This is a genomic window from Escherichia sp. MOD1-EC6162 (genome assembly GCF_002965125.1).
Lineage (GTDB): Bacteria > Pseudomonadota > Gammaproteobacteria > Enterobacterales > Enterobacteriaceae > Escherichia > Escherichia marmotae.
Window position 1 is genome coordinate 1 of record NZ_PTSB01000032.1, and the last position, 49,597, is coordinate 49,597.

General features: G+C 48.6%; 45 protein-coding genes and 4 pseudogenes. 26 read left to right on the forward strand and 23 right to left on the reverse strand.

The genetic code is table 11. The features are described 5' to 3' along the window. From A9587_RS20155 to tssB (A9587_RS20200), 10 genes are all read right to left on the reverse strand, one after another. The coding region (locus A9587_RS20155) for a hypothetical protein (RefSeq protein ID WP_157943636.1) at positions 1–700 on the reverse strand (700 nt) is incomplete at its 3' end. Next, on the reverse strand, positions 687–3,383 hold the full coding sequence (locus A9587_RS20160; protein ID WP_236942007.1) for a glycoside hydrolase family 19 protein: 2,697 nt from the start codon (positions 3,381–3,383) through the stop codon (positions 687–689). The genes A9587_RS20155 and A9587_RS20160, both read right to left, overlap by 14 nt. A gap of 15 nt (positions 3,384–3,398) precedes the next feature. Beyond that, on the reverse strand, positions 3,399–5,756 hold the full coding sequence (locus tag A9587_RS20165) for a type VI secretion system Vgr family protein (RefSeq protein ID WP_105263788.1): 2,358 nt from the start codon (positions 5,754–5,756) through the stop codon (positions 3,399–3,401). Next, a complete protein-coding gene (tssH, locus tag A9587_RS20170) occupies positions 5,741–8,419 on the reverse strand; it encodes a type VI secretion system ATPase TssH (RefSeq protein WP_105263789.1) in 2,679 nt (892 codons plus the stop codon). The genes A9587_RS20165 and tssH overlap by 16 nt, the downstream gene beginning before the upstream one ends. Before the next feature lie 168 nt (positions 8,420–8,587). Next, positions 8,588–9,079: a type VI secretion system effector Hcp gene (hcp, locus tag A9587_RS20175; protein ID WP_001007315.1), complete on the reverse strand. Its 492-nt coding sequence runs from the start codon at positions 9,077–9,079 to the stop codon at positions 8,588–8,590. Positions 9,080–9,084: 5 nt separating this feature from the next. Beyond that, positions 9,085–10,764 carry an OmpA family protein gene (locus A9587_RS20180; protein ID WP_105263790.1) on the reverse strand — a complete coding sequence of 560 codons (1,680 nt, stop codon included), beginning with the start codon at positions 10,762–10,764 and terminating at the stop codon, positions 9,085–9,087. Then, positions 10,764–11,453, reverse strand: a complete 690-nt coding sequence (gene tssL, locus A9587_RS20185; RefSeq protein WP_001536469.1) for a type VI secretion system protein TssL, short form — start codon at positions 11,451–11,453, stop codon at positions 10,764–10,766. Before tssL ends, A9587_RS20180 begins: the two co-directional genes overlap by 1 nt. Further along, entirely contained in the window at positions 11,450–12,799 is a 1,350-nt protein-coding gene (gene tssK / locus A9587_RS20190) for a type VI secretion system baseplate subunit TssK (RefSeq protein ID WP_105263791.1), read from the reverse strand. The genes tssL and tssK overlap by 4 nt, the downstream gene beginning before the upstream one ends. 15 nt (positions 12,800–12,814) lie before the next feature. Further along, positions 12,815–14,359, reverse strand: a complete 1,545-nt coding sequence (tssC, locus tag A9587_RS20195; protein WP_000930190.1) for a type VI secretion system contractile sheath large subunit — start codon at positions 14,357–14,359, stop codon at positions 12,815–12,817. A 21-nt stretch (positions 14,360–14,380) separates the two neighbouring features. Further along, on the reverse strand, positions 14,381–14,878 hold the full coding sequence (tssB, locus tag A9587_RS20200) for a type VI secretion system contractile sheath small subunit (RefSeq protein ID WP_105263792.1): 498 nt from the start codon (positions 14,876–14,878) through the stop codon (positions 14,381–14,383). Positions 14,879–15,384: 506 nt separating this feature from the next. Between tssB (A9587_RS20200) and A9587_RS20210 the strand changes: the two genes are divergently transcribed. Then, positions 15,385–15,597, forward strand: a complete 213-nt coding sequence (locus A9587_RS20210; protein ID WP_024191634.1) for a DUF4222 domain-containing protein — start codon at positions 15,385–15,387, stop codon at positions 15,595–15,597. A 19-nt stretch (positions 15,598–15,616) separates the two neighbouring features. On the opposite strand, the gene A9587_RS20215 is transcribed toward A9587_RS20210, so the two are convergent. The 3 genes from A9587_RS20215 to A9587_RS24775 all read right to left on the reverse strand — a co-directional run bounded on the left by A9587_RS20215 (position 15,617) and on the right by A9587_RS24775 (position 17,303). Next, on the reverse strand, positions 15,617–15,850 hold the full coding sequence (locus A9587_RS20215) for a hypothetical protein (RefSeq protein ID WP_000124181.1): 234 nt from the start codon (positions 15,848–15,850) through the stop codon (positions 15,617–15,619). Between the two features lie 95 nt (positions 15,851–15,945). Then, positions 15,946–16,569, reverse strand: coding sequence for a DNA-binding protein (locus A9587_RS20220; RefSeq protein ID WP_089552125.1), 624 nt, complete (start codon positions 16,567–16,569; stop codon positions 15,946–15,948). 506 nt (positions 16,570–17,075) lie between these two features. Beyond that, positions 17,076–17,303, reverse strand: a complete 228-nt coding sequence (locus A9587_RS24775; RefSeq protein WP_172953846.1) for a hypothetical protein — start codon at positions 17,301–17,303, stop codon at positions 17,076–17,078. A 324-nt stretch (positions 17,304–17,627) separates the two neighbouring features. Here A9587_RS24775 and A9587_RS20225 point away from each other — a divergent pair, with 324 nt between their 5' ends. Beyond that, on the forward strand, positions 17,628–18,104 hold the full coding sequence (locus A9587_RS20225) for a ProQ/FINO family protein (protein WP_105263794.1): 477 nt from the start codon (positions 17,628–17,630) through the stop codon (positions 18,102–18,104). A gap of 1 nt (position 18,105) precedes the next feature. Here A9587_RS20225 and A9587_RS25560 read toward each other — a convergent pair whose 3' ends face one another. From A9587_RS25560 to A9587_RS20260, 6 genes are all read right to left on the reverse strand, one after another. Continuing rightward, positions 18,106–18,654, reverse strand: a complete 549-nt coding sequence (locus A9587_RS25560) for a YagK/YfjJ domain-containing protein (RefSeq protein WP_105263795.1) — start codon at positions 18,652–18,654, stop codon at positions 18,106–18,108. A gap of 278 nt (positions 18,655–18,932) precedes the next feature. After that, positions 18,933–19,166, reverse strand: coding sequence for a helix-turn-helix transcriptional regulator (locus A9587_RS20240; RefSeq protein ID WP_000958492.1), 234 nt, complete (start codon positions 19,164–19,166; stop codon positions 18,933–18,935). 68 nt (positions 19,167–19,234) lie between these two features. Continuing rightward, complete coding sequence (locus A9587_RS24515) at positions 19,235–19,807, reverse strand: hypothetical protein (protein WP_123057489.1); 573 nt, start codon at positions 19,805–19,807, stop codon at positions 19,235–19,237. A 246-nt stretch (positions 19,808–20,053) separates the two neighbouring features. Beyond that, positions 20,054–20,620, reverse strand: a complete 567-nt coding sequence (locus A9587_RS20250) for a YagK/YfjJ domain-containing protein (protein ID WP_001126819.1) — start codon at positions 20,618–20,620, stop codon at positions 20,054–20,056. A gap of 1,530 nt (positions 20,621–22,150) precedes the next feature. After that, positions 22,151–23,755, reverse strand: a complete 1,605-nt coding sequence (locus A9587_RS20255; protein ID WP_105263796.1) for a YfjI family protein — start codon at positions 23,753–23,755, stop codon at positions 22,151–22,153. Positions 23,756–24,081: 326 nt separating this feature from the next. Beyond that, entirely contained in the window at positions 24,082–24,813 is a 732-nt protein-coding gene (locus A9587_RS20260; RefSeq protein WP_105263797.1) for an inovirus Gp2 family protein, read from the reverse strand. 1,647 nt (positions 24,814–26,460) lie between these two features. Here A9587_RS20260 and A9587_RS20265 point away from each other — a divergent pair. The 3 genes and pseudogenes from A9587_RS20265 to A9587_RS25565 form a co-directional block, all read left to right on the forward strand. Then, complete coding sequence (locus tag A9587_RS20265; protein WP_236942009.1) at positions 26,461–26,859, forward strand: hypothetical protein; 399 nt, start codon at positions 26,461–26,463, stop codon at positions 26,857–26,859. A gap of 44 nt (positions 26,860–26,903) precedes the next feature. Then, positions 26,904–28,048, forward strand: a protein-coding gene (locus A9587_RS20270; RefSeq protein ID WP_105263798.1) for an IS3 family transposase whose coding sequence is annotated in 2 segments (ribosomal slippage) — positions 26,904–27,138 and positions 27,138–28,048 — 1,146 coding nt in all. Because the reading frame shifts where the segments join, the coding sequence is not laid out codon by codon here. Positions 28,049–28,064: 16 nt separating this feature from the next. Continuing rightward, positions 28,065–28,484: pseudogene (locus A9587_RS25565) on the forward strand (hypothetical protein); the annotation flags it as partial. Here the strand turns inward: A9587_RS25565 and A9587_RS20280 are convergent. Next, a pseudogene (locus A9587_RS20280) lies at positions 28,481–29,414 on the reverse strand (hypothetical protein). The pseudogenes A9587_RS25565 and A9587_RS20280 overlap by 4 nt on opposite strands. A gap of 106 nt (positions 29,415–29,520) precedes the next feature. On the opposite strand from A9587_RS20280, the gene A9587_RS20285 reads away from it, so the two are divergent. The 13 genes and pseudogenes from A9587_RS20285 to A9587_RS20345 all read left to right on the forward strand — a co-directional run bounded on the left by A9587_RS20285 (position 29,521) and on the right by A9587_RS20345 (position 37,328). Next, a complete protein-coding gene (locus tag A9587_RS20285; protein ID WP_105263799.1) occupies positions 29,521–30,405 on the forward strand; it encodes a GTPase family protein in 885 nt (294 codons plus the stop codon). A gap of 119 nt (positions 30,406–30,524) precedes the next feature. Beyond that, on the forward strand, positions 30,525–30,968 hold the full coding sequence (locus tag A9587_RS20290) for a hypothetical protein (RefSeq protein ID WP_105263800.1): 444 nt from the start codon (positions 30,525–30,527) through the stop codon (positions 30,966–30,968). 5 nt (positions 30,969–30,973) lie between these two features. Beyond that, a complete protein-coding gene (locus A9587_RS20295; RefSeq protein WP_001278282.1) occupies positions 30,974–31,207 on the forward strand; it encodes a DUF905 family protein in 234 nt (77 codons plus the stop codon). An 89-nt stretch (positions 31,208–31,296) separates the two neighbouring features. After that, positions 31,297–32,115 (forward strand): DUF932 domain-containing protein, encoded by an 819-nt coding sequence (locus A9587_RS20300; protein WP_105263801.1) that lies wholly within the window; start codon positions 31,297–31,299, stop codon positions 32,113–32,115. Positions 32,116–32,191: 76 nt separating this feature from the next. Beyond that, entirely contained in the window at positions 32,192–32,677 is a 486-nt protein-coding gene (locus tag A9587_RS20305) for an antirestriction protein (protein ID WP_053272402.1), read from the forward strand. Positions 32,678–32,691: 14 nt separating this feature from the next. Continuing rightward, positions 32,692–33,168, forward strand: a complete 477-nt coding sequence (locus A9587_RS20310; protein WP_053272401.1) for a JAB domain-containing protein — start codon at positions 32,692–32,694, stop codon at positions 33,166–33,168. A 68-nt stretch (positions 33,169–33,236) separates the two neighbouring features. After that, positions 33,237–33,458 (forward strand): DUF987 domain-containing protein, encoded by a 222-nt coding sequence (locus tag A9587_RS20315; protein WP_000692345.1) that lies wholly within the window; start codon positions 33,237–33,239, stop codon positions 33,456–33,458. Positions 33,459–33,537: 79 nt separating this feature from the next. Beyond that, complete coding sequence (locus A9587_RS20320; protein ID WP_105263802.1) at positions 33,538–33,906, forward strand: type IV toxin-antitoxin system YeeU family antitoxin; 369 nt, start codon at positions 33,538–33,540, stop codon at positions 33,904–33,906. Between the two features lie 89 nt (positions 33,907–33,995). Continuing rightward, a complete protein-coding gene (locus A9587_RS20325; protein WP_105263803.1) occupies positions 33,996–34,373 on the forward strand; it encodes a TA system toxin CbtA family protein in 378 nt (125 codons plus the stop codon). Then, positions 34,370–34,546 (forward strand): annotated as a pseudogene (locus tag A9587_RS20330) (DUF5983 family protein); the annotation flags it as partial. The gene A9587_RS20325 and the pseudogene A9587_RS20330, both read left to right, overlap by 4 nt. Positions 34,547–34,594: 48 nt before the next feature. Then, positions 34,595–34,792: a DUF957 domain-containing protein gene (locus A9587_RS20335; protein ID WP_089675113.1), complete on the forward strand. Its 198-nt coding sequence runs from the start codon at positions 34,595–34,597 to the stop codon at positions 34,790–34,792. Positions 34,793–34,876: 84 nt separating this feature from the next. Then, on the forward strand, positions 34,877–35,722 hold the full coding sequence (locus tag A9587_RS20340; protein WP_097291265.1) for a DUF4942 domain-containing protein: 846 nt from the start codon (positions 34,877–34,879) through the stop codon (positions 35,720–35,722). Between the two features lie 70 nt (positions 35,723–35,792). After that, entirely contained in the window at positions 35,793–37,328 is a 1,536-nt protein-coding gene (locus A9587_RS20345) for an EAL domain-containing protein (protein ID WP_061362221.1), read from the forward strand. Between the two features lie 471 nt (positions 37,329–37,799). On the opposite strand, the gene tssB (A9587_RS20355) is transcribed toward A9587_RS20345, so the two are convergent. Continuing rightward, entirely contained in the window at positions 37,800–38,297 is a 498-nt protein-coding gene (gene tssB, locus A9587_RS20355; protein WP_016249187.1) for a type VI secretion system contractile sheath small subunit, read from the reverse strand. A gap of 591 nt (positions 38,298–38,888) precedes the next feature. Here tssB (A9587_RS20355) and A9587_RS20360 point away from each other — a divergent pair. From A9587_RS20360 to A9587_RS20395, 8 genes are all read left to right on the forward strand, one after another. Further along, a complete protein-coding gene (locus A9587_RS20360; protein ID WP_000143249.1) occupies positions 38,889–39,362 on the forward strand; it encodes a hypothetical protein in 474 nt (157 codons plus the stop codon). Continuing rightward, positions 39,359–39,694, forward strand: coding sequence for a lysozyme inhibitor LprI family protein (locus A9587_RS20365; protein WP_000789899.1), 336 nt, complete (start codon positions 39,359–39,361; stop codon positions 39,692–39,694). Before A9587_RS20360 ends, A9587_RS20365 begins: the two co-directional genes overlap by 4 nt. A gap of 826 nt (positions 39,695–40,520) precedes the next feature. Beyond that, positions 40,521–41,504 (forward strand): KpsF/GutQ family sugar-phosphate isomerase, encoded by a 984-nt coding sequence (locus tag A9587_RS20370; RefSeq protein ID WP_001325875.1) that lies wholly within the window; start codon positions 40,521–40,523, stop codon positions 41,502–41,504. A gap of 62 nt (positions 41,505–41,566) precedes the next feature. Then, the gene (locus A9587_RS20375; protein WP_000905744.1) at positions 41,567–42,715 is read left to right on the forward strand and encodes a capsule polysaccharide transporter; all 1,149 of its coding nucleotides are present in this window, start codon (positions 41,567–41,569) and stop codon (positions 42,713–42,715) included. Between the two features lie 23 nt (positions 42,716–42,738). Continuing rightward, positions 42,739–44,415 carry a polysaccharide biosynthesis/export family protein gene (locus A9587_RS20380; protein WP_001325876.1) on the forward strand — a complete coding sequence of 559 codons (1,677 nt, stop codon included), beginning with the start codon at positions 42,739–42,741 and terminating at the stop codon, positions 44,413–44,415. A gap of 9 nt (positions 44,416–44,424) precedes the next feature. Beyond that, on the forward strand, positions 44,425–45,165 hold the full coding sequence (gene kdsB / locus A9587_RS20385; protein WP_105224370.1) for a 3-deoxy-manno-octulosonate cytidylyltransferase: 741 nt from the start codon (positions 44,425–44,427) through the stop codon (positions 45,163–45,165). After that, the gene (locus tag A9587_RS20390) at positions 45,162–47,189 is read left to right on the forward strand and encodes a capsular polysaccharide biosynthesis protein (protein ID WP_105263805.1); all 2,028 of its coding nucleotides are present in this window, start codon (positions 45,162–45,164) and stop codon (positions 47,187–47,189) included. Before kdsB ends, A9587_RS20390 begins: the two co-directional genes overlap by 4 nt. A gap of 34 nt (positions 47,190–47,223) precedes the next feature. Beyond that, entirely contained in the window at positions 47,224–48,456 is a 1,233-nt protein-coding gene (locus A9587_RS20395; protein ID WP_105263806.1) for a capsule biosynthesis protein, read from the forward strand. Between the two features lie 206 nt (positions 48,457–48,662). Here A9587_RS20395 and A9587_RS25220 read toward each other — a convergent pair whose 3' ends face one another. Further along, on the reverse strand, positions 48,663–49,379 hold the full coding sequence (locus A9587_RS25220; protein WP_336595937.1) for a phage baseplate protein: 717 nt from the start codon (positions 49,377–49,379) through the stop codon (positions 48,663–48,665). Then, positions 49,346–49,597: pseudogene (locus A9587_RS25225) on the reverse strand (hypothetical protein); the annotation flags it as partial. The gene A9587_RS25220 and the pseudogene A9587_RS25225, both read right to left, overlap by 34 nt.

A 49,597-nucleotide genomic window follows, 5' to 3' on the forward strand; every position in this document is an offset into this window, starting at 1 on the left:
ATATTTTATAATAATTACCCTCGTCTGCACTATTTCCCCACGTTATCAGGCTAATGATGTTCATTTTTGAATTAAGCTTTATAAAAAAAACAGTACGAACAGAAGGGGCCATATTATCATAATTCTTTACCCTATCAACAATGACTTCACCACTCGTATCCTCACGAACAAGATTTAAAGAGTTATCTCTAACATATTTAATAGCTACATCGCTAATTCCTTTTAAGATAAAAGGACCCTGTTGTATGGACTCAAAATCTACAATATAGTCTTTTTTAGTTATCGGATCACTTTTTAAACCACCACCTGAACGATCACAGATAGCACGATTTAAGTTAATAGGGTCAACCCATTCTTGACTCATGCGACTATAGGATTTTGCGAAAATTATATCTAGTTTGCTATCTAGAGCATATATATTATCAAATAACAATGGTCCATCAATAGATGATGAATCCATGCTTAATCTAACTCCAGAAACATCTCCCCATTGACAAGAAAAAGTATAGTACTGTTTTATCGTAACATTATTGGAGTTGCCTTCGAGTCCAACATCAATATTTTTAACTATATTACCGTTTTTTACTTGCAATAAAAAATATTTAACATCTTCAACTTGGTCAGAGGGTAACAATTTGAAATCTGTTGCAAATGATAGCTTTGTAAAAAATAATAATACCAACATATTAGAATATTTCATCAAAAATCCCCTCTTGAAAAAATCTTATTAAATTATTATATCTATCTTCATAGTGATTATCATAACGATTGACTATTCGCGTTATTGAATCTGATACCTCTCGACTAATCCCTTTATCAGCCCTATCAAATAAATTATTCTGATCCCAAAAGTACAAAGCAGATCTTGCCGCATAAACTGTTTCAACTAAAAGATCCGGCTTGGATTCAAAATCAACACGTTCTCCCCAAACTCTTTCATGATAATTTGTAAAAGACCTATAGTTATTCTTAAATGTTAACTGTTTCATTCCTCTTCCACGATATCGCCATCCATCTCCACTTGCAATATCATCGTTCCCTTCTCGACCACCATATACTCTGTTCGCAATACTTTGTTTATTTGCTGCTTGTTTTCCCGGGATATATCCATCCGTTTGAGCATCTTGAGGATGATTACGATAATATGCGAACTTATCTATAAGTACTTGTGGCCTGTAGTTAAAACCTTCATTCAAATTGAAGGTGGGTCCTACTTCTTGATATATTTGAGCAAAAAAATGATACAATCTATTTTTAGTATTAATGTTACAAAGTTCAAATTTATTCGAAAATTCTTCAGCAACAACATCAAGAACAGAGTCAGAAACATTTCTTGAATCGGGCCAAATTTTTCTGAGCATCTCTCGTGTAATTTTAGATTTCCTTTTCTTTATAGAATTCAAAAACGCAATCGGATGCATATGCCACGGCTCCGGTCCCAGCGCCACTCCTTTTTCGGATACTGCTTTCATCCACGTCATCTTATCCAGAAACGCTTCCAGATACGTTTTCCATAACGGCGCCTCCCTGGTTAATGGATCCAGATAGTTTTTCCACAGCGGATCATCCTTACCGTAGTACCATTCACTGGCGTGTTTCGCAATAATACGGTACAGGCAGTCACGGTACGACACATTATGAATTGCCTGAAGATATTCCTGCTCTGAGTAATGTCCGTCCTCGTTACTGTCAGTCATCTCCAGCAGCCGCTGGTAGTTATATTTGTTCAGCGCGTGAGTGATGCGTTTTTCCTCCTTCGCTGCTTTATATAACTGCGCCAGAATCCCCTTCACCACGTTATCCGGTCGCTTTACCCCATCAATCAGGTCAAAGCTCGCTGGTGCTTTATTCAACGTCACAAACCCCAGCTCGTCTAACGCGTACTGCGATACCTTTTTTACACTGGCTGCGGGTAACCAGCCACCTTCCGGGCGTATCTGATAATACACCGCATCCTGATTACTGGTCAGCGTATTCCCCCCGGCATCAACGCCAGGGACTTTTGCCAGCGTCAGAATTCCTGAGGCTCTTGTTTTCCGATTTCCCGCAACCATACCCTGTTCCCCCTTATCAAATAACGGTGCATCGGTTTGCCAGGTCAGATAAACCGGTGCATCTTCTCCTGCTTTTCCGGGGTTGGTGATGAACTTTTCCATATCATCCATACTCAGGCACTCTATATGTACCTGGTAGCGCGAGCGTTTACCGTTTTCTTCCGGTAGCTGATAAAAGCCCATATGGCCGAGATTATCTCCAGCACTGACAGTTACAGGGACTGGTGGGACATACACATCATTAAAAACGGGTTCACTGCCGGACGCTGCCGGTGCAACCGGCGTCAGGCTGTCACCATCTGACACCACCCATACCCGGTCACCTTTTTTCAACGTATCCTTATCACGCCCCAGCGTGACCAGACTGAACGTTCTTGCGGCATCGCCAGGGCTCCTGCCCGGGCGGATAACCTGCTGCGCCGTATTACCCGGTTCGTAAGAGAGCGGAAAACCTGCTGTCAGCCTGCCCGCCTTTTTATTGTGCAACACATCTTCCCGGCTCAGATAGTAACCCCAGTCTGTACGCGAGGTACACACCACACCTTCCGGCTGAGTGGTGTAAGCAGGAGTACATTTTGCCCACCAGGACGGAACCGGCGCTGATTTAATCGCTCTCAGAGAGCCCCTGTCTGATACCGTCCAGACTTTCGTTCCCGCTGCAAGCGTCTCTCCCGCTGCATTTTTCGTCCCTCTGGTAATGGTCACTTCGGTAAACTGACGCCTGTCTCTGCTGCGAGTGACAATAGCGTCACTCAGTGTGACAAGCGTGTCTTTATTCAGTTTTCCGGCTTCACGGCCTGCCTGCATATCTTCCGCACTGGTGTAATAGCGCTGGATCCCTGCCACTTTTCTGTCCGCCTGGCGCCCCTGTTGTCCATAAGCAGCCCAGGGGGCCAGATTCATGTACAGCGTAAAAAACGTCAGTCCACTTTCTGCGTTATCAGCCGGCTGAATATAATGTTTCACCAGCACAAAGGATGTCGAAGCGAACAATTTTTCACCGCGCCATTCAATCGCGGCACTCTCGTAATCCCTGCATACCCGCCAGGCAACGATTTCACCATCGGCCATACAACGAATAAATTGCTCCCCTTTATAAAGTTCGCGGCAGTACTCTTTTTCGGGCTCACTGTCTGTACTGAGAGCACACCAGGGGATCGTTGCATCAGTAATATGAATACCGCCATGCCACATTCCCTGGCTTCCCACCAGATACAGCCCTGAGCTTTCCCCTCCGAGCATCGATAACAACGCTTCCGCGGAGGAAAAGGCATGGCCATTTTTGTTTGACGGTACGGGGTAACTGATTTTCGGTAACTTTGCTGTCATAAATCCCCTTTCATGCTATTCACTGGTCCATTTGGCGGAATTTTGGGTCGTGACCGTAACGTCTGTCCTTTTAAAGTCCGGTGTCTCCTGCGGCAGTGTGCTCCCATTTCCGGGCACCAGATAGCTCGCGACCTTCATCACCATCATCCCTTCTGAACCGTGCTCTATCCCGTTCTTACTCAGTCTCAGGTAAGACCCGCCACCGTTCAGCGTCAGGGTTTCCGGCGTGCTGATAATAATTTCATCTTCACTACTGGTCACCGTCAGCTGTTTTTCCGAAAACAACGCCATCGTGTTGTGCTGAGCCTGAATCTCAATATCGCCCTGGTTGGCTACCAGTTTCGCCCCGTCTTTATGCACAAACAGACCAAGGGCTTTTTCCACCGTTACCGACAGATTTTTCATCGCACCGATATCAAGATGCTGACCTGCATTGATCATGGTGTTACGGGTACTGCAGAGCTGAAGGTGTTCACCTGAGGTCAGGGCCACCCCCTGCGGCGCGCTACCCAGCAGGACCGCAGACTGGAGCTCCCTGATTTTGTCAGTCACAAAACTAATCTGGGCATTGATATCACAGAGCAGGGCGCCGGCGGCTTCGGCAGCGCTGTTCAGGGCCTGCATCTGGCTGTTAGCCTGGTTAATCTGACTTATCGCTGCCGCCATTTCCAGCACCGGCCCCTGGGCTCTGGCCTGGGCATCTGCCGTCAGGAACAGCCCTTTTGCGGCACGTACAGCACCATGCTCATCCGTTCGCAGTTCAAAACCAGCACCTCGCTTTTCACGCCGGCTGTTGACCAGGTGTCCCATGTTCAGCTGCGTTTTGCCATATTCCGTTGCGAGCTTGATATGCTCTTCCTGGCGTTTATCCTCCATCCGCAGCTTATTGTTTGCCGGCGTGCGCCACACGTTCCGCGTATGATTGTCACTGGTGACAAGGTCCGGATGCTCTGAATCATGCAGGGCATAAGCGATGTAGGGACGATCCGGATCTCCGCCGTCAAATACAATGGCCACTTCAGTTCCGTCGATAAGCGGTGAATGGAAACCGTACGTATCACCGGCATAAGGTTTAGCCAGCCGCAGCCACAGATAAGCGTAACCCCGTTCTGTACTGTTGCGGTCGAAGTCCAGCTTCACCCGGTAACGCCCCTGATCGTCCAGATGGGCGTAGATATCGTTCTTCTCGTGACTCTCAATCCGCGCCGGAAGCGAACCGGATATCACCGGGCGACTGAGCAGTGCCGGACGCCAGCAGACGGTTTCGCTGTAGGGGAGCCCCTCAAACGTCAGCGTAAAGCAACTTTTGCGTGAACCACGGGAACGCACCGTGGTGATAACGATGCCTTCCCTGACGACATCGGGTAACGTGCCGTCCGTTTCAAGTACCTGACCCGGCGTCAGATAAGGGCTGGAGGAATGCCCGCTGACACAATACTGCGCGTTCAGAATGCGTTCGTGACGCAGACGGGCAAAGTATGCCCCGGTCTCCGGGCTTTCAGCGTCACCTGCCGTCAGGAAGGGTTCAGCATAATGGTACGTTTCTCCGGTGGTGATCCCTTCCTTACTGAAAATACTTTCGGCACTGTCCTGAGGTTTCAGCGCTTCACGGTAGTTGTAGTCCCGGGTGACCACACTTCCGCTCACCACGTTACAGGTGGTCTGAATATCCCAGATGCTCTCCTGTCCGCTGTCACTCATCCCGGCCTGATTGCGCAATGGCAGCGTGATGCCAAATTCATACTGCTGCTGGCTGTCCTGGAAAATCACTATGTCCTGCTCAAGACGGCTGTCCATTTCATAACGCCAGTAAATCCCCACCTCCGCCAGCAGGCGCCGGATAAACTCAAGGTCAGTCTCCCGCCACTGGGTGATGAGCTCCCGGGGTGGATACTCCCGGGAGAGCCGGAATTCAAAATCCTGCCCTTCCAGACCATGTTTACGCAATACCTGTTCAACCACTTCAGTGACTGACTGATTGAGGTAGATTTCGCTCCCTTTCGTATAGTTCAGAAGGGCGATACGGGGAACAATCGTCAGTGCGTAACGGGTCTCATCATTCGAGGCAGAGACGCGGCGAAACGACTCAACCACGCCGAATACCGTCCTGAGCGGCAGGGCCGGTGTTCCGTCAGACTCCGGGGTCTGGAAAGTAAATGACGCCGGCTTCAGCAGTAACGCGTCACAGGCAATATCCGCAGAGGAGCAGGTGACAACCACGTCATAGCGCCAGGGCTGGCTGAGGGACTCAACCGCGCTGTAACGCAACACATCCAGAAAATGACTGCATTCATGCACATGAACCCGGTACCGTGATTGCCCTGAAAGCTGCTGTACAACGCTGTCAGCCTTGCTGGTCAGGAAACTGCACATGACGCCTCTCCCTCTGCCTGTGCATCAAATACCATCACAATACCGTCCTCGTCACTCCATGCCAGAGTCAGCGCCTGTGGTTTCTGCTTCGCGGCCATATGGCTCAGCAACTGCCGGCTCAGTACCGGCAGCAGTTGCTGGTTCAGCAGACTCTCCACATTCCGGGCACCCGTATCCGGCAGCAGGCAGGCGGATGTCAGGGCATCGTACACACGTTCATCAACCGATGTGCTCAGTCCATAATGGCAGTGCAGGCGTTCACAGACCTGTGCAAGCTTCATCTGCACAATGGTGCGCATGGCAGACTGTGTCAGCGGACGGTAAATCACGGTCTGGAAACGAGCGAGCAGTGCAGGCTGGAAGTGGTCGCGCAGTATCGGGCGCAGCAGTTCGTGCAGGCTGGCCTCAGTGGCTTCCGGTTGTTCGTCCAGCAACTGCATCAGGTGGTCACTACCGAGATTGGAGGTCATCAGAATGACCGTATTACGGAAGTCAATTTCACGCCCCTCGCCGTCGCGCATAATGCCCCGGTCAAATACCTGATAAAACAGATTCAGCACATCCCGGTGGGCCTTTTCCACTTCATCCAGCAGCACCACGCTGTAAGGGCGTTTGCGTACAGCTTCCGTCAGAATACCGCCCTGACCGTATCCCACGTACCCGGGCGGTGAACCCTTAAGCTGGGAAACCGTATGGGGCTCCTGATATTCCGACAGATTGATGGTAATCAGTGATTTTTCGCCGCCGTACATCACGTCTGCCAGCGCCAGTGCCGTTTCGGTTTTTCCCACACCACTGGGACCAACCAGCAGGAACACCCCCTGGGGACCGTTACCGGATGTCAGACCCGTTTTCGCCGCACGCAGACGCTGCGCAATGGATTCCAGTGCCACGTCCTGTCCGACCACCCGTCTGCCGATATCCTTTTCCAGATGCAGCAGTTCCGTCTGTTCGTCCTTCATCAGGGAAGATAACGGCACCCCGGTCCAGTCCGCGACCACACCGGCAACAGTACGTACGTCAACATCCACACTGAGCAGGGGCTGATTCTGCTGAATGTCGTGCAGTGCCTGCTGCAGGTGATGTGTCTCACTCTGACGGGAAATATCGCTGCGGCTTTCAAGTAACTCACCGGTGAGTTCGCGCTCCCTGGCGTACTGCTGCTCCAGGTCATCTCGTGCGGTCATCAGCTCGTTCTCTTCCTGCTCAATGGCAGACAGACGTTCGCCGTGATTCTGATGACCAACCGCAATATCTTCCAGCAGTGCCTGTTTTTCCATACCGAGGGAAGCGAGCTGTGAACGGATACGGGTCAGCTGTTCCGGCACCGTGTCGAGGCTCATACGCACACGGGCGGCAGCAGTATCGAGCAGGTCAACGGCCTTGTCCGGTAACTGACGTTCTGTCAGATAACGGCGCGACAGCGTGACGGCAGCGCGAACTGCCTCATCGGTGATATGCACGTTATGATGTTCCGCATAACGGGATTTCAGGGAACGCAGCATCAGACAGGCCGTCTCATCATCCGGCTCGTCCACTCTGACCATCTGAAAACGCCGCTCCAGGGCCGCGTCACGTTCAAAGTATTGTTTGTACTCAGACCAGGTGGTGGCGGCAATGGTGCGCAGTTCACCCCGCGCCAGCGCAGGCTTCAGCAGGTTGGCCGCATCCGCGCCACCGGCCTGATTACCGGCCCCGATAAGGGTATGGGCTTCATCAATAAACAGCAGTACAGGAGCCGGTGACTGCTGCACGGCATCAATCACGTTTTTCAGGCGCTGTTCAAATTCACCTTTCACGCCGGCACCGGCCTGCAGCAGGCCGAGGTCAAGGGTGCGCAGGGTGACGGGTCTGAGAGATTCCGGTACGTTACCTTCCGCAATACGCAGGGCGAGCCCTTCCACCAGAGCCGTTTTCCCCACACCGGGGTCCCCCACCAGAATCGGGTTATTCTTGCGGCGGCGGGAGAGAATATCCACCATCTGACGGATTTCCGTATCGCGTCCCGATACCGGGTCAATTTTCCCCTCTCTCGCGCTGGCCGTGATGTCCCGGGTGAATTTATCCAGCGCACTCTGTAACACAGGCGGCAGGTCACCTGACGGTATACCCGCCGTATCCGCACCGACGGGACGCCCGATAAAGGTCACATTGTCTCCCTGAGGCAGCACAGGCTCTGCATCCTGTAATCTCTCCGGACACTCATCAGACTGCGCATCCAGCAGCGGGGACAGACGCTGCAACCGGCTCTGACTCAGTGTCAGCAGGGGCCACAGCCCGTCACAGCGAACCAGGTGCGGATTTTCCGTCAGGGCACCCAGCAGATGCACGCTGCGGATATGTTCTTCCCCCTGTAATGAGGCCACCATCCAGGCCTGTTTCAGCAGGGCATTCAGAGACTGCGCAAGCTGCGGGCGGCTGCGTACGCTACGGGGCTGGTTATCCAGCCAGCCGAGCAGCGACTGCCATATCGCGTCCATATCCCAGTCATAACGCCGGCCCAGCACGGTAAGGTCTCCTTCCCCCTGCTCCAGCAGTTTCAGTAACCAGTGCTCCGGGGTGATTTCTGCATGGGCCCGGGTCTGGCAAAGGGAGGCTGCGCCTTCCAGTGCACGGGCACAGTAATGATTAAGACGACGTAACAGGGCTGCCGAATTTTCCATGTTATTCACTCACTGTCAGGAGACCGTCAGGCACGCTACCGCCCTTCGCCGTAACCCAGGCGCATCAGGTCTGTGTTCAGGATTGAGAATTCTTTCTTCAGCACCCGCCAACAGATGCTGAAGAAAAAATAAAAATGACGGACAGGATACCCTGTCCGTCCGGCAGAATTACGCGGTGGTACGCTCACTCCATGCGTCGGAATGAATGATGTTGCCGTCCTTGTAAGTCCAGGTGATTTTCTCGTAGCGCAGTTCCACCTGTTCAAGGTGGTTATGCTTCTCATAAACGGGATTCTTGATGTCGTGCATGACCGGGTTAACCTTCACCACCTTCACGTTCTCAAGCTTCGTATTGAAATACTCCACTTCCTGACCGGCATCATTGATTTTGTACCACTTAAACTCAGCAGACTTCAGGGTCTGCCCGGTGGTCACGGCCTTGTAAAGGTACGGGCTGGAAGAATCAATTTCCTTGGTAAACAGGAACGGCGTGTGAATACGGGTACCGGTCAGCTTACCGGTATTGTTATCCGTCGGGATGTAGAGGCAGTGCTCCTGAGCTACCACCTCAATGCTGCCCTCACGGTCCTGAACATCCACGGACCCTTTGATATCTGCACCGCCATCATCTTTTAGCCACAGATAAACTGGAATTGCCATAAAAATTACTCCGTTATGTTTTCTGATGCGCCCTCTTCCGGCGCAGGGGAAGCGTCCGGCAGACGACAGGCATCGGCCTGCGGTACCAGACTGATTTCAACACGGCGGTTACGCGCACGGCCTTCCGCCGTGTCATTCGGGGCCACAGGGCGGCTTTCACCGTATCCCTGCACGGCAAAACAGCTTTGAGGGATATCGCCGGTATCCCGCATCCAGTCGCGAACCGCCTCTGCACGCTTCAGGGACAGGACCTGGTTGCGCTGCGGGTCACCGGTATTGTCCGTGTGGCCACTGACCACAATCAGCCAGCCTGCTTTTGCCTTAATATCCACCAGGGCATTCACCAGCCATTTTGTGGCGCCCGGCTTCAGCGTCCATTTACCGGCATCAAACAGCGCCAGACTGTCGAGACGGATGATTTGCGGAGGTGCTTCCGGCTCCGGCGCTGGTAAAGGCGGAACCCAGGTATCGATAGCCTGCTGCAGGGCCAGCCACAGGCGTTGCCCCGGGTAATAACCCAGGCTGTAACGTAAAGGCACTCCCTGACGCTGCCACTGCTCAAGCAGAAGCGCGTCCTGTTTCAGTGCAGCCAGCGATTCCGCCTTAGGACGGTAGTGATCCATCGGGACAGCATTCCAGCGCTGTAAATCGGTGCTTACCTGACGGATCAGATCACGATTGTTAAGCGCAGAAATCCCCAGCGCGGTCAGAACACACAGCCATATCAGCAAAATCAGACGACGGGTACGCTGGCCTCCCTGTACCGTCGACGCAAAAGGTGCCAGCAGCGACAGAACCGCATCCGGGAACATCCCTGCCGGCACTGTCTGCCCCGGTTTTCGGGAAAACTGCAAACAGGTACGGGAACAGAGCCAGTCTGACCAGACTGACGGTGTCCCCGGAAGGGCGGCACCAAGGCGCATTGCAACGGAAAATGTTCGTACAGGTGGTGTCAGCCGGTCAGCTTTTTCCAGCTCATCAGCCAGCGTATTACGGATAAAGGAAAATGCCTCGCTGACGGCCGGCAGCGCCAGAATATTGGCTTCCACCTGCAGCCAGTCAGTGAACGCCTGAGGTGCATGATAAACCGGGCATACAACCGGTTTATCACCCCGGACGATTATCCACGGTGTTTCAGGCCCGGAAAATTCGGCACTCAACACCACCGGCAGTGCGAACCCCGTCAGGGATTTAATCTGATTACACTGCTGGCGGAGAGTTTTCAGTGTGAAACGAAGAACCGCTTCATCATGATGCCAGTCTGGCAGGCAGCGGTACATCACAGAGAGCTGACCGACCTGGCGCGGGAACTGCGTCTGTATGCTGCGGACAACGTCAGTTAAGCGGCTGACATCACCGACCCGCAGCCAGCATCCCCGGGCTGTTTTACGCAGAGGACCGTCCTGAAACAACGCTTCCGGCATGTCACCACACACCAGTACAACAGGGGCCCGGGTGTCGGATAATGCCGGTTCAGCATCTGTCAGGGTAACGTCAGATGTGAGCTTTTGCTTTTCACTCCGGCAGTTTTTAAAAACAGTCCAGCCTGCCAGAAGAAGGATCAGCAGAGTAGTCAGGCCGTTAAAAACATTGCCTGCCGGAATGAAATACCACAACAACCACAGCAATGTGGCAACAGCCACCAGGACGTGCAGGGCTACCGGAATGATGACAGAGCCACGCATCAGCCATGCAACTCCGGTATTTGTGATGACAAAAGAGACTGGAGCCAGAGGTGCCCCCCCCACCAGATAACGCCGGTAAGAATGACGGCGAGCACTATCCAGAACCAGACTGAGCGCATCAGACGCCAGCGATGTTTCTCCATCCGGTGAACAACCAGGGACAGACCGGCATCAGGCGGTGAAACGCGTTCAGAAAGGGCTTTTATGACCTCATCACGCTGCGACTGGCTGACTGCTTTCAGGCAGTACACCCCCTGAAAACCCAGCGCTGTCACCCGGTGATAGCAGGTTAAAACGGCCGGGTCCGGTGAAGGCTGACGCAGAACCTCTGCAATGCGATCCCACAGAGCCTCACCAGCCCGAAGTGAGCCAAAAAAGCGTGCCTGAAGCGGCACTTTACGCCAGGCCACCTGGCCTTCATCAACGTCCGGCTCCTCTCCTTCCTTGCTCTTTTCAGGCTTACGGCTCATCACCGTTTCGTCCAGAAGGGCACATTGTGCATAGGTAATATGCTCCACACTGGCATCGTCATAACCGGCACGCTCCAGTGCTTCCCGCACACTTTCGACCTGTTTAACGCATTTGTTGTAAAGCGCAGTGCCATCGGGCGTGAGTGCACCTTTTTTCAGCATGGTGACGGTAAGCCATGTCTCCATCATCAGCTGGTCGATATCAATATCCTGTCTCATGAGCGCAATACCGCAAACAGTTCAAGTTCCAGGGCACCAAGTAACTCAGGCACATAGAACATACACACTCCCTGCTCCAGCATTTCATGTGCAGCGGGACTTTCCATATCAAGTGCAAAGTACTGGTTTTCCATGCGTACAGGCAACGCAGCCGGAACCCTGCTCACCGGGATCAAAGGGATCCCCCGGAGTGCCGCACCATAGATCTCACTGACATTATCTGGTGACCCCGCCAGACAGAGTGCCGGAAATTTCTCAGCAACCTGCCAGGCCGGGATATCCGAGCGCACCGACAGCCAGAGGTCAGCCTCTTCGCGCAGGCGGATATCGTGAAGGCTGGCCTTCCAGGTCTGTCCATCCGGCCGGGACATTTCCAGAGCAATGACCCGGGATGGCAGACTGGCCTCCAGCAGACCCGTTATCAGGTCGAACAATGGAAAAAACGCACTGGCAGGATCCTTGTGGTCATAACCCGGTATGGCGTCAGGATCATGCTCCAGGGAAAAAGTCAGCATACTGCCTGCCAGACGAGCGAGCTCCGCCCACACCTGTTCAGGTGGGCGGGAAGGAAAACGTTCGTATTCCGTCAGTACACTGGCGTGGGAATTCAGCGCATTCAGCAACCAGAAAAGGGAAACATCAGCAACAGCAAAATCGGCGAGTCTTTCGTTACTTTCACGACGCATCGCCATCAGACGCTGGCGTCGGGAGCGTAACTGACGATTGAGCAACACCAGACGTTCACACAGGACCGTGCTTGCCCCAAATGACGCCAGCGGAGGAATAAAAGAAGGATCCTGTCGCCACGCATTCTGACCATCTCTGATCAATCTTGCTACCGGGCAGACTTTCCATGAATCATTGTTTTCATGGGCAAACCGGATGGTAAAATTAAACCGGGCAACGGCCATAGACTCTTCTTCAGAGCCAAAAGCATCCTGCAACGTTACCCACTCTTCCCGATAGCGAACGGGTCTGTCTGCACTGACACCTTCCTGCTCAACGTTAATCACGCCGGGCTGCATGTGGGGAAGTGCAATAACGACAGTTACCGCATCGCGGTCAGCCAGCTGGCCGGCATCTAACTCTCGCGGCGCCGGGGGCAGATCGCTCCTTTGAGCATCAATAAGTGTTCCGTCTTCCAGCCAGAGGCGTAACTGCGTAATCTGGATCAGCCCGGACGACAGAAGACCATCATTAAACTCAACCTTTTCCACTCCCCAGGGAAACGGGGATGCCAGCGCAGAGATACCGGCACTGCGAAAAGACTCCCATTCAGCCTGCTGCTGAAACTGCTGAGGGGAGAGCAAAACACCTTCACTCCACAGCGGACGGTAAATCTTCATTTCCCGACGCCTGCCTTACGCTTTTGCCTTCGGCATCTGCGAAACCAGTGACAGACTGACGTCCATACCTTCCACCTGGAAATGTGGTACAGCGTAGAGTTTCACGCGGAAGAACCCCGGGTTGTCTTCGATGTCTTCCACCACCACTTTTCCGTCACGCAGCGGATGTGAGGCCTGCAGTTCATCACCCGGATCGGTCATCTCCGTCACCAGTCCCCGGATCCAGTTATTCAGCTCCAGTTCAAGCAGACGGCGATCTTTGGTAGTACCGATATTTTCCCGCTGAATGATCTTCAGGTAATGCGCAATTCGGGACAGCAGGAAGATATAGGGAAGACGGGCATTAATACGGCTGTTCGCCGTTGCATCCGGCGTATCGTACAGTGCCGGTTTCTGGGTAGAGTTAGCGGAGAAGAAGCAGGCATAATCCCGGTTCTTGTAGTAAGAGAGCGGAATAAAGCCCAGATTGGCGAATTCAAACTCCCGCGTTTCCGGGATCATCACCTCTGACGGAATTTTAACCTGATTACCGGTTCCCAGATCATACAGATGGATCGGCAAATCCTGCACCGCCCCACCAGCCTGAGGCCCGCGGATCTGAACACACCAGCCGTTGGTGACAAAACTGCGCACCATGTTGGCTGCAAAGGCAAAAGACGCGTTCGTCCAGAGATATTTATGGTGGTCCGGTCCTTTCACCTCTTCAACATAGTTAAAACTGCGGACAGGTACGGTATCCGGGCCATACGGCAGGCGTCCCAGTACGCGGGGCATCACCAGGCCAATATAACGGGCATCGTCCGTCTCACGGAAAGCATTCCACTTGATGTACTCGGCACGCTCAAAGTGGTTGCCAATATCCTTGATGGCAGCAACTTCTTCCATGGTTTCTTTCTGGAAGAATGCCGGGCCAACTGAACCAATAAACGGCATATGCGCAGATGCCGCCACCCGGGAAATATTTTTCAGCAGTGCCACGTCCTGTGCAGATGCATCAAACTCCCAGGCTGAAACCAGGGCAGCAATGGGCTCACCACCCGGCGTGTCATACTCAGCCACATAGGTCTGCAGATAAAGGCCGCTCTGAATAATTTCCGGTGCATCCTCAAAATCCTGACGCAGATCGTCTTTGGACAGATCCAGCAGCTCAATTTTCACATTACGGCGGAAGTCCGTTTTATCCACCAGGGACTTCACGCCCCGCCACAGCGACTCCACTTTCTGAAATTCCGGATGATGAAGCACAGCATCCAGTTGACGGCTGATCTGATAATCAAGCTCTGCAATATGATGGTCAATCAGCGCTTTATCGAGTTTTTCCACCTGCGTGCCGGCTTTTGCCAGACACTCCATAAACACCTGCATCCCTGCCGTCAGGCGTTCATCTGCAGACGCTTCTGACATGGCCTGTGGATCCTGCCAGATATCCAGTGCACTCAGAGCAGATACCGGGTTCAGGTTAATTTTTTCAAACAGGGAAGCATATACGCTGTCACCGGCATGCGCTTCAGATACCACACTCTCTGCAACGTTCTTTTCTTTCTGTACAGACATCAGCATTTTCTCTCGTAATCCGTTAAATCACGCCTTTTCCGGCACCAGTGCACACAGTTCATCACGCAGCGTCTGGCTCAGTGCCGGGTCACGCAGAATTTTTTCCAGCTCTTTACGGAAAGTCACGTTATCCAGCAGATTGGCTTTCAGGTCACGCAGAAGGCTGCGCATGGCCAGCATGGCTTTAAGACGGGGAATCTGTCGGGCGACCTGCTCTGGCGTGAAATCGTTCATATTGCGGAAAGTCAGGCTGATGCTCTCTTCAGAGCCATCACCGGCAAGCGTGTTCTCCACATTCAGATGTACAGACGGGGAGATATCTGCCAGAACATCATTAAAATTGTTTTTATTAATATCCGTTTTTACACGCTCTGACAGTGGACGCTCTTCCTGTCCGTTACTGAAATCACCGGCAACCAGCAGTTTGAGCGGAAGCTCCACTTTCTTCTGCCCACCACCTGTATGTAGGTCTAATTTCAGATTTACCCTTGCTTTCGGGATTTCATTCTGAAACGAACGGCTCATGACTCTCTCCTGTGAAACCTGCATCTCAGGGGTTCCATCACCGCAGATGCCTCCCCTTGTGCACTGATTTAATTTTGATCATTATAGGACGAAGATCTGCAAAATCTCAATATGACAGATACATCGATCGATATAACGCAAATATGCAGATCTTTATTCTGTTTAATATCGCAAAACCAGCACATTGCAAAACTTATAACCATGATTAATGAAAAACCGCAGGAAATTATTCCGATGAATGCTTTTAATACAGCCAGTTATGCCGGAAAAGTTCAGTTTTTGATTCCGGTCATGGAAAATCACGATGAGTAACGATTCAGCATCATTGAAGTGATTTCTGGAAAACGAGAAGGATATGAAGGAAGAGCACAACAAAATGCAATGAAAGAAGGAGTGAGGGAATTTTTAGTAAAAACAGAAGATTAACAAAACACATCAGGAGGCAGAGACTCCTGATTCAGCAATATCACATGAAATTTTAGTTAACTGTTACCGTTCTGAAATCTATGTCAGAAGATATTCCATTACCGAAAATCAATCAGCGATACAGAGATGATCATGGTGCGCTTGTCACCGTGACCAGTGTTGAGGAAACCCGGGTGGTGTTTATGCGGGACGGCTATCCGCATCCCTGCATGCGACCGATGTACAACTTCCTGGGAAAATTCAAACCCGAACCCCGGGAAGAAAAAATCCCTGCCGGCAATCACACTGCCTGATGGCAGCATAATCCTCTTTTTAATTCTCATCCCCGGAGACAAGCCCTGAAAACCACTCCGGGTGTTCACTGTATGCCGTGTTCAGCGCATCCCAGGAAACGTTGATATAAAAGCTGTCCTGCAATTTCCGGGTAACCACCTCTGCCAGGCGGTTCCGGTTATCCACCAGTCCGGCATAACCTCTCTCTGCCAGCCACTCATTCAGTTCATGTTCCAGAGACAGATTGATAATATCGTAATCGGACCTTGCCATTCCCGTTTCCTTAGCACATGTTTTCAGGCACGGGGATAAAGTATAAAGAATGTCGTACTGCTGCTGCCAGAGCAATATTCCCCCTGATGGTCGTATCAGAGATGGTATGCCGGTATTTTGCGGGTTGTTCCCGTCAGGTTATCGTACACCTCCACGGTTGTGGTCACCACCGGCATTCCGGCCTTTCTCAGCCTCAGAACATCAGCCGCAATACGCTGACTGCCAGACCAGAACAGGCCGTCCAGTGCAGTCACCAGTAAACCCGCCTCCAGTGCATACTTCAGCCGTTCACGGGGCGCTTTCACTTCCCGGGCAACCTGCTGATATGGCAATGATGTGTTTTCATTCCCAACCACGCGACGAATACGGTGAGACAGATGATAACGGAATGTATCCGGCACACCAGAAAGGCTGGCCTTCAGGCTGTACACGCAGCCAAACCGTTTATCGTTAAACACCACATTTTTCTGGCTGATGCCCCATTCTTCACGCAGCGCGGCAATCAGTTGTGGTGTCCGGGTAAGCAGCAAGCGAAAAGGCAGTTCAAAACTGGTGACGTAATCCACATTCAGCAGTGCAATACGCAGCCGTTCTTCTGGCCCGGCCTCTGTCTGCCTGCACTCCTCCAGAACATCCTGCCACTGCTGGCGAAGACGGGGCGATTCGTTCCGTTCTGTAAAACAGTATTTATCCGCCAGATAATCAATTCGTGTACGCATACTGAAAAGAATTCCGTATAAAAATTCATCTGACAAAACTTTATCAGTCCATAAAAATCAACGGAAGCACAGATGATTCACTCGTCCATTACCAACGGATTTTGCCAATAACCCTGGCGTTGACAACGGGTAACATAAAAGACAAAGACTGAACAACTGTTTTTAACGGCGATACTGCATGATTTCATCGCCATCCATCACCGTCATATCCACCAGATGAAACAACTCTGTGCAGGTTTTATCCTACAGGTTCCGGATTATCAAAACACGTCGGTCAGTTCATGTTGTACGTGGACGGGCTGCGCTCCCCATGACAGAACATTATCGATATCACCAGCATACGTGCCACTCAAAGTGTTGCGGCATCGTACGGCGTGGTCGTGTTCTTCTCTTTTTCCTGTTCACAATAACCTGCTTAACGGTCAGAAGGCATTTTCACCAGGATTATATTCACCTGCACAACCATGTTCAGCCATGACCGCTGATAAGTGAACATCCGGAGTATATTATTCTGCCGCTGTTGAATTGCCGGTAAGCTCCCAGTCCTTTGCTCCGGCACACTGTTTTTGTTCCTGGCTCTCTGTCTGAGGTGAAACCTTCCAGGTATGTCGCCCCATTTTTGTTCGTCTCCATTTTTTTAAGAAGTGCTCAAGTGAAAAACTTTTTACCTCTCCGGGAGTTGTCGTATTTGCTGATAATGTTCGTTTGTTTAAAGAACCTGCTGGTCTTGCCATTAATATTACCTGCTGATTGCTTCACGCCCGGGCTCCTCGCACTGTGCGCGGGTTATTGTTTCGTTTTCAGTCCCGGGGGCGCCAGGACTCTGTTTGCAGACCATAACGGCCTGACCTGTAGTGTTTCTTCGGCTCTTTGATGCCCGTTTACGCCATTTGTTCCCTGCCCCTCTGTCTGATAACGAATACGCTCACTACGCACAGCACTGAACAATACCGGCAACAGCATGTCTTACATGACATTCGCTGTGCCATCCACCGGAAAACATTTTCAGATACCGGATGAGGTACCACTTCCATTGACAGCACGAGGTAACAATACTGATGGTAACGCTGACCATTAACCGTAAACCGCAGGGTATTTTCAGTAAGTCACCGGCAACGCCGCTGCAGGATAAAACGAACACAGTACACAACGAGAAGCCTCTTCGGGTGAGGAATCAAACACCATGGCGACATATGACAAAACGCCAGCGCAAAAACCGTAAGCGTATAAATCGTCTTGTGGAACTCTGGCCTGAGTTATTCAACCGGGAAAAACCAAAACCGCTTAAAGTGGGGATAACTGACGACCTGATACAGGATATCGCCATCAGAGAACTGGCGTTTGGCGCAGGTGCATTACGCGCGGCAGTAGCGTCTTATGTGCAGTCTCCGCGCTATTACCGTACGTTAATGGCTGGCGACGCCCGTTATGACCTGAAGGGGCAGCCGTGCGGGGAAGTGACTCCACAGGAACAGAAAGAGGCAGAGACCCGGCTAATGGTGCTGAATGACCGACGAAAAGCCAGAAAGCGCTGATTCACTGAGCTGTAATCAATGTACAGCGCTGTACCGGACGATGGGTAATGGCGGTCACAACCGGTAACCCCAGAGACAATGCGACTGTTTTTAACGCAACATACTGGCCAGATGTATCACCCCGGGCGACCTGAAAACGCTTTTCCACCCGGCATTGCCCGCCAGCGCTTATCACCTGCCAAGTCTGTTGTAGTAAATCCACCAGTTGTGAACATTCTTCATCAACTGTCACACTGGCTCGCAGATGGCAGAAAAGCTCCTGGCTGAACAGCAACAGGCATCGTATTGTTGCTCCTCCATGTTGTTCCCGCAACCAGCGTAATACCACCGGCGATGATGGACTGGCCGTGTGATTACGTTCAATAATACGTTCGTGCACCTGTCGGTAAAAGGAAGTACAGAATGCATGAATCTGTTGCCCGTTGATGTTTCCTTCTGCCGAATAGAGCGTGAAGTGAAATGCCAACAGATTTGGCCAGTGGTCCACCGCCTGCTGAACAAAACTCCGGATGTCTCCCGGCTCTGAAATTAAGGCTTCGGTTATTTGCACGAAATGTTCCTTTTCAAACCCTGTTGAATTTTGTTAAGCCGGTGCAGACACACAGGAAAATACGCATCAACACCGGCACGATACGATACAAACACCAGTGAATGGTGATACGAATGGAATGACGAATACGTCAGAAAGGGATACCCCCCTCTGGCTGACCAGAGGGTATCAGCAGGAAGATGAACGGTAATGTCGCCAGCACCAGGGACAGGGCTGATTTCCGCAATACCAGCGCCGGCATTTTGCACATTGCCAGCGTACCGGCATCACAACACGTTTCATGCTGCTGCTCCTCGTGATTCCTCAATTCGCTGCTGCATCCACTGCTCCACTTCACTTTTGTACCAGCGGCTGCTGCGGCCCAGCTTGATGGGTTTAGGAAAATGACCTTCACTGATTAACTTGTAAAACCATTTGTCGGTCATACCAGTGAAACTGGTGATGTAGTTCATGTCGATCAGGGGATCGTCGGCACGCAGCAATACGCTGTCGTGGCTTGTTGTGGTCAACATGGTCAGAATGTCCTTTGTGAGATTTATAAAGGTTGTGCAAATGCGGATTAATCTGCTGAACTGTGCTTTCAGAGCTGGCCTGCTACGGGATACCAGGGATTACCGGCGAGGTAACGGGCTTCCGGATCGCGCACACCACGACGATCGCGGGCGAAATCACTGAACGCCCATATCAACTCTTTGAGGATGTCTTCGCAGTCCGGTGAACGACTGTCCAGCACCACATCCCGGGTGATCTGCTTCTGGTACGGTGCTGCTTCACCCGGTGACTCGAAGCCCAGCACGTTACTCCAGGCATCCAGAATCAACCGATCCAGTTCAGGGCCGTCGAAATACTCCTGTCTGACGCACAGCACCACGTGGTATTCCGGCTTTTCCGGATGACGGGTCAGGAGCCAGCAGAGGTCACGCCCGGGCGTTGCATTCATCAGCGCGCTGACAGTTTCAATAAAGTCCATCCCGAACCAGGTTCTGCTGCAACTAAAGGTGTTGTCATGTTCCCACGGCAGACGAAGCAGGATCCGCCGTATCCGTGAACCGGACTGCTCACGCAGCGCACGCTCAAGGACGCCGATGACTTTGTTCTGATAAGATGGCCAGAAGGGTGCCAGGTTATAGTCGAAATAAGGGATAGCATTCATAAGATATGCTCCGTTATGCGCAGCCCACAACGCGTCCTGCCCGTGAATGAGCTGACGTGTTATGGCTTGCGGATGAGATTGATGGAATAAGTGAAGAACTGAAGCAGAACGGGAAGATAAGGGAAAGAACACTGGATGCAGGTTCAGGGTGAATGATCTCCGTTAACTTCGGTTCACATCATTAATCAAGGCGGTAAGGTTTTACCGACGGAGTGTTTCCAGGAGCGGAGGCTCAGGCCTTAAGCTTCAGAAGTGAGGCTTACGAGGACGCCCTGCAGCAGGACGTTCAGGAACTTCACTGCAGCCGTAGGCACACAGCCCGTCTTTTTGCTCTTCTTTCGCCAGATAATGCAGGGCACCGCGAATATTATCGATGCTTTCAGGATCGTTGTGGCGCACAGGAATATTAATGTTGTATGTATAATGCGGCTGATATGTACAGCGGTGTGCCGAACCGCTGTTATGCGTAATAGACCGCCAGCATTCCGTAATCCGCTCCGCAAAGGGATATATTTTTTTAACCCTCTGACGATCGATCCAGAAAACCGCATGCGCATGAAAACCATGATCAACCGTCCATTCAATCACCCAGAAGAAGCCAACGATATTTTCAAATTGTTCCACCTGCTCCAGCAGCATACGCAACTGCAATTCAAGCCAGCGATGATCAGGTTGTAAGAAATCAGGCGTATCTTTCCTGTAGAAGAAATCCATGCGTAAGGCCCGCAGGCAGGAATAGCGTGCCATCATTTGATTGATGTGATTGTCAAGTAAAGCGGTAAAAAACCAGTTTGGTGTGTAAGATTTAGGCATGTTGATGACTCCTGAAAGTTAATGATGTTTTAAGCTCTGTGAGCGAATTAATGCTTTCGCTCATAATCAGATCTAAAACGGTAATAACTTACAGATGGTATTTATCAGGCATGCTGTAGCAGAATGGATACGACGGGTTATTAACGATACGCAGCATTATGCAGAAAAAAATGGGTCATCTGATGGCATTGACTAAAGAGATGAGATAAACGAGGAGTAAAGAAAATACAGATTCAATACAACACAGTGAAATACAGAAAAATACGAACTGCAATCCCGCTGCCAGGCGGTTAGGAAACATATTACGACTATAAGCTCATGATTTGTAAATTTGCTCTCAGTGAGTCTGAAAAACGTTTATAAGGTCACCACAATAAACTCACACGCGCTCATTCAATCTGTTCTCCAAGATATGAACGTTAACGACACACGATAGCATAAGACAACATACCATGGATGAATGATTTTCACCCAGTACCTTAAACAATACAACCGGCAACAAATATAATCAGGAATTCACTCTGTTAATTCTGTTGTTTATCCTGCGCTGTTAAACATGACGGAATCATGGATACCTTATCAAAGAGTAAACATTCAGTTAATCAGTGATGACAGAGGAATTGCTTCCAACCAGAATAGTTAAAACACTTCAGATAAACAATCATCGTTAAGTCAATACAGTTCATGATGGATAAGATTAAAATCAATTACTGTATCACTAAAAATGAGAACAGATGAATATCGTCAGTAGAATGGTAGAGAATAACTTACCTGAACATCATATGAGTTACAGTAAATATGATTGAGGGATGGAGTAAATACGATAACAAGAGTAATACTAATGGAATGTGTAAAGATAGAGTGAATATAATCGTAAAGATAGAGAATGAGTAAAGACAGGAAGTAAATAACAATAAAGATTATATAAAAAGGGAGTGAGTATAATAATAGTAATAAACCTAAATTAAAATTATCCTTGTTTGATGAGTAAAAATGAGAAACCATCCGTTATGAATACAAACCTGACAAAACCATTCCTTTACAGAAAAAATGTCAAATCATTTTCTATTGAAACATGAACTGCATCCCTTGCCAGTAACAAACGAATAATAATTTGTTATTCAGTAAGAGATTAGCATCATAATATACGTCAGCACTCACCACGATACAAATCAGACAAAATCATATGTGGAAACGCATACAAACATGGTCAATCATTAACTCCAATTCATGTTGGAAACAACCTTTCGATTCACTTTCGAAACCACGGAAACGAAAATCACCCTTCCGCCTGTGCGCCCATCCCTGTATTCAACCACCTCTGACAACAGATTATTATGGAAACAAAATCAAACCACACCCATTAAACACATACTGCTACCGTTGCTACCGCAGCGGTTTTTTCAGAAAAATTTTCGTTCACGCTCCATAATTGATGAACATCTGTACAGGTGAGAGATATGCAAAACACCTTACCACCAACCTTCGGATGAAGGTTGGCGCTTTTCGTTTACTGCTCGCAAAATCGTTTTAGAATAAGGTGTAAGCTGAGAAATGGGGCGCAAATGACTGCGTTAATGCCGGTGGAATATTAACGGGGTATGTTTTCGTATTATGACTATACAAGGAGGGAACAACATCAAACGGTTCGCAAGGCTTTGCGCCGAAAGGAAGGATGTAACCATTATTGTTACGAACAGAAACATAAAGTGCCTGATGCGATCGCATTTTGATGATACAGAAATAATTCTGAACAATTAACTGATTGAGTACAGGCGTAAGTTTTTCAGCTCTTCTCAGACGATTGGGACCATATCTTTCAATATCTGTTTTCCTGATAGCACACCAATTATTCTGCCTGATTCGGGTCATAATCCATGCATACAGTTCACAGGCATCCTTTTCAAACTGGCATCGCTCAGACATGGGATAAAATATTGCGCTCGCCTCCTCCAGATACCAGTCCATGAGATGCATAGCTTTCTTGAGCACAAATGAATTAATTTCATTATCATTACAACAATAGCAGGTGAATATCCCCGCCATCCTCAATATATTAGAACCCGCTTTCATCACAATATCTCTGATATGTTCCCACCTCCCACCTGCAAGCGCTTTACTTTCAATCTTAATCTGGTTTTCCTGCCACTCTCCCAACGCTTTCTTCGAAAGTTTTAATGTCTTCCTTTCGGTAGTGCTCATACCGGGGGAATTAATGTTATGACTTGACAGAAACCCGTTAATCTTTTTATGAAACTCCGCTAGGGTGGGTATTGTTCCGAACTCCCCTGTCGTATAATCCCGTACCCGGGAAGTACTTCCAGCCTGGCTGAACAGAAACCGGGAAAGAAATCCGCTTCCTCTGGCCAGTACATCATTTTTATTGATATAATTCGTAAAAACATCCGGCTGGGACATTAACGAAAATGTCAGGCGCGGAGTGATATGGTATTTCTCGTCAGCCCGCCCAAAATCAAACGGTTGTCCACTCCATGCTTTATTCAACAGCCCTGGATTATTTTTCAGATAGCTTCTGAAAAAAGTGGCCGCCTCATCAGAAATAACCCCCGCCTCCGGATGCTCGTTGAGTCCTTCCACAAGCGCTTTAAGCGAAACATCTTCATAGATAAAATTCGGTCTAACCGGATATGTCGGTTTATTTCTTTCGTGATTACGCAGCGCCTCTTCTTCCTGGTCTCCCGGATACCCCCGGTTAACAGCCTTTCTAAAATTGGCAGCAAGAGCTTTCTGTCGGGTATTCCAGATCTGTAGTTCAGCCTTATAATCTTTATATTTCTCTTCGTATTGTCGATTGAGCCAATCGGCAAATTCGTAACAGGGTTTCATAACCAACCTGTTTATTGTCGTTTTTCCCGCTCCTGGCTCTGCGATTGTCAACAAATAAAGTGAGCAGGGCTCCGGCATGTTGGTGTGGGGATGAACAACGTCAACCAGTGACTGGCAGGAGAGTGAGAGCGTTGCCAGTACAGTATTAAAAATGAGCTCCAGCGGAAGTCGGGTACTTTTGTACAGGTCGTCAATGAGGGGCACAAGCGTATAAGGAAATAATCTGTCGGTTACATCGCTTGGGAAGTGGGGGGATGCCTGCAGGACTTGCATATAAGCGGAATTCATTGTAACGGACCTCCTTCACATACTGTAATCAGCGCAAAACTTATTGTTCAGTTCAGGAACATACCGGCATGGTGAGTATGTTCGCTGACGTCGATAATAAAATGGCTTATCTCCATTCACCAGTCCCGGCGCATTTATGATGCTGACAAAAGTAAAACAACATGTGTGTATCCAGAAGTCTGGCATCGCAGCGACAAATGATGGATGCATGAAAACCAGGAAACATTGCATGACTTCAGGACGACTTTTTCAGAAAACGAGCTAAGGGCGTCAACCACGCCCTTACTGTGACATACACTCTGGCACCGGATGCCGTTTTACAGGATTCACCTGCCATCCAGTAGATGCCCCGGCCCACGACTGCAACCATAATTACGTTGCCCGGAACCGTCATGCTGCTTCGTCTCATATTTCACGAGATAACTGGCTCTGTTCCGGGCTTTCTGCATCGCTTCCACATCACCACGCTTGATCCAGAGAACAGCGGCTTCACCCGGTTTTTTGTCTGAAGCCTTCCTGGTATCAGAACATCCACCATGCAAAGGCGTGTCATCGGAAGAAGGGGAAGCATCAGCTGGTGCTGGTTTACGGAAAGGCGTCCGCCTGGAAAAATGAACCAGTCCATTACCCTGCCAGGGCTCAAGATGCAGAGCACTACACCATGCCAGCTTGATCAGCGTCGCCAGCGAAGAAGGAACGGTGAAATCCCCTGGCGAGCACCAGGTATCTTTGTTGAGCAGTAATATCACGTGATAATGTTTCCTGCCTTTTTCCTTGCCAAACTCCCGACACCAGAAATAACGCAGAGTGGTTGCACGCACACGCTTGTTGGCACGTCGTTTTTTCCGCTGGTAAGCCTGAATTTTGGCTTTCAGGGATTCGAAAAAACGAGAAATCACCGCTGAATCTAAATCGGTATCCATGATGGTGGCAGGCATATACTCAGGGAAACGTAAATCCACCCGGATTAACGAGACGGCACGGTGTTGCGCCAGGGCACTGTTGAGAATACTTTCAAAACGGGATAACCAGTAAGCATTGTGTATTGGTTGATTCATGATGAGAGATCTCCGTTGATTTGGATTGACTTCACATCATTAATCACCGCGGTAAAACTTTACGGCATCCCGCTATTTAGCAATGCTACAACTCTCTGATTAAGAGTGATTGAAACGGAACAAACCATCCCGTAACGAAAAGATAATCCTGCACACGACAGCAAAACACGCAACAACAGCATAAATGTTTTTTAAAAACCACAAAGCCTGAAGGGAAACGGATCAACAGAACGTGCAAACAAAACACCAAAAACGCAATCAGAACGCTTTCTGGCGCTGTAAATCAACAACAACACCAAAACCTACAGCTTAACCACACAACTCAATCACAGAGCCGAATAGCGCGCTTAAAACCTGTTTACAGATAACCCCGCCACAAGAACAAAAACCACCAATATCAGAATCGATTTTCTCATCCTGAAAATGTTACGTTTCACTACACAGCATAAAAACGATTAACTATTGATAACGTAAACCTCATCTGAATCAAAACACCAGAACCAATCATCACGCTTTTCCAGAAAAGAGCCTTGCGCTGAGAAAAAACACCAGGGCCAGTTAATCACCTCATCAATCTCATCGTTACAAAATCATCCATAAAACCATTTAACAAAATCATCGTAAGCACACAGTAAATCACGCCAGGTTATCTCAGCCGGATTTGCGTTTTACATAAAAACACTTGTCTCAGGTTAACGACTAAAAACACAAAAACTCAGAAAAGGTTAAACGTAACTTCAGAAAAATAGAATGTCATCTTGATTGCTTAAACAGGAAAGATTGTTTTGTAGCAGCTTTAAACTGATTTTAGCTAACGTAAAGATTTACTAAACTGGATGTGTTTCAGACAAAGCAATGTGTATAACAATGCTTAATGAAAACACTTATAGGGTTGTTTATGAAAACACGTGTATAACACTTACTGAAATGCTTAGTAAAAATACTTAGTAAAATATGTGTATATAGTATCATACCGACATTCTCAACATCTTCAGACATCCATGCATACTGGGTGTTGATTTTTCACTTTTACAGCCAGCATGGAGTTTTCTGTTCTGAAAACAGAGCAGATTTACTCTGGAATTATTTTTCTGTCCCCGTATTTCAGGCCCCAGAAAAGACAATCCGAAGCAAACCGTTTGTCAGCTTCCATATCATCTTTCCCCCCCGGAAAGTGATCGCGTTTTACAACCAGAATGACAGCCATACTGATTATGTCGTCTCCCGGCCCCCTTCACATATAACATGCATGTCTGTCATTGCTTACTGCTCCACATGACAGGATTTCACATACAGGATGCGCATTCAGTGTTTTTATCGCCACTATAACAGACAGATTACTGTCGCTTTTACTCTTCAGATTGTTAATCTGACCACAAGAACAGTCGAACAGTCGAACAGTCGAACAGTACAACGACACACCCAAGAAGGATATGAGCCGTAGTTGATAGCATGTTTTAATTTATTATGAATAGATTAAGAATAGATCGTGAATAGTTCTTCAGCATCTCACAGGGTGGTCAAGCCTTGAAGTGATTGCTTTTTGAACACAAGTCCGGATGCAATTTTTCGTTAACTTCCTTGCATGTTCTATTGTTATGTGATAGGGAAAATCACCAGAAAAGAAGGCGATTGAGGTGTAATCAGATGAAACAATATGAAGGTGGTTATAGCAGGATAAATGAAACAATTGGGTATTTGTTGCATGATAAACAACTGACAGATAATCACATACCTGAATGGGTTAAAAAAAATGGAATTGCAGCATTCTGGTTCTGGTTAGTTATAATTAACACAGTTCCCAAACTCCTTGGGGTTCGTAATGAATTAGGGTTCAATACAGCCATGATGGGGCTGATTCCTGCGGGGAGTATACCCATAACAACAATTCCTTCAGATCATGAAATGAGGCTGGATGTTATAAGCAAATGGGTTAATGCATTAATCCGTGATAATCAATCAGACTGGTTTATCGCAAAAATGCATCAAAACTGGCTGGAGATCGAGAAGAGAAACGAAGCCAAATGTGAATCGCCACGGGTTTAACAGACACCTCAGAGTCATTTAAGATGGCTTAAAGAGAGGTGCCCATGAGCGGTAAGCGTTATCCCGAAGAGTTTAAAACTGAAGCAGTCAAACAGGTTGTTGATCGCGGTTATTCTGTTGCCAGCGTTGCAACACGTCTCGATATCACCACCCACATTTATGCCTGGATAAAGAAGTACGGTCCGGATTCTTCCACTAATAAAGAACAGTCAGATGCTCAGGCCGAGATCCGCCGTCTCCAGAAAGAGCTGAAACGGGTTACCGACGAACGGGACATATTAAAAAAAGCCGCGGCGTACTTCGCAAAGCTGTCCGACTGAGGTACGCCTTTATCCGTGACAACTCCTGTTGCTGGCCTGTTCGCCTGCTCTGTCGGGTGCTGGATGTTCATCCCAGTGGTTTTTACGCCTGGCTTCAGCAGCCGCATTCACAACGCCATCAGGCAGACCTGAGACTGACAGGACAGATTAAACAGTTCTGGCTGGAATCGGGATGCGTCTATGGTTATCGCAAAATCCATCTGGATCTGCGTGACAGCGGGCAACAGTGCGGAGTAAACAGAGTCTGGAGACTGATGAAACGTGTCGGAATAAAGGCTCAGGTCGGATACCGAAGCCCGCGGGCACGTAAAGGCGAGGCCAGTATCGTGTCACCCAACAGGCTCCAGCGACAGTTCAATCCGGATGCTCCTGATGAGCGTTGGGTAACGGACATAACCTACATCAGGACCCACGAAGGCTGGCTGTATCTTGCCGTTGTTGTTGATCTGTTCTCACGCAAAATTATCGGCTGGTCCATGCAATCCCGGATGACAAAGGACATTGTCCTGAACGCACTGCTGATGGCTGTATGGCGGCGTAATCCCGAAAAACAGGTGCTGGTTCATTCGGATCAGGGCAGTCAGTACACAAGCCATGAGTGGCAGTCGTTCCTGAAATCACACGGCCTGGAGGGTAGCATGAGCCGTCGCGGTAACTGCCATGATAATGCGGTTGCAGAAAGTTTTTTCCAGTTGTTGAAACGTGAACGGATAAAGAAAAAGATCTACGGAACGCGGGAAGAAGCCCGCAGTGATATTTTTGATTACATCGAAATGTTTTATAACAGTAAGCGTCGGCATGGTTCTAGCGAACAGATGTCACCGACAGAATATGAAAACCAGTATTATCAACGGCTCGGAAGTGTCTAGATTATCCGTGGCGATTCAATGGCTTAAAAAGAATACAGAACAACTCGAATGGGCATGGAAATATATCAATGCACGCATCCCGCACACGTATCTTTCCTAGTTTAATCCTGTAAATGATAACGAAAGGTACATTGCTGTCGTAGTTTTACTAAAAATTTTATTCCCCACAGATACGCCATACTTACAGCAGCCAAAAGGACTTCACCTGGGGGTTGCCGCAAAAGAAAAATTTTTCGACAAGATGCACAATGCATTCCGAAAACAGTTTACCGACGGAAAAAAAGATAAGCGGGTACAAATCAACGTTAAAATATCATCAGATGCAAAACGTACTCTGGACAGACTGACCAGAGAACTGAAAACAACACAACAGGCTGTCCTGGAACATCTGATTCAGAACCACAGGCTGGTGATTCAGAACCACAGACTGGATTAACTTTCACCACTTCTGCTCCTGGCGATTTTCTTCTTTTGGTAGTGTCTCCTAGCTGCGGATATCAGGTACTTTTCCGTCATTTTGTTGCAGAACGCTTCAATGTAGTTAATCATTTTCTGGTGTGCTTTCAGCTTTTCTTCCCCGGGGGACGCTTTCAGATAAATGTCCTCCTTTTCCACAAGCGCATTGACAAACTCCTCTAAACATCCCTGGTTATAAAGCGACGTGAAAAACAACACATCCCCCAGTCTCTCCAGTAACTGTGGTTTATCCCCGAAATGTTTTTTTATACTTTCAAAAGGTTTTCTATTTTCCGGTTCAAAAAAAAACACTTAATCCCAGTCGCTTATATTCCTGGTAAAAAAGTTCAAACGTCGGGGATGCTGAACGGCAAATAAACGAAGACTGCGCCCATGGATTAAAATCTGTGACACGCCTCCCCTCCCGCACTTCCTGCCGTGTCAACGGTGGTTCAGCGAACCAAGCGTCCAGCTCAGCCGAATCGTTATCCCTGCTCAAAACCTCATACAAACTGCCCGTGAACGGTTGAGCCGTTTGTTTTGTTGCTTCACCTTCTGATTGTCTGAATCCATCCACTTTTCTCCGGATATTACGCGGAATCAGCATAAAAGGCGGGACATTAAGTGATAAACGTTTACCCGTCATGCGATACCATTGACCTACCTCAATCTTAATCCGTGTATCTGACCTTAGCTCAAGTGCCATTATGTTAAGCAGGTACAGATAACGCACCGTATAACGATTAAAATGTTTCTCCGGATCAAACGATTCTGACCGTTCTCCTCTGTACACGAGTCTGCTGCGCTTCAGTATTCGCAGAGTATCTTTCCAGGCCGGACTTTTACAAATGGCGGTAACTCTGGCCTTATTAACAATATCGCGTAATGCATCAATCTGTTGTGCAGTCATCTCTTCCCTCCACACTTTGTCACTCCAGATTTTTTCACGCCCATATTACCTGAATGATAAACCGGATTAGTGTGATCCGGTTCAGTGAAATCAACAGGATACCGGTATGTCATTCAGCCATTCTTCCCTCTCTGCACAAGTGAAATCATATCTGACGTTTCTTCCTGAAGAAATTCGCCAGAAAATCCTTGAACATCTCCACAGTGTTATTCATTACGAGCCCGTGATTGGCATTATGGGTAAATCCGGCACCGGCAAAAGCAGTCTGTGTAATGCCATTTTTCAGTCCCGTATCTGCGCCACACATCCTCTGAACGGCTGCACCCGCCAGGCTCATCGTCTTACCCTGCAGCTCGGTGAACGCAGAATGACGCTGGTCGATCTGCCCGGCATTGGTGAAACACCGCAGCATGATCAGGAATACCGGGAGCTTTACCGTCAGTTACTGCCGGAACTGGATCTGATTATCTGGATCCTGCGGGCTGATGAACGTGCGTATGCTGCCGATATTGCCATGCATCAGTTTTTACTGAATGAAGGTGCAGATCCCTCGCGTTTTCTGTTTGTTCTCAGCCATGCCGATCGCGTGTTTCCTGCTGAAGAATGGAATGCCACAGAAAAATGCCCGTCCCGTCACCAGGAACTCTCACTGGCAACTGTTACAGTCCGGGTGGCAACCCTGTTCCCGTCATCATTTCCGGTACTCCCCGTTGCTGCGCCTGTCGGCTGGAATCTTCCGGCGTTTGTGTCGCTAATGATCCACGCCCTGCCACCGCAGGCAACCAGTGCGGTTTATTCACATATCCGGGGGGAAAACCGCTCTGAACAGGCCCAGAAACACGCACAACAGACTTTTGGTGAAACCATCGGGAAAAGTTTTGACGTCGCCGTTGCCCGTTTCAGTTTTCCGGCCTGGATGTTACAGCTTCTGCGTAAAGCTCGGGACCGCATTATCCGCCTGCTGGTCACACTGTGGGATCACCTGTTCTGAACGCCTCGGGGGTTGCCCTGAGGAAACGTATACCTTTACACGACAACGGATTACAGCAACCGCTGCCGTATGCCGTCTGTCATTATCAATAACACGCTCTTTAATTTCTGAGGTACCCCATGAATACCAGAATGCTTTTTCCCCTGCTTCTCACTGTGGCATCATTCTCCGCCTCCGCCGGTAACCAGGCTGTCAAAAACGGCTGGTGTCAGACCATGACGGAAGATGGTCAGGCGCTGGTAATGCTGAAAAATGGCACGATTGGTATTACCGGCCTGATGCAGGGATGCCCGAAATTTGTCACGTCACTTGCCGGTTTTTCCCCAAAACAGACACCCGCTATTAATAAAGATTCCGTCCTGCAGGCTGCCCGGCAGGCATACGCCCGGGAATATGACGAGGAAACAACAGAAACCGCTGATTTTGGCTCTTACGAAGTAAAAGGCAATAAGGTTGAGTTTGAAGTGTTCAATCCTGAAGACCGTGCGTACGACAAAGTGACCGTCACGGTTGGTGCTGACGGTAATGCCACCGGTGCCAGCGTTGAATTTATCGGAAAATAGCCGGTATGTCGGACTGTCACCCTGTTTTATTGCCCGAAGGCCCTTTCTCACGCGAACAGGCGATGGCTGTCACAACAGCTTACCGCAATGTGCTTATTGAAGATGACCAGGGAACGCATTTCCGGCTGGTTATCCGCAATGCTGAAGGGCAGCTACGCTGGCGGTGCTGGAATTTTGAACCTGATGCCGGAAAACAGCTAAATCCGTATCTCGCCAGTGAGGGAATTCTCAGGCAATAAACGTCTTCATTTCATCCATCAGGCCGCGTCTTCTCCGGGAGACGCGGCCTTTTCATTTATACCGCTAACTCATTCATAAGGAACAAAGTATGCAATTAGCCAGTCGTTTTGGTCATGTAAATCAGATCCGTCGGGAGCGCCCACTGACACGCGAAGAACTGATGTACCACGTCCCAAGTATTTTTGGAGAAGACCGACACACCTCCCGCAGTGAACGGTATGCGTACATTCCCACCATCACAGTCCTGGAAAATCTGCAGCGGGAAGGCTTTCAGCCGTTCTTCGCCTGCCAGACCCGTGTGCGCGACCAGAGCCGTCGGGAATATACCAAACACATGCTGCGTCTGCGGCGGAGCGGACAGATAACCGGCCAGCATGTGCCTGAAATTATTCTGCTCAGCTCCCATGACGGTTCATCCAGCTACCAGATGTTACCCGGATATTTTCGTGCTATCTGCACCAATGGCCTGGTCTGCGGTCAGTCGCTGGGAGAAGTCCGGGTGCCACACCGGGGAAACGTGGTGGACAGGGTGATTGAAGGTGCTTACGAGGTGGTGGGGGTTTTTGACCGGATTGAAGAGAAACGTGATGCCATGCAGTCGGTGGTCCTGCCGCCACCGGCACGCCAGGCGCTGGCTCAGGCGGCACTGACTTACCGTTATGGTGACGAACATCAGCCCGTCACCACTGCCGACATTCTGACACCACGACGCCGGGAGGATTACGGTAAGGACCTGTGGAGTGCTTATCAGACCATCCAGGAGAATATGCTGAAAGGCGGGATTTCCGGCCGCAGTGCAAAAGGAAAACGTATCCATACCCGGGCCATTCACAACATCGACACCGACATTAAGCTCAATCGCGCATTGTGGGTGATGGCGGAAACGCTGCTGGAGAACCTGCGCTGATGCCGTTTACCTGAATCACGTCTGTCCCTGCCCCCGAGCCTTCTTCATTCATTTGCTTTTTATAAGGAATAATATCATGACAACCTCTTCGCATAATTCCACCACACCTTCTGTTTCCGTAACTACTGCATCAGGGAATAACCAGTCTCAACTGGTTGCCACTCCCGTCCCTGATGAACAGCGCATCAGCTTCTGGCCGCAGCACTTTGGCCTCATTCCACAGTGGGTGACCCTGGAGCCCCGCGTCTTCGGCTGGATGGACCGTCTGTGTGAAGACTACTGCGGTGGTATCTGGAATCTGTACACCCTGAACAACGGTGGCGCATTTATGGCCCCTGAACCGGATGACGATAATGACGAAACATGGGTACTGTTCAATGCCATGAACGGTAACCGCGCTGAAATGAGTCCGGAAGCCGCCGGCATTGCTGCCTGTCTGATGACGTACAGTCATCACGCCTGCCGTACGGAGTGTTATGCCATGACGGTTCATTATTACCGTCTGCGGGATTACGCCCTGCAACATCCGGAATACGACGCCATTATGCGCATCATTGACTGAAAGGGGCCGGAACAATGCAACAGATTTCCTTTCTGCCCGGAGAAATGACAACCAGAGAGCGCAGCCTCATTCAGCGGGCTCTGAAAACCCTGGACCGCCATCTTCATGAACCCGGCGTGGCCTTCACCTCCACGCATGCGGCACGGGAATGGCTGATTCTGAACATGGCAGGACTGGAGCGTGAAGAATTCCGGGTGCTGTATCTGAACAACCAGAATCAGCTGATTGCCGGTGAAACCCTCTTCACCGGCACCATTAACCGCACGGAAGTCCATCCCCGGGAAGTGATTAAACGCGCCCTGTACCACAATGCCGCTGCCGTGGTGCTGGCACACAATCACCCGTCCGGTGAAGTCACCCCCAGTAAGGCAGACCGGCTTATCACTGAGCGTCTGGTACAGGCACTGGCTCTGGTGGATATCCGGGTGCCGGACCATCTGATAATCGGTGGCAGCCAGGTTTTCTCCTTTGCGGAACACGGTCTGCTTTAACCCGTCACCGTCACAACCACATCACACCTGTTTTCACTTTTATCTTCTGTCTTCAGAGGTATCCCACCATGAAAATCATCACCCGTGGTGAAGCCATGCGTATTCACCGTCAGCATCCTGCATCCCGTCTTTTTCCGTTCTGCACCGGTAAGTACCGCTGGCACGGCAGTGCTGAAGCGTATACCGGTCGTGAAGTGCAGGATATTCCCGGTGTGCTGGCCGTGTTTGCAGAACGCCGTAAGGACAGTTTTGGCCCGTATGTCCGGCTGATGAGCGTCACCCTGAACTGAGTCTGGAAGGGCATTCAGATGAGCAGAATTATCGCCACCACCGGACCATTCTTAACCGATTTTCTGTGAGGATTTTATCGTGTCAGACACACTCCCCGGGACAACACTTCCCGACGACAATCACGACCGCCTCTGGTGGGGACTGCCCTGCACCGTGACGCCCTGTTTCGGGGCACGTCTGGTGCAGGAGGGTAACCGGTTGCATTACCTTGCCGACCGCGCCGGTATCAGAGGCTGGTTCAGCGATGCAGATGCGTACCACCTGGACCAGGCCTTTCCGCTGCTGATGAAACAACTGGAGCTCATGCTCACCAGCGGTGAACTGAATCCCCACCATCAGCATACCGTCAAGCTGTATGCAAAAGGGCTGACCTGCGAAGCCGACACCCTCGGCAGTTGTGGCTACGTTTATATGGCTGTTTATCCGACGCCCGAAACGAAAAAGTAAACCACCGGAATAATCGTCTGTTCCGGTCTGGTGCGCTACAGCACCACTCTCCTCAAAATTTAATCTCTCATATCAGGAAAATCTTCAGTATGAAAACATTACCCGATACACACGTACGGGAGGTATCGCGCTGCCCGTCTCCCGTCACCATCTGGCAGACACTGCTCACCCGACTGTTGGACCAGCATTACGGCCTCACACTGAATGACACACCGTTCGCTGATGAACGTGTGATTGAGCAGCATATTGAGGCCGGCATTTCACTGTGCGATGCAGTGAACTTTCTCGTTGAAAAATACGCCCTGGTACGTACCGACCAGCCGGGATTCAGCGCCTGTACCTGCTCTCAGTTAATCAACAGTATCGATATCCTCCGGGCACGCCGGGCAACCGGCCTGATGACACGCGACAACTACAGAACGGTAAATAACATTACCCTGGGTAAACATCCGGGGGCGAAACAATGAAACTGGCCCTGACGCTGGAGGCAGACAGCGTTAACGTGCAGGCGCTTAACATGGGGCGCATTGTCGTTGACGTCGATGGTATTAAGCTCGCTGAACTGATTAACAAAGTCGCTGAAAACGGTTATTCACTCCGCGTGGTGGATGAACGTGACGCTACCGAAACACCGGCAACTTCTGCCAGCCCTCATCAGTTGCCGGAAGACAATACAGTGATACAGAGCGTGATGCCATTAACTACTGAAACAGCGCTGGATATCCTCATTGCGTGGCTGCAGGACAATATTGACTGCGAATCGGGAATTATCTTTGACAACGATGAGGATAAAACGGATTCGGCAGCACTGTTGCCCTGTATTGAACAGGCCAGGGAGGATATCCGTACCCTGCGCCAACTGCAGCTTCTGCAACAGAACCGGTGAGTCTTACTCACCAGACTTCATTCCACTGACGCCAGCCTGAATACGGCTGGCGTTTTCGTTTATAAACCAAAAGGGAAACCGATAATGTCAAACATCACAATCTCCCATCCGGAAGTGGTCACCGGGCATACGGACGTTATCTGCTCCACCAGTATCCGACACGTTGTGACGGTACGGAATGCAGCACTGCAACAAACCGAAACGCTTATCCGGCAACTGACTGAAATCTCAGTACTGACAAAAAGCATTGGTGGTAAAAGCGCCCGGGACTGGGCGATGAAACAGGATTTTCGCTGTGGCTGCTGGCTGATGGAGAAACCGGAAACCGCAATGAAAGCCATCACACGCAATCTTGATCGCGAACTCTGGCGTGACCTGATGCAACGTTCCGGGATGCTGTCATTAATGGATGCGCAGGCCCGTGATACATGGTACCGGTCACTGGAGTACGATAATTTTCCGGAAATCAGTGAAGCGAACATTCTGAGCACATTTGAACAACTGCACCAGAATGAGGATGAGGTGTTTGAGCGAGGGGTGATCAACGTCTTCAGAGGGCTGAGCTGGAATTACAAAACCAATTGCCCCTGCAAATTTAGCAGTAAAATTATCGTCAACAACCTGGTGAGGTGGGACCGGTGGGGGGGGCATCTTATCACCGGGCAACAGGCAGATCGACTTGCCGATCTGGAAAGAATGCTACACCTGTTCAGCGGCAAACCGATCCCCGACAACCGGGAAAACATCACTATTCATCTGGATGAGCACATCCGCTCTGTTCAGGGTAAAGAGTGCTATGAAGATGAGATGTTCAGAATTAAATACTTTAAGAAAGGCTCCGCGCACATCAAGTTCAGGAAACCAGAACTGGTTGACAGGCTGAATGATATTATTGCGAAATACTATCCGGAAACCTTATCGTCCGTTTAACCCAAAGCACAGACTCAGTACATACACAAAAACATTCTGATAAATCTGGCGTCATTCAGAGCAAAAAAACATGTTTTCCAGATTATTTGTAAAAAAACATACTCCAGCTATGGTGGCAGGTGGCCTGGTATTTCTGTTCATTGTTCTGCTGACATTTTTCTGGAAAAAAGCAGAGCTGGTGAATGACAGCCAGATCAGAGCTAATTTCGCACTTGGCTATATAGAAAACATTCTCAATCAGAACAACAGCATCAGCCCGGAAGCAGAACATTTGCTTCTGAATAACTGTAACGCAGATACTCAGCGTGAATTAAGCAATCTGCTGCTGAAGCGCCCCCAACTTCGTGCACTGAGCCTGGCAAAACAAGAGGCTGTATTTTGCAGCACCCACCCCGGTTTGCCTGTCGGTCCGGTTGCTGAAAAGGAACGATGGCGGCACGATATGCTGATTCGTTTTCCTGAAGATACAGGTACTCTGCCCTGGCTCCTGTTAAAAACACCTTACAAAAACGGTACGGTCATTACCGCCACGGATTATTATTTTATTCAGGACATCATCTCTGTGGTTCATGCGGTTCCTGCAATACAATTCCGTTTGGGAAACACGGTCCTGTCAGCCAGCGGAAAAAATGTCACTCTGCCCCCGAACGACAGCGGCATACAAAAAGAAAGTCATTCAAAAAAATATCCGTTCTCCTTGATTTATATCATCCCGGTGAAAATGCAACTTACCTACGCCTGGAAACAGGCCTGGTATATGTTTCCTGTTGCCATCTTCAGTGGAATACTCACAGCCTTTCTGCTGTCCCGACGTCGTCCATCTTCCCCGCTCGATATGCTGAAAAATGCACTTGCTCACGGAGAGTTCAGACCTTATTTTCAACCCATCATTTCCGCTAAAAATCACCAACTGACTGGCTGCGAAGTACTGATTCGCTGGCATCACCCCGTCAGCGGGATTATCCCACCAGATCAGTTTATCCCGCTGGCAGAGTCCACCGGATTAATTGCCCCGATAACGCAACAGTTGATGTCTCAGGTCGAACATAGCCTTAATTCTGTTGCAGATTTTTTACCCGATCAATTTCATATTGGGATCAATATTTCACCAGCGCATTTTCTGTCCCCGAGACTGGAAGATAGCTGTATGAAGTTTCTATCCACCTTCCCGAAAGGGAAAGTGAAACTGGTTCTGGAACTGACAGAACGAAACCAGCTATCCGTCACAGCAGAATCAAAAGCGTTATTTGCGAAATTACATCAACAAGGAGTATTGTTCGCACTGGATGATTTTGGCACGGGTTATGCGACTCACAGCTACCTGCAGTCGTTTCCTGTCGATTACATCAAACTCGATAAAGGGTTTGTACAAATGGTCGGAGTGGATGAAATCTCCGGGCATATAGTAGAAAATGTTATTGAGCTGGCTCGTCGGTTATGTATTGATATCATTGCCGAAGGCATTGAAACCGAATCACAGGAGTTGTTCATGACAGAGAAAGGAAGCAGCTATCTGCAGGGATACCGCTATGCACCTCCACTACCCGCTGAACAGTTTATTGCTGAGTGGGTATACAACAGCAGAAACGGCAAAAACCAGAGATAACACATACTGAAATGGACCAGGATATGCGTCCCTCTTTTCACCTCATCTCCCAATTCCCGGGTTTGATTCCTTTTTCGCAGCAAAAGGGACTGAGGGTACAAAAGAGGGTACATTTCTCGCCAAACCAAACAAATCAGATTTACATCAACATGATAGAAGCAATTTTCGATTCCGAGTCCGGCACCACTATTCATAAGGCCTCGCTGAAAAGCGGGGCTTTTTCTTTTTCTGGCTACGGTAAATTTCTGGCCGTTGCTACATGTTATTTGCGTGCTGTATTTCTCGCCATTTTCGACGATGTTTGTTGCTTTATACACACCAATACATGCAGGCGCTCACAGTGATATTCTGTTAATTATCACTCCCTGACGTTCCCCCTGATTGTGCGGCAATCGGCTCGCCACCAGCGGCATTCTCATTTTTTACAGACGTCAACATTTTCCTTATTAATCCATTAAATCGTCGTGACCGTTACGGCTGTTTAGGTGCCAAAGCTGAAAGTTCTGCTTTGAGTTCTGCACTTAATGCCGGGTCCAGCAAAATGTTTTCCAGTTCTTTACGGAACGTCTGGTTATCCAGAAGGTTCGCTTTTAAATCACGAAGTAAATTACGCATGGAAAGCATGGCTTTTAGCTGAGGTATTTGTCGGGATACCTGTTCCGGGGAGAAATCCTTTATGCTCTGAAATGTCAACCTGATGCTGTCTTCGCTACCGTCATCAGCAAGTGTGTTATTAACGATAAGATTTACTTTTGGGGAATAGTCTGAAAGGACTGCATCAAAATTATTTTTGTTAAGATTAACTTTTTTACGCTCAGATAATGGCGCGGATTCCTGACCATTACTAAAATCACCCGCAACCAGTAACTTCAGGGGTAATTCTGTTTTTTTACTCGCCCCCCCTGTATGCAGTTCTAATTTCAGATTAATACGGGCCTTTGGTATCTCCCGCTGGAAACTGTCACTCATAATCCCCTCACGCAATTCAGTTAAAGTCAAATTAATCATAATACTTATTTAACCGGATACTAAGGCAATGGCGAAATCAAAAAAACAATACAGATCAATACATTGAGAATAAAAACAATGGGAATGTTGCCAGACAATAAAAATAAGCACAGCGATATCAAGCAATTAAAAACGTCTTTATAAATATTCCTAATTGTATTTTTATTATGTGCTTTTATTTTTTCATTACCCGCACAACCTGTTAACAGACAGGCGGTACATCGTGCGAAACGTTGACTTACCTGGCTTCATACTACTGGCAAAGTTATTCTGATAGCCCCGCTTACTTTGCCTTACTGATTCATAAGCATTCACCGCCATCCTTATCCAACACTCAGACCATCCCAGTTTCTACAGGCCTCACCATTGGCGGAAGAGATTTTATTTTAGGTAAGCGCAAATTTGCATTACAGCATATTCAGGCCTACACCCGAATAGCCTGATTAACCATAAAATATTGACGCAGCGCAGCATATTGACTATTCCTTGAACTTATATTCATACATTGTAATAGCACAGTAAATGTAGGATCTTATGCATAACGGAGTATTTATGACTTTTAAGCGTTTGGTTGTTATTACCGCTATATCCTGTATGTATACCGGATTTGCATTTGCAACGAATGTCTCGTTGAATCCTGCCCAGGTAGAACATCTGAATAACGTCATTCATCGTGAGGTAAAAGGGAAGAATGACCGTAATTTTGCCTATACAAACTGGACTGAAGCTCAACGCGTAGCCGAATTTATTTGCCGACCGCTGGCACTGAAAGAACTACAGAAGCAGTACACCGACGTAGATAAGGTTATTCTCGATCAGGGAAAACATAATATGCAGCGCCTGGTCTCACCTGCGCTCCTGACGGGCAATGGTCAGTACCGTCGGGGGATTAACTGGACGACTTTTCACTACGCATGTGAACTGTCAGTGAAAACCGGAGAGGCTATAGGGTTCAGATTGTTGAACAACAAAACCCTGACCATGGCTCCGGGACCCGTTATTCGTCCCGGGAGGCTAAGCCAGTGAAAAATATTCTTACCGCATTTCTCATCATCACTCTCCCGGCGTTCTCTGCCACGGCGGCCAGTTTTGATTGTCGGCAGTCCCACAGTGCGGATGAAAAAGCAATTTGTTCATCACATAGCCTGAATGATTTGGACGTGGAGTTGAGTGTTAAATATCAATTCCTTCATGGACTTTACGCGATGGGAGCCGCCGGGGAACTGCATGACTCACAGGTACTGTGGCTGGCTGAACGACGCCGGTGTGGTAGCGATACAACCTGCCTGAGAAAAGCATACAAACAGCGATTAAAAACTTTAAACCATCTTTATGACGCGATTAATAAACCACTCTGAATCTGAAGTGGACTGTTGGTTGCCGGAGGTGCCTTTCTGCGAGGCACCTCCTTACCAGCGAGTATGGCGCAAAAGGGCCTGATGTTTGTCTCTCCATCAGCCCTTTCACTGAGCAAAATGTACGCTACAAAAATGAAGGATGGCCGGACGGAAGTGCTCTCTGGCATATGCGCAACCGATTCATCACGTGATAATCCCAATAATTATTTTTTATTTGGTAATAGTTTCCTTGAAAATATATGTACCAATAAATGCAATCTGGTCTGTTTTAATTCCACTGCCACCTGCAGAAATAATCAACCGGAAAACAATCTTGATATTTAATAGTCACTAATAAAACTTTATCATTCCCTTCTGCTTTATATGGAAATTGTCAACTGGTTAACTATACATAGCTTAAATAGTTGAATACGGAATATCACCACCATTACCGAGGTGTTTTATTTATAAATAACAGTGTCATGCGTCTCTTTTTTTACAATGAAACAATCAACCTCTGAATTGTTTTTTTGATTCAATAGTTAAGCGCGAAACATTTTAATCATTGATAAAAATCCTAAACTCCTTGTTCATAATGTAGGGCTGTGTTAAATAGGTGGGCAAAATTTGGTTCCCCCTTCTCGCCTGTAATATTGCAGTATCTTCGCACTTCCATGAGACATTGCGACTTAATAAGAGGGTGATAAGTCCTGGATAAGAGCATGGACTAACCATATTTTTATATTTATTAAATAATTTGTTATAACCCATTGATTTAATATTAATAATTTATTATGGGTTCGGGTTTGTTGTGACTGTGGCACTATTTCCGTGCAAAGGAGCTGATATGTCTGAAAGACATTTACCTGATGACCAGAGCAGTACTATCGATCCATATTTAATTACCTCTGTTCGCCAGACTCTGGCAGAACAAGGCGCAGCATTACAAAACTTGTCTAAGCAACTGGATCCCGTACAGTACCAACGAGTCCTTAATTTGATAATGAACTGTAAAGGACACGTTATTCTTTCGGGAATGGGTAAATCAGGGCATGTTGGTCGTAAAATGTCAGCGACACTGGCCTCTACTGGTACGCCGAGTTTCTTTATTCATCCGGCAGAGGCTTTCCATGGCGATCTCGGTATGATTACGCCTTATGATCTCCTGATCCTTATTTCCGCCAGCGGTGAAACGGATGAAATTCTGAAGCTAGTCCCTTCACTGAAGAATTTCGGCAACCGAATTATCGCCATTACCAATAATGGAAATTCCACGCTGGCGAAAAATGCTGATGCCGTGCTGGAACTTCACATGGAGAATGAAACCTGCCCGAATAACCTTGCACCAACAACGTCCACCACGCTGACCATGGCGATCGGAGACGCGCTGGCTATTGCCATGATCCACCAGCGTAAATTTATGCCGAATGACTTCGCGCGTTATCACCCGGGCGGTTCATTAGGTCGTCGCCTGCTGACCCGTGTTGCTGATGTTATGCAGCATGATGTTCCTGCGGTGCACCTGGATGCGTCGTTTAAAACCGTGATTCAACGTATCACCAGCGGTTGCCAGGGTATGGTGATGGTAGAAGACGCAGAAGGCGAGCTGGCGGGTATTATCACCGACGGTGACCTGCGTCGCTTTATGGAAAAAGAGGATTCTCTGACATCCGCCACGGCTGCGCAGATGATGACGCGTGAACCACTGACTCTACCGGAAGAAACCATGATCATCGAAGCGGAAGAAAAGATGCAAAAGCATCGAGTCTCAACGTTATTGGTGACCAACAAGGCGAACAAAGTCACTGGTCTTGTACGAATTTTCGACTAATGAAGCAACGGGAGGCGAGAGGCCAGCCCCCTCGCCTCCACTGAAACTCTGATAATCGTTACATGTTGATAAAATTGAAGTCTGCCGTATCCTGGATGCGTGCTCGTCTGTCTGCCATCTCACTGACAGATATCCAAAAACACCTGGCGAAAATCATCATTCTGGCACCGATGGCTGTGCTACTGATCTATCTGGCTATCTTCAGCCAGCCTCGTTATATGAGCGAGTCGAAAGTCGCCATTAAACGCTCGGATGATTTAAATAGCGGCAGCCTGAATTTTGGTCTGCTTCTGGGTGCCTCTAACCCCAGTTCCGCGGAAGATGCGTTGTATCTGAAAGAGTATATCAACTCGCCGGATATGCTGGCGGCGCTGGATAAGCAACTGAATTTTCGTGAAGCATTTAGCCACAGCGGGCTCGATTTTCTTAATCATCTTAGCAAGGATGAAACCGCAGAAGGCTTCCTGAAGTACTACAAGGACCGTATCAACGTTTCGTATGACGATAAAACCGGATTGCTGAATATTCAGACACAGGGCTTTAGCCCGGAGTTTGCGCTTAAATTTAACCAGACCGTGTTGAAAGAGTCAGAACGCTTTATCAATGAGATGTCGCATCGCATTGCGCGTGATCAACTTGCCTTTGCAGAAAGCGAGATGGAAAAAGCGCGCCAGCGTCTGGATGCCAGCAAAGCGGAACTGCTCTCTTATCAGGACAGCAATAACGTCCTGGATCCACAAGCCCAGGCTCAGGCGGCGAGCACGTTAGTAAATACGCTGATGGCTCAGAAGATCCAGATGGAAGCAGATCTGCGTAACTTGCTGACATATCTGCGTGAAGACGCCCCCCAAGTGGTGAGCGCGCGTAACGCGATTCAGTCATTGCAGGCACAAATCGATGAAGAAAAAAGCAAAATCACAGCGCCACAGGGTGACAAGCTAAACCGTATGGCGGTGGATTTTGAAGAAATCAAATCAAAAGTAGAGTTCAACACCGAGCTGTACAAACTGACCCTGACCTCCATTGAAAAGACCCGTGTAGAAGCGGCTCGTAAGCTCAAGGTGCTGTCTGTGATCAGTTCGCCACAGTTGCCGCAGGAATCGTCTTTTCCAAACATCCCTTATTTGATCGCCTGTTGGTTACTGGTGTGCTGCCTGCTGTTCGGCACCCTGAAGCTGTTGCTGGCTGTTATTGAAGATCACCGAGATTAACGCTGTCGCTGAATGAGTTTGTGATGAAATTATTTAAATCAATTTTACTGATTGCCGCCTGTCACGCGGCGCAGGCCAGCGCGGCCATTGATATTAACGCTGACTCAAACCTTACGGGGGCAGCACCACTGCCCGGTATTCTGAGTGGGCAGCAGTCGGATACACAAAACATGAGCGGCTTCGACAACACCCCACCGCCAGCACAGCCGGTGGTGATGAGTCGTATGTTTGGTGCTCAACTTTTCAACGGCACCAGCGCGGATAGCGGTGCAACGGTAGGATTCAATCCTGACTATATCCTTAATCCGGGCGATAGCGTTCAGGTCCGTTTATGGGGTGCGTTCACCTTTGATGGTGCGTTACAGATTGATCCCAAAGGCAATATTTTCCTGCCGAACGTTGGTCCGGTGAAAGTTGCTGGGGTTAGCAATAGCCAGTTGAACGCCCTGGTTACATCAAAAGTAAAGGAAGTGTACCAGTCCAACGTCAACGTCTACGCCTCCTTATTACAGGCGCAGCCAGTAAAAGTGTACGTTACCGGCTTTGTACGTAATCCTGGTCTGTACGGCGGCGTGACGTCCGACTCTTTACTGAATTATCTGATCAAGGCTGGCGGCGTAGATCCGGAACGCGGGAGCTACGTTGATATTGTGGTCAAGCGCGGCAACCGCGTGCGCTCCAACGTCAACCTGTATGACTTCCTGCTAAACGGAAAACTGGGGCTTTCGCAGTTCGCCGATGGTGACACCATCATCGTTGGGCCTCGTCAACATACGTTCAGCGTTCAGGGCGATGTCTTTAACAGCTACGACTTTGAGTTCCGCGAAAGCAGCATTCCTGTAACAGAAGCGTTGAGCTGGGCACGCCCTAAGCCTGGCGCAACTCACATTACGATTATGCGTAAACAGGGGCTGCAAAAACGTAGCGAATACTATCCGATCAGTTCTGCGCCAGGCCGTATGTTGCAGAACGGCGATACCTTAATCGTGAGCACTGACCGCTATGCCGGCACCATTCAGGTACGAGTTGAAGGCGCGCATTCCGGCGAACATGCCATGGTGCTGCCTTATGGTTCCACCATGCGTGCGGTTCTGGAAAAAATCCGTCCGAACAGCATGTCGCAGATGAACGCGGTTCAGCTTTATCGCCCATCAGTAGCTCAGCGTCAGAAAGAGATGCTGAATCTCTCGCTGCAAAAACTGGAGGAAGCGTCACTTTCTGCCCAGTCCTCCACCAAAGAAGAAGCCAGCCTGCGTATGCAGGAAGCGCAACTGATCAGCCGCTTTGTGGCAAAAGCACGTACTGTGGTCCCGAAAGGCGAAGTGATCCTCAACGAGTCCAATATTGATTCTGTTCTGCTGGAAGATGGCGACGTCATCAATATTCCGGAGAAAACATCGCTGGTTATGGTTCATGGCGAGGTGCTGTTCCCGAACGCGGTGAGCTGGCAGAAGGGGATGACCACCGAGGATTACATCGAGAAATGTGGTGGCCTGACGCAGAAATCGGGTAACGCCAGAATTATCGTCATTCGTCAGAACGGTGCAGCCGTCAACGCGGAAGATGTGGATTCACTCAAGCCGGGCGATGAGATTATGGTTCTGCCGAAATATGAATCGAAAAACATTGAAGTTACCCGTGGTATTTCCACCATCCTCTATCAGCTGGCGGTGGGTGCAAAAGTGATTCTGTCTTTGTAAGGAGTTGAAATGAGCAAAGCAGTTATTGTCATTCCGGCTCGTTATGGCTCATCGCGCCTGCCGGGTAAGCCGCTACTTGATATTGTTGGCAAACCGATGATCCAGCATGTTTACGAGCGTGCGTTACAGGTGGCGGGCGTCGCAGAAGTTTGGGTGGCAACTGACGACCCGCGTGTTGAACAGGCCGTACAGGCGTTTGGCGGGAAAGCCATTATGACGCGTACCGATCATGAATCCGGCACCGATCGGCTGGTCGAGGTGATGCATACGGTGGAAGCAGATATCTACATTAACTTGCAGGGCGATGAACCAATGATTCGTCCGCGGGATGTAGAAACACTGTTACAAGGAATGCGTGACGATCCCGCGTTGCCGGTGGCAACACTATGCCACGCGATTTCTGCCGAAGAAGCGACGGAGCCAAGCACAGTAAAAGTGGTTGTGAATACCCGCCAGGATGCGCTTTATTTCAGCCGCTCACCGATCCCGTATCCGCGTAATGCTGAAAAAGCGCGTTACCTGAAACACGTCGGTATTTACGCTTATCGTCGCGATGTGCTGCAAAACTACAGCCAGTTGCCGGAGTCCATGCTGGAGCAGGCGGAATCACTGGAGCAGCTACGGTTGATGAACGCGGGGATCAACATTCGCACGTTTGAAGTTGCCGCAACAGGTCCGGGCGTCGACACCCCTGCATGTCTTGAAAAAGTGCGCACCCTGATGGCACAGGAACTGGCTGAAAACGCATGATTGGCATTTTCTCGTCTGGCATCTGGCGTATTCCGCATCTGGAGAAATTTCTGGCGCAACCGTGCCAGAAACTTTCTCTGCTGCGCCCTGTTCCGCCAGAAGTTGATGCTATCGCCGTGTGGGGACATCGCCCCAGCGCGGCGAAACCAGTCGCCATCGCCAAAGCAGCGGGAAAACCGGTCATCCGTCTGGAAGATGGATTTGTGCGTTCGCTGGATCTTGGCGTCAATGGCGCACCGCCGCTTTCTTTGGTGGTAGATGATTGCGGCATTTACTACGATGTCAGCAAGCCTTCGGCGCTGGAGAAACTGGTACAGGATAAAGCCGGAAATGCGGCATTGGCTGATCAGGCCAGAGAAGCGATGCACACCATCGTGACCGATGATTTGTCGAAATATAATCTGGCGCCTGCGTTTGTGGCTGATGAGTCAGAACATTCAGACATCGTTCTGGTTGTCGATCAGACATTTAATGATATGTCAGTGACGTATGGTAATGCGGGTCAGCATGAGTTTGCCGCCATGCTGGAGGCCGCGATTGCGGAAAATCCTCAAGCGACAATTTGGGTGAAGGTGCACCCAGATGTACTGGAAGGAAAGAAAACAGGTTATTTCGCCGATCTGCGCGCCACGCAACGAGTACGTTTAATTGCCGAGAATGTCAGCCCGCAGTCGCTGTTGCGACACGTTTCCCGAGTTTACGTCGTGACCTCCCAGTACGGCTTTGAAGCCTTGCTGGCAGGAAAACCGGTGACATGCTTCGGCCAGCCCTGGTATGCAGGCTGGGGCTTAACGGACGATCGTCATCCGCAGTCGGCGTTGTTATCTGCCCGACGCGGTTCAGCCACACTGGAAGAACTTTTTGCCGCTGCATACCTGCGTTACTGTCGCTATATCGATCCGCAAACGGGAGCAGTAAGCGATCTGTTTACCGTGCTGCAATGGCTGCAATTACAACGCCGACATCTGCAACAGCGTAATGGCTATTTATGGGCGCCAGGCTTAACGCTGTGGAAGTCAGCGATCCTGAAACCTTTCTTGCGTACCGCGACAAACCGGCTGAGTTTTTCACGTCGCAGCCCTGCGGCGACCGCTTGCGTGGTATGGGGTGTAAAGGGAGAGCAGCAATGGCGAGCCGAAGCGCAGCGAAAATCACTGCCGTTATGGCGAATGGAAGATGGTTTTCTGCGTTCATCCGGACTTGGCTCTGACCTGCTGCCACCGCTATCGCTGGTGCTGGATAAACGCGGGATCTACTATGACACCACGCGCCCCAGCGACCTGGAAGTGCTGCTGAATCATAGCCAGCTAACGCTGGCGCAGCAGATGCGAGCTGAAAAATTACGCCAGCGACTGGTTGAAAGCAAACTGAGCAAGTACAACCTGGGAGCCGATTTCTCTCTACCAGACGAAGCTAAAGGTAAAAAAGTTATCCTGGTGCCGGGTCAAGTAGAGGACGATGCCTCTATTAAAACAGGCACTGTCTCGATTAAGAGCAACCTTGAGCTATTACGCACAGTACGCGAGCGTAATCCGCACGCCTACATTATTTATAAACCGCACCCGGATGTACTGGTGGGGAATCGCAAGGGCGATATTCCGGCAGAACTGGCTGCTGAACTAGCTGATTATCAGGCACTGGATGCAGATATTATTCAATGCATTCAGCGCGCAGATGAAGTGCATACCATGACGTCACTGTCGGGGTTTGAAGCGTTATTACATGGCAAGCACGTACATTGTTACGGCCTGCCCTTCTATGCCGGTTGGGGTTTAACCGTCGATGAACATCGCTGCCCGCGCCGCGAACGAAAATTAACTTTAGCGGATCTGCTATATCAGGCGTTGATTGTTTATCCAACCTATATCCACCCAACACGGCTACAACCTATTGCGGTTGAAGAAGCGGCGGAATATTTGATCCAGACGCCGCGCAAGCCGATGTTTATTACCAGAAAAAAAGCGGGGCGAGTAATACGCTATTACCGCAAATTAATTATGTTCTGCAAGGTCAGATTTGGCTAAACAATTTCATAGTTGACTATTACGCAAATCATTTATGCAAGGTAATGCACTAACCGTTTTATTATCCGGTAAAAAATATCTGCTATTGCAGGGGCCGATGGGACCCTTTTTCAGTGATGTTGCCGAGTGGCTAGAGTCATTAGGCCGTAACGCTGTGAATGTTGTCTTCAACGGTGGGGATCGTTTTTACTGCCGCCATCGACAATACCTGGCTTACTACCAAACGCCGAAAGAGTTTCCCGGATGGTTACGGGATCTCCACCGACAATATGACTTTGATACCATCCTCTGCTTTGGTGACTGCCGCCCATTACACAAAGAAGCAAAACGCTGGGCAAAGTCGAAAGGGATCCGCTTTCTGGCATTTGAAGAAGGATATTTACGCCCGCAATTTATTACCGTTGAAGAAGGCGGAGTAAACGCATATTCATCGCTACCGCGCGATCCAGATTTTTATCGTAAGTTACCAGATATGCCTGCGCCGCACGTTGAGAACTTAAAACCTTCAACGATGAAACGTATAGGCCATGCGATGTGGTATTACCTGATGGGCTGGCATTACCGTAATGAGTTCCCTCGCTACCGCCACCACAAATCGTTTTCCCCCTGGTATGAGGCTCGTTGCTGGGTTCGTGCATACTGGCGCAAGCAACTTTACAAGGTAACACAGCGTAAGGTATTACCGAGGTTAATGAACGAGTTGGATCAACGTTATTATCTTGCTGTTTTGCAGGTATATAACGATAGCCAGATTCGTAACCACAGCAATTATAACGATGTGCGTGACTATATTAATGAAGTCATGTACTCATTTTCGCGTAAAGCGCCGAAAGAAAGTTATTTGGTGATCAAACATCATCCGATGGATCGTGGCCACAGACTCTATCGACCATTAATTAAGCGGCTAAGTAAGGAATATGGCTTAGGTGAGCGAGTCATATACGTGCACGATCTCCCGATGCCGGAATTATTACGCCACGCAAAAGCGGTGGTGACGATTAACAGTACGGCGGGGATCTCTGCACTGATTCATAACAAACCACTCAAAGTGATGGGCAATGCCCTGTACGACATCAAAGGATTGACGTATCAAGGGCATTTGCACCAGTTCTGGCAGGCCGAGTTTAAACCGGATATGAAACTGTTTAAGAAGTTTCGGGGGTATTTATTGGTGAAGACGCAGGTTAATGGGGTTTATTATGGGGATATGATTTTTAACAAGATAAAACAGGATAAATATTTTCAAAGCTTGTCGCGTCAAGTATGAAATATAATAATAAACAACACCCACAAGCCAAGTTAAAAATCCAAGATATAATTTTGTTATTATCTATAAATGATATAAGTATAATCTATATACTAATAAGTTATTTTTGAAGAAAATTTATTTTATTAGTACTCACACGAAAACATGACGAAATTATTCGCATTACACATTTATAATCATCAAATATGAAAATATTGTTACTATCATCACTCCTCAATAAGTTTATCTAAAGGAATGTAATATAATTGAGCAAATCTTTTTTTATGATCCCCCAGAGCATACATGATAACCAATGATTTTGATTTGCTATCAATCGCTAAACCTTCAGGTTCCCAATGTTTTTCTTTACCACTTTTAAGAGAATCTTTTTTTCCTACTGTTACATTATTAAATTTTCTTACAAGCTCTCCTTTTAACGTGTAAATATAGATTCTATTGCTTTCTTTATTTCTCCCCCCACTCAATAAGTATATATATTTATTATCAGCGGTAATGGCTTGCAATACATAATTATCATTAGTTAGACCTGCATCGATAAACCATTCTACATTTTGGTCTGATGAAATATCACTCTCGATTCGAAAATTAACTTCTTCACTATTATAAACTCGTAATAAGTCTCTACCATTCAACTTACTTCTTACTATTAAATATTTAGCATCCGAGGTTAAAACAGGCATTGTACTAACACGAGTATTATATGGCCTATCGAATATTTTTATAATTTTCGTCTCATAAGGAAAAGAAAAATCATTGTATTTAAAATATGTAACAAACCATCCTTTGTTGGCAAAGGCATTTCCCGCAGATGCTATTATCCCCCCCTCAAGAGGATCAAACCCAATTCCTTGATGCCCAATAAATTCAGTGGGTTTTTGAAATGACGATGCTACAGCTTTTCTTTTTTTGTTGTTAATGAGAATCTATTTATAACTCCTTTTTCGGGTTTCCCTGTGGTATGTAAAGTATAAATATCAGAACTAAATCTATCAATCGCGACTCCTTGAACAATATTATTTTTACCCTCACCATCCCTATATAATCTCACTTTTCTCGCAACAATATCATCATTTAAATGAGAAATAAAATTAGCCAAAGATATATTGGTTGCAGATGATGAATTATGCAACAACATTAATAT

Bases quoted from the DNA above. Each gene is read 5' to 3' on its own strand.
- A9587_RS20160 (WP_236942007.1), bottom strand. From the start codon at position 3,383: ATGACAGCAAAGTTACCGAAAATCAGTTACCCCGTACCGTCAAACAAA.
- A9587_RS20165 (WP_105263788.1), bottom strand. From the start codon at position 5,756: ATGTGCAGTTTCCTGACCAGCAAGGCTGACAGCGTTGTACAGCAGCTT.
- tssH (WP_105263789.1), bottom strand. From the start codon at position 8,419: ATGGAAAATTCGGCAGCCCTGTTACGTCGTCTTAATCATTACTGTGCC.
- hcp (WP_001007315.1), bottom strand. From the start codon at position 9,079: ATGGCAATTCCAGTTTATCTGTGGCTAAAAGATGATGGCGGTGCAGAT.
- A9587_RS20180 (WP_105263790.1), bottom strand. From the start codon at position 10,764: ATGCGTGGCTCTGTCATCATTCCGGTAGCCCTGCACGTCCTGGTGGCT.
- tssL (WP_001536469.1), bottom strand. From the start codon at position 11,453: ATGAGACAGGATATTGATATCGACCAGCTGATGATGGAGACATGGCTT.
- tssK (WP_105263791.1), bottom strand. From the start codon at position 12,799: ATGAAGATTTACCGTCCGCTGTGGAGTGAAGGTGTTTTGCTCTCCCCT.
- tssC (WP_000930190.1), bottom strand. From the start codon at position 14,359: ATGCTGATGTCTGTACAGAAAGAAAAGAACGTTGCAGAGAGTGTGGTA.
- tssB (WP_105263792.1), bottom strand. From the start codon at position 14,878: ATGAGCCGTTCGTTTCAGAATGAAATCCCGAAAGCAAGGGTAAATCTG.
- A9587_RS20210 (WP_024191634.1), top strand. From the start codon at position 15,385: ATGTCAGAAGATATTCCATTACCGAAAATCAATCAGCGATACAGAGAT.
- A9587_RS20215 (WP_000124181.1), bottom strand. From the start codon at position 15,850: ATGGCAAGGTCCGATTACGATATTATCAATCTGTCTCTGGAACATGAA.
- A9587_RS20220 (WP_089552125.1), bottom strand. From the start codon at position 16,569: ATGCGTACACGAATTGATTATCTGGCGGATAAATACTGTTTTACAGAA.
- A9587_RS24775 (WP_172953846.1), bottom strand. From the start codon at position 17,303: ATGGCAAGACCAGCAGGTTCTTTAAACAAACGAACATTATCAGCAAAT.
- A9587_RS20225 (WP_105263794.1), top strand. From the start codon at position 17,628: ATGGTAACGCTGACCATTAACCGTAAACCGCAGGGTATTTTCAGTAAG.
- A9587_RS20240 (WP_000958492.1), bottom strand. From the start codon at position 19,166: ATGTTGACCACAACAAGCCACGACAGCGTATTGCTGCGTGCCGACGAT.
- A9587_RS24515 (WP_123057489.1), bottom strand. From the start codon at position 19,807: ATGAATGCTATCCCTTATTTCGACTATAACCTGGCACCCTTCTGGCCA.
- A9587_RS20250 (WP_001126819.1), bottom strand. From the start codon at position 20,620: ATGCCTAAATCTTACACACCAAACTGGTTTTTTACCGCTTTACTTGAC.
- A9587_RS20255 (WP_105263796.1), bottom strand. From the start codon at position 23,755: ATGAATTCCGCTTATATGCAAGTCCTGCAGGCATCCCCCCACTTCCCA.
- A9587_RS20260 (WP_105263797.1), bottom strand. From the start codon at position 24,813: ATGAATCAACCAATACACAATGCTTACTGGTTATCCCGTTTTGAAAGT.
- A9587_RS20265 (WP_236942009.1), top strand. From the start codon at position 26,461: ATGAAACAATATGAAGGTGGTTATAGCAGGATAAATGAAACAATTGGG.
- A9587_RS20285 (WP_105263799.1), top strand. From the start codon at position 29,521: ATGTCATTCAGCCATTCTTCCCTCTCTGCACAAGTGAAATCATATCTG.
- A9587_RS20290 (WP_105263800.1), top strand. From the start codon at position 30,525: ATGAATACCAGAATGCTTTTTCCCCTGCTTCTCACTGTGGCATCATTC.
- A9587_RS20295 (WP_001278282.1), top strand. From the start codon at position 30,974: ATGTCGGACTGTCACCCTGTTTTATTGCCCGAAGGCCCTTTCTCACGC.
- A9587_RS20300 (WP_105263801.1), top strand. From the start codon at position 31,297: ATGCAATTAGCCAGTCGTTTTGGTCATGTAAATCAGATCCGTCGGGAG.
- A9587_RS20305 (WP_053272402.1), top strand. From the start codon at position 32,192: ATGACAACCTCTTCGCATAATTCCACCACACCTTCTGTTTCCGTAACT.
- A9587_RS20310 (WP_053272401.1), top strand. From the start codon at position 32,692: ATGCAACAGATTTCCTTTCTGCCCGGAGAAATGACAACCAGAGAGCGC.
- A9587_RS20315 (WP_000692345.1), top strand. From the start codon at position 33,237: ATGAAAATCATCACCCGTGGTGAAGCCATGCGTATTCACCGTCAGCAT.
- A9587_RS20325 (WP_105263803.1), top strand. From the start codon at position 33,996: ATGAAAACATTACCCGATACACACGTACGGGAGGTATCGCGCTGCCCG.
- A9587_RS20340 (WP_097291265.1), top strand. From the start codon at position 34,877: ATGTCAAACATCACAATCTCCCATCCGGAAGTGGTCACCGGGCATACG.
- A9587_RS20345 (WP_061362221.1), top strand. From the start codon at position 35,793: ATGTTTTCCAGATTATTTGTAAAAAAACATACTCCAGCTATGGTGGCA.
- tssB (WP_016249187.1), bottom strand. From the start codon at position 38,297: ATGAGTGACAGTTTCCAGCGGGAGATACCAAAGGCCCGTATTAATCTG.
- A9587_RS20360 (WP_000143249.1), top strand. From the start codon at position 38,889: ATGACTTTTAAGCGTTTGGTTGTTATTACCGCTATATCCTGTATGTAT.
- A9587_RS20370 (WP_001325875.1), top strand. From the start codon at position 40,521: ATGTCTGAAAGACATTTACCTGATGACCAGAGCAGTACTATCGATCCA.
- A9587_RS20375 (WP_000905744.1), top strand. From the start codon at position 41,567: ATGTTGATAAAATTGAAGTCTGCCGTATCCTGGATGCGTGCTCGTCTG.
- A9587_RS20380 (WP_001325876.1), top strand. From the start codon at position 42,739: ATGAAATTATTTAAATCAATTTTACTGATTGCCGCCTGTCACGCGGCG.
- kdsB (WP_105224370.1), top strand. From the start codon at position 44,425: ATGAGCAAAGCAGTTATTGTCATTCCGGCTCGTTATGGCTCATCGCGC.
- A9587_RS20390 (WP_105263805.1), top strand. From the start codon at position 45,162: ATGATTGGCATTTTCTCGTCTGGCATCTGGCGTATTCCGCATCTGGAG.
- A9587_RS20395 (WP_105263806.1), top strand. From the start codon at position 47,224: ATGCAAGGTAATGCACTAACCGTTTTATTATCCGGTAAAAAATATCTG.